We start from the raw sequence: 57,671 nt of genomic DNA on the forward strand, positions 1-57,671 counted from the left end.
AACTATTATGGCTTTTGCTTTCAGCTAACCCACGATTAATTGGAGATCAGCACTTTCGTGGGGAGTCATTATGTCTATACGCAAGGAACTGCATGAGATTACTATTTTTATTTTTCGTATTGGCAGGAATAAGCTGTCATGTTGCGGCGAAAGGCGTGAAGAGCGTCCATGTTGAGAGAAGAGATATTGGTGAGACTCTTGGAAAGTTTGTCCTTCCTGTTGCAATCGAAGGAAAAGGATATATTTCAAAAGAAGTTTGGCGTAGTCCGAAAGGAATAGTGTGTACAGTTTCATTATTCGAGCATAGTAGTCAAAACAGGGGAACATTTGAATGTGTTTCACCGGAATTGTATAAAGCTCAGGTAGCTTTGGATTGTTCAGATAATTCCAGCGCTGAAACGGCAGTATACTTATTCTTCGGCAAGGTTAACAGCGAGGGGGAAGTCGGAAACTTCTATATTTGGTGCGAGTAAAAAGATAAAAGAGACAAAACTAAAACAAAACTAAAAGAGACTCCAACTTCAATTTGACAGTTTTTTGAAGGCCAGATTCAAAGTCAGTTAGTTTCATTTAAAGTGGGTGGCTTCGTTATTTTTTCCCCCAAACCAAAAACGTTTGTTTATCCATAAATCAACTGCTAAGTTATTACTATTATACTAATTTATAAGAAATAAAAAGTTTATTAGCGGAATAAAACCACCTGTGGATAACTTCCTTTAACAGGAATTCGAGTTAATAAGCTTTTATATGTCTAAACCTATCATGGAGTGTTAATGTCAGAATCATGTAGTTGTGGCGAAAAAGCCGAAATTGGTGCAACAGTAAAATTTCATTGTAAAGTTTGCTCAAATGTCATTGAGAGATTCACAGTTAAAAAACCACTAAAGGCGGCTGGGTTAGCTGCAATTCTTGCATACGGTGGTAGTCAATTCATTGATTATGCAATAACAGATAATAGATATCCGCTAGATATTGAATATGCAGTTTTAGAAGCATGTGTTAGTTCACATAAACAGCCATTATCTTATAGCTCTTATGGCTCAAAGAAAAAAATATGTCTTTGTGCGCTTGAAGATACGATGAATGAAATTTCATATGTCAGATATAAAGTAAATGAAAAAGGCTTTTTAAAAGCCTTTGAAAGTAATGCTAAATCTTGTAAGTAGCTTGAAGAACCAAGCTACTTATTTTTATTAACTATTCTAAATAATCATCGTTATTTGGGTTGTGTCCATCAGACCAGTCATCCATATCAGCATCATTGTTAGGGTTGTTAATATCAGACCAAAGATCTAATTCGTCGTCAGACATATTTGATGAATCAGGCATAAAATACTCCTATTTTGTTTTCGGTGGATTATTATCTCTAGTGGCAGCTGATTTTTCACCAGATTTACTTGCTGTTGACTGAGCTCTTGCAGCAAATGAACCTTTGGTAACTGTTCCGTTATTACTTTTTGCCTGTGCTGACTGAATTCGAGCAGCAGCGGCTTTTGACATTGTGTTTTTAGACATGATATTTTCCTATTTAGTAAATTTAAATTAACGTCCCCGCTGGGACATTTATAAGATAGCAAGCACATAAGGGACAATTAGGGACAATGGAAACTGAAATTATTCAAAAAGAAATAAAAACACTTTTATCAAAACTTGGCTGGTCAATCCCTAAACTTGCCGAAGTCATTTATGTAGAAAAACATGAAGATGATGAAGCTATTGACGAAGCTAAAGCTATAAATTCATTTACAGTGGCACTTAAAAAACAATTGACACGTAAAACTACAAACTCAATGCTTCTAGAAGAATATTTATTGATTATTTCCAATCATAGTGATTTTTGTAAGCTTGGTTTAACAGTCCCCTATTATGTTAAATCTAAAGTTTTGAGCGAAACTATGGAATCAGGAATGAAAGATATATCGAAATTAATTACTAGCATATGTATTGAGTAAGCGACTTAACGAATCAATGGAGGCAGGTCACTTTGATTTTTAAATGGATACATACAATTTATACTCGAGTGGTTGTATACGTGATTTTTTAGCTTCTCCTCTAAACTAGTGGTGGCTCGCCACTCGCAAAATCAATGGGTCAGATCACTTTGATTTTTAAATGGATACATACAATTTATATTCGAGTGGTTGTATACGTGATTTTTTTTAGCTTTTCCTCGAAACTCGGGGCTCGTCTCTCGAAACTAAAGGATACACCCCCTCCAATTTGACAGTTTTTTGAAGACCAGATTCAAAGTCAGTTAGTGTCATTTAAAATGGGTGACAAATCATTCTTTATATTTGGTTTTGCCAAGAACCAACGAGAGAATATCAGTGCAAAAGAATTAAAAGCACTAAAATTTATGGCTAAAGAGTTATTATGTTATTCAAATCTACAACTTAGTAAAGCCGTTAAGTCAGGTGAATTAATAAAGGTGAAAAAGTTATGAGTAATAGTATTTTAGATGTCATGCATGACACCGCTAAAGGCTTGACTAATGGCGGTTCAATGGATGTTCAAACGATGCGTAAATTTGATGTGTTATGCCTACCTGAAGTAGAGCATTATGATGCTGCGCATATCAAGGCCATTCGAGAAAGTGTTCATGTGAGTCAAAGTGTTTTTGCAGCGTACTTAAACACAAGTCCTTCAACGGTTAGATCATGGGAACAAGGTGGGAAATCACCAAGAGGAGCTTCTTTAAAATTACTTAACTTAGTGGCACATAAGGGGTTAGAAGCGCTAGCTTATTAGTTACTAGTAACACTATCCTTTCATCATAAATCATTATATGTATATAAATTGAACGGGTGTCTCCGTTAATAGTTGAAAGTATTAACTGCTATGAAAAATAAAACCAGAGTCCTTATTTATGCCAGAACCAGATCCAAATAAAATATTGTCATTCACAACACCTGAAAAATTGGCTCAGTGGCTTAAGGCTAATCATTCTATTGAAAGTGAATTGTGGATTAAAATATTCAAGAAGAACTCTAAATTACCAAGTGTAACTTGGGATCATGTTGTAATTGAATCTTTGTGTTGGGGCTGGATTGACGGCATAAAAAAGTCATTAGACGAGCAAGCTTACCTTCAACGAATAACGCCTAGAAAAGTGAGGAGTAATTGGTCAAAAAGAAATGTTGAGCATGTTGAACGCTTGATCCGAGAAGAGCGAATGATGGAGCCTGGACTTGTTCATGTCAGTGCCGCTAAAGCTGATGGGCGTTGGGATAATGCTTATGTTGTTAGTGAAATGAAAGTGCCGGATGACTTCCTAGCCGCATTAGAAGACAAACATAAGGCGAAACAATTTTTTGAAACACTTAATAAATCAAGTCGTTATGTTATTGCTCATGGATTAAGAAGTGCGAAAAAACCTGAAACTAGGCAGAGGCGCTTTGCAAAATACATGGATATGATTGAGTGCGAAAAAAAGCCATTGTAGGCTTTCTAAAGAGGAAATAAAGAGACACCCAACTTTAAATCATTACTTCTGTACATAAATTTATAATCAATAGGATCAGGGTCTCTACGATCCCCAAAAATTAAAGGAATAGCAAGGCCATCCACCTCAATTTGAGTGTTTTCTAAACTATGAGTTGGAAAACGTTATGAGTCATATTATTCAAGCCTTTCCTCGAAACTCTTGGCTCACACCTAGCGTCCAACCTGTAAGAATTAGTTACATTTTTATGATTGTCCTTTCTTTTTTACGTGTTATTTTCATTGTTGTTGGCTGTACGCTCGGTGTCTTTGCGTTTTTGGCCTTAGGACTGGAAAGTTTACTTTTTGGGTTGGTATATTTAAATCATCCCGTCAATTTCTTTTCTAAACGAATTAATATTAATCAAAGTTGGATGTATGTATAAAACACTTGTGAAAGCTGGACTTTTTTTCTCGCTATTATTACCACTTTTAAGCTTTGCTGCTCCTAAAGATAACTCCTCTGAATTTCATTTATTGATCAATAAGTTGGTGTCGGCTCAGCGTGATTTTGATAACGCCGCACTATCAGAACTTTTACATAGCGATTATGTGGAAGTTTCACCTGCGGGTGAAGTTGATCATAGAAAAGAAGTTTTGGGCTTCTATGATAAATCTCATAAAGTGAAAGGGCAAAATAGTCCGCTAATTGAGATCAGTGAATTAGAAATGAAAATTGATGGAGAATATGCTTTTGTAATAGTAAAAGAAACTTTCACTATTCCAGGTAGCGAACACAAATTTTCCATGAGGGTATCCTTTACTTTTAAGAAAACGGACAACAGTTGGTTATTCTATAATGCACAATACACAGGTATACGCCCTTAATTAATAATGCTTCATTAAAAAAGCTTGGTCATTACTTGGCCAAGCTTTGCTTTAATTTCTGTATTTTGAAAGATAACTAAAAAGATAAAAGAGGGTAAAAGAGGGTAAAAAAGGCACTCACTCAAATTCCACAGTTATTTAATTCAGCTGAAATTAACATTTTTTCTTTGTGCCCTCTGTGGTTAATTGCTTTTCTCGCCACTCGCCACTAAGTTATGCATTTACCTTGGATGTATTGTTGTTTGAGTATGGATTTTGAGTAAAGTACTCAAAACTGACAACGCATAATATTGCTAGTAATAGACTGTGTGGTAAGTATTGAATAACGTCACTGGCTATAGCAGACATAGGTAACAGGTACATCATCTTATGGAGTTTTCTTGCTTTTATCGTTTGATAACTTGCTAGGGCAATCCAATAGATAAGTAACAGCACCAATGCTGGAAATTCAATGTACCAAAAAACAATAGTTCTGAAGTTCACGCCATAAATTTCACTTAACCAATATGTGCCAATATCTGCACAAAAAGCAATACTTAGCAGTAAGCTGGAAACATAAACTATACGGCTTGGGATTGCTTTTTTAATGTTGTGAATATTAAAAAATATTGCAGCATAGAAGAGCAGAGTAAAATGTCCAAAGTAAAAATATTGTTGTGGTGGTGAGTCCATTCTTGATGCAGCTTGCGGTATGTCGATAAGGTTAGACATAATAACTTTTAGCATCGTAGGGCTTTGTTCACCATTCCATATTACGGACATAATTCCACTTAATATGAATAAAAAGGCGATGAGAGTCATGTTTATTAAATGTCGATAATTCATTAGCTTCCCTTATTCATTAACTTGCTTAACGTTTTTGGGGCTAAGCTGTATAGCAATCTGGCAAGTTTTGCTTTACCAACATAAATAACACCAGATTTATTAATCTTACTGATGATGAATTGTGCTAAATCGTCAGACGATAGTAATCCTTTATGTCCTCTTTTCTTGGTCATATCGGTAGCTACCATAGGTGGAATAATTTCTAGTACGCTAATTTTTTTATGGTCAGTATGTAAAATTTGACTAAATCTATGGATAGCTGTTTTGGTTATTGAATACATAGGGGATACTTTTCTGTGACAAAAGCCTAACACTGAGCCCATATTAATAATTTTAGGTTGTGAAGCTTGAAGAAGAAGGCTTTCCAGCCCTAAGGTTAAGTGAATTGGAGCCATAAGGTTGAGAGCGACTTCATATTGGTGACTATCCCAATTAAGGTCTTCAAGGGTTAACTCAAATTGTACACCTGCGTTGTTTATTAACAGATTTAAGTGAGGGGTTGTACTTTTCACTTGGTCGATTAACTTTAATCGTTCACTGTTTTTTGATAGATCGTATGCCCAATGAGTGAGGTTATTGGATTCGATCTCTTCGAGATCCCCTGGCGTTCTAGATATTGCGATTACATGATGGGTTAGCAATAACTGTTTTGTTAACGCTAAACCAATACCGTTGCTAGCACCTGTGACTAGCGCGTACTTAATATTTTGTTGTTGCATAGTATCATCCAATAATTGTTAGTGATTAGATGATAATTGGGATATCCACCTCTGTAATTAACCCAAGTTAATAATGCTTTTTTATTTGAAAAAATTAACAGAGGCTAATTAAGCTGTACTCAGGATAATAAATCGCTTTCATATACTCGTTTTTTTATCCGAGATAAACCAACAGGAGTCACACCTAAATAGCGAGCTAGATCATTTTGAGTGATTTTTTCTATTAAGTGAGGAGTGTTTTTAACCAGCAGTGAAAAACGTTGTTCTGCACTTAAGCATAAAAATTCAAATTCTCTTTTTTCTTTCTTCATCGAAAATTGAAGTAAGACATCAATTACCTCATTAGCAACACTCACATCTTTATGACTGTATTCACGAAGTGCGGAAAATGAAATTTTTGTCAACCGAGTTGGTTGCAAACATAATAATCCAAAGGAACACGGCTCACCTAAATAAGCAGACGCTAAGCTACCTATAATATCTTTGTGAGACAAAAAAGACTTAATCGACTCTTTACCTTCATCCGACAAATAATACGCTTTCAATAAACCTGAGTTAATAAAATATAACGATGTATCTACATCTCCTTGTCTAAAAATATGCTCGCCAATATCTTTTTCAATTTGAATACCTTCGTTCTGCAAAAAATCATAAAAACTCATACGTTTTAACCTCGGTTAATGCGTGTTTAATTTATTCAATTGAATATACATCATCTAATTTAAAAATCGTCAATTAAGACAAAACAAATAGAGGTGAAAATGAATAAATTACATTTAATTATATTAGGAGTAACCATGTTATTTAATAAAATATCATTTGCAGGTGAATTAAATATTACCGTCACAAATATAGATACGACAAAAGGAGGGAACATTATCGTGATGATTTATGATAAGGAAGATGGGTTTCCTAAAGATCATGAAATGTCACTTTTAAGTTCAACTAAAAGTGTGCAGGAAAGTAGTTTAGATTTTGCTTTTGATGTTACTAGTCAACAAATAGCAATCAAAGTGTTACATGATGAAAATGGTGACGGCAAAGTAACTAAGAATTGGACTGGTATATATCCAAAAGATGGTCTTGGTTTTTCTAACGAGCAAAAACTTACATTTACAGGCCCACCAAATTACCAAAAATCTAAAATCACTATTTCACCAACAAAAAACCATGTGATTATTCCAATCATATATTAAGGGAGGGCAGTTTATGAAATCACTTCTAAAAGTCGCATTAATACTTTTCTTACTTTTTGCTTCAACTTTTTTGCTGCTCAATATAACGGGGGTGTTAACGGCGGATCAAATTGAATTTTGGTTAACAAATGCTAAAGATTTGCCTCCTATATACATAGGGCTGTTTGTTGCGTCGTTGTTATTTTTAGATTTATTTATCGCAGTGCCAACGTTAACCATAGCTATTGCGGCTGGATACTTCCTTGGTCATATCTATGGTTTTATTGCCGTATTTATTGGCTTTAGTTTAGCTGGGGTTGTAGGTTATTGTTTAAGCCGATTGTACGGTAATAAAGTTCTCAACTTTTTAATAAAAGATGAGGATAAGCGAATGGAAGCAACAACGCTTTTCAAAAAACATGGCGTAGTTACTATACTCTTGTCTAGAGCTATGCCCATTTTACCGGAGGTATCGGCTTGTCTTGCCGGTATGATGCATTTACCGTTTAAACGTTTTATAACCGCATGGATACTCAGTAGCGCACCTTACGCATTAATAGCCACCTATGCTGGTTCTATTAGTACGTTTGATGATCCCAAACCTGCAATATTTGCAGCGATAGGCCTGTCTGTATTTTTGTGGACATGTTGGTATTTATATCGACGAGCACATAGATACTCAGTCAATTAATAGGAAGTAATTCCCAATAGTTGAATTACCCAATTATTGGGATGCTTTTATGCCGTCATATCAGTAAAGAGATTGATTGTTAACTAGTTGTTTATCCTATTTTTTACACATAAAAAATAAGCCCATGTAATTAATATCAATTGTAGTGGCGCGCGTATGGCCAAGTAAATTGGTCCCCATTGATGACCACCTAAGCCTGTGTAATTTAATGCTGCATAAATATTTGCAGGAAAAAACACAATAAAAACCGCAATGGCTAATTTGGCCGCTTGGCGTTGGAATTTAGGAGTAAATAAAGCAATCCCTATTAACAGCTCTAATAACCCTGTTGCATAAACTAATGCAAAACGAGATGGCAGCCAAGTTGGTAACATGTCCACCATTCCTTGCGTTTTGGCAATATGACCAATAGAGAAAAATATAAAGGCGACTCCTAAGCCCCAAGATGCATATTTGTTTACGTCCAATTCATGGTCATTTACCTTTGAATAGATAAGTGCAATCAATAAAGGGCTAGATAATAGAGTTAAGATAATTATAGGTGTTAACATTATTCATTCACTTCATTAAAGGTTATTTTAAAAGCCGTCAAAGGCGGTTAATTGCTAAAAAGCAAAGCATTATTACTCGCTTTAATTGTGGTCAGCACTTACAGTGCTGCCCATATTTTTTCTAGGAAAAACTCTTGATTCTCTATCAACCTTTCTACTTTTTGAGGATCTTGAGTGAGCAGCAAGCAACAATATCCGTGTAGAGAAGACCAAACGTAATTAGCTTGTAAGTTAACGTCTTCTTTTTTGATCACAGATTTCTGTTGAAACTGACCTAATAGCGTTTCTAATTGATGAAATAACTTAGCTGCAGAAACCGATAATTCGGCGGTTGGATTATTTGATAGCTCGGTATTATTAAACATTAAATGATAAAGCGCAGAGGAGGATAAGCAAAAATCCACGTACAACTCACCTAGCCGATACAACTCAAACTTAGGCTCTTCTTCTCTGTTATCTAGATTTAACATTGAAGTATTTAATGACTCAAAGCTATGCTGAGCAATAGCGCATAGTAAATCATGTTTATCCGCAAAATGCCTATAAGGTGATGCCCTAGACACATCTAGTTTTAAAGCAATTGCTCGCATCGTAATTGCTTCTATGCCCTCGTTGATCAGTAACTTAGTAGCAACATCAATGATGGAGGCCTTTAAATTAACTGCGTGATATTTATGTGCTCTATCTTTTTTCATATTATAAAAATAACACACATGTTGACACTGTCAACATTAATTGATTTAAATTAAGGCGTTTTCACTTTAAATCTTGCTCCTTTAAAAGAAAGCTCCCAAAACAGTCAAAAGACACTCCTTTAAAAATCACAAACACAAGTGGTGAAAAATACTAAGTCGTTGGTTTAGTTAACTACTTTTTGGTTTTTGTGTTTTATTGTATTTTAAGGGATTTCAAAATAACCAATAAAAACATACGCTTAATGTTTGGCACACGCACTGCAATTGCTTCTGTAAATCATAAAAATAATGAGCAGTAGATGGAAAACTTAACAAACAACACAACTAACAAAGCCAACTCAGGCATGGCAATGGACAAAGTCGTTGATACTAAACGCCCTCGTTGGAAACTTTACCTAACATTGACGGCTGTTGTTATAGCCTGTGTCACTTACTACGCAAGTCAGTCTTCTGTTGATGGTAAAACGATGACAGTGTCAAACGCAGACATCAGTATGGAGTCGGTATCGTCTGGTGTATTTGAAGATTACATTCCAATAAGAAGTCGTGTTGTTCCTTTAAAAACCGTTTACTTAGACGCGGTTGAAGGTGGCAGAGTGGAAAAAATATTGGTTGATGACGGAACATTGTTAAACGCAGGTCAACCTATTGTTGTTTTGTCTAACACTCAATTGCAGTTGGATGTGATGCGTAATGAAGCTGCTGTGACTGAACAGTTAAATAATATGCGTACTATTGAGTTGTCGTTGGAGCAAAATCGCTTAAATCACAAACGTAACTTAGTAGAAATCGAATACGAAATAAAAAAACTTAATCGTCAACTTACCAGAGAAAAAAGCGCATTAGCCGCTGGCAATCTTACTTTAAGTGCTCTGGAGCAAACACAAGATCTGCTTGATTACCAGAATCAACGTAAACAACTCACCTTAGAAAGCCAAAAAACAGATGCATTAATGCAAGAACATCAACTTAAGTTTTTAACATTATCCGGTGGACGTTTAGAGCAAAGCCTAGAGTTTGCGCGGGAGAACATCGACAACCTCAATATGAAAGCGCCAGTACAAGGCAAGTTATCGGGTTTTGATTTAGAAATTGGCCAATCAATTAGTCGTGGTGAACGCATAGGCCAAATTGATGAACCGTCGGCATTTAAATTAGAAGCCAACATTGACGAATTCTATTTAGGCCGAGTCACTATTGGTCAATTGGCCAGCACCAGTCATAACGGTGAAACCTATCAATTAAGCGTAAGCAAAATTTACCCTCAAATCATTAATGGGACGTTTCGTGTGGATCTTAAATTTGCACAAAGTCAACCGAGCAATATCCGCAGAGGACAAGCGATGGCGACCAAATTTAGTTTGGGTGAGCCGGTAAATACATTGCTCATCCCGAATGGTTCATTTTATCAAGACACAGGTGGACATTGGTTGTTTGTTATTGACAAAAACACCAATACAGCCAGCCGCCGCAACATCAAACTTGGCCGTAAAAATAATCAATTCATTGAAGTGGTATCAGGTTTAACCGCAGGTGAGCGTTTCATTAGCTCAACGTATCAAGCTTATACCGACATACAACAAATAAAAATTACTAAGGATTAACACCATGTTAAAGATTCAAAACCTATCTAAGAGTTACCGTACTGAAAACGTTGAAACAACGGCATTAAACAATATCGACATTGAAATTAAAAAAGGCGAATTCATTGCCATTATGGGGCCGTCAGGTTGTGGTAAATCTACCTTATTAAATACCATTGGTATGTTAGACAGTCCAACGTCTGGCCATTATTGGTTTAACGATGAAGACGTAGCAAATTACTCAGAAGCAAAACTAGCGAAAATAAGAAAACACAGCATTGGTTTTATCTTCCAAAGCTTTAACTTAATCGATGAGTTAAGCGTAAGGGAAAATATAGAGCTGGCATTGCTTTATCACAACATTCCAAGTGCTGAACGTAAAGAAAGAGTGGAGAAAGTCATGGAACAAGTTGGCATTACACACAGAGCTGATCATATGCCAAGCCAGTTATCTGGTGGTCAACAACAGCGTGTTGCCGTTGCAAGAGCCGTGGTTGGCGATCAAACCATGATTTTAGCCGATGAACCTACCGGAAACTTGGACACTCAGCACGGCCATGAAGTCATGGAAATGCTACAGGAGCTAAACGCAAGCGGTAAAACTATCGTTATGGTGACGCACTCGCCTGCACATGCTGAATTTGCCACTCGCACTATCACTTTATTAGATGGTCAAGTTGTCATGCCTGATTTAAAAGCGGTTAGCTAAGGAATACTGATATGTTAATTTATAATTATTTATTAAGTGGCTGGCGTAATATCAACCACAACAAACTGTTTTCAAGTATTAATATTTTAGGCTTAGCTATTGGTTTAGCGGCAGTTACCTTGATCACTCTATTTGTTCGTTCAGAATTATCCTATGACACGTTTTGGAAAAATGCGGATACGCTAAACCGTTCACATATTGTATTTAAAATCCCAGGACGCGATCCGTTTAAAGCTGTATCGGCTCCAGGGCCATTAATCCATGCATTAAAAAAAGATTACCCACAAGTGACTTATGCATCTCGTTTAGCTACGTTATCTCCAGCAATTAAAGTGGGCGCAGAAACCTTTATTCAAAAGGTTAATTTGGTTGATAAAGACTTTCTAACTATGTTTGATTTAACCTCATTATCTGGTGACTTAACTAATGCGTTAAACGATCCTCACTCGTTAATATTAACCAAAGCATTAGCTACTAAATATTTTGGTCAAGAAGATCCAATAGGTAAAACCTTAAGCTTAGATTATGACTATTTTCAGCGAGATTATAAAATAACCGCAGTCATTGAAAACTCAGTGCCAAATACACAGTTACCTGTTACAGCATTAGCTCTGATTGATGAAAATGATTGGACTGAGCGCAGCTCTCTTTTTACTCAGTGGTTTTCAGTCAACGCACAGCTATATTTTCAAACAAAAAATCCGTCAGACTTAGATCATATCAACGCAACGTTTGACGATTTTTCAAATCGTAATTTTCCAAAACTTCCAATAGGTGGTGCAGACGCTAAAGCATCTGACTTTATAGAGTTAAGTGCCATGAATATTAAAGATTTGCACTTACATGCGGTAGGCAGTGGTGAAATGAACGAACGTGGCAACGCGACTCGAGTATTTATTTTTTCTGCTATTGCCGTGCTTATATTAATCATAGCCATTATCAACTTTATGAACTTATCAACGGCGCGTGCGAGCCAAAGAGCAAAGGAAGTGTCTTTAAGGAAAGTGATGGGGGCATCTCGTACAAACTTAATCTTTCAATTTTTAGGTGAGTCGGTATTAGTGACCTTTATCGCGTTAGCCATATCTATTGGTTTAGTTGAGCTTGCATTGCCTTTTTACAATGAAGTGTTAAATAAAGAGCTAGCAATAAATTATGCTTCTAGCGACATGTTACAAATTACAGGCTTGGCATTATTGGTCGGTATTTTAGGTGGCCTTTACCCTGCATTTGTTCTTTCAAACTTTAGACCTGCAACTGTGTTAAAAGCCAATAAATCAGCTGAATCTAGCGCTTCTGTAAAATTAAGAGCCATATTAGTTGTCATGCAATTTGCCGTATCAATTGGTTTGTTTATTTCTACCGCGGTGGTTTATAGCCAAATGCAATACGCAGACAAAATGAATCCAGGTTTTAACAAAGACAATATGTTAATTGTCCATCGTATGGGCTTAGATGCAGTAAATGAAAAAATGGATATGTTGGTAAAAGAGATCAGTAAAACACCGCAAGTGACTGCTGTGACTTGGTCCAATGAAACTCCAGGTAACACCAATGAAAACAATACTATGCTTCGTTTACCGGGCATGTCAAAAGACGACGCATTATTAATGGGGCAGCGTGGAGTTGGTTATGACTTCTTTTCAACTTATGAAATTAAGGTGTTGGCTGGGCGTACTTACCAAAAAGAACGAAATGACACACCACTTGCTACCGCTAAATTACGTGAAGGTGTTAATAGGAAATCATCAATAGTGCTAAACTTAGCGGCAGCTCGTCGTTTAGGTTATACAAGTGCAGCTGATGCAATAGGGCAATCAATATTCACTAGCCGAGGAAACCCTAATGAGAATTTAGAGGCTGAATTGGAAGTGATTGGCGTTGTTGATGATGTTCATTTTGACAGCTTACGCGCAACCATAAGACCTGAAATATATAACTTAAATGCAACTTGGAGCCAAACTCTTTCTGTCAGATTTAATGGCAATCCCGATACAATAAAAGCAAACGTTGAGGCCATTTGGCAAAATGCGATAACAAATATTCCATTTCGCTATTCATTTTTACGCCAAGACGTAGCTGACATGTATAAAACTGAACAAGGGCAAGCCAAAATGTTTGCAGCCTTTTCTGGCCTAGCTATTTTCATCGCTTGTCTTGGTTTGTATGGCTTAGCTAACTTTACCGCAACACGACGCACTAAAGAAATTGGCATCAGAAAAGTCATGGGTGCGTCTGTCTTTGATATCGTTAAGTTATTGTTGTGGCAATTTAGCAAACCGGTATTTATCGCCAACCTAATTGCTTGGCCAATCGCGTATTGGGCTATGAGTGATTGGTTAGAGTTATTTGTGTACCGTATTGATAATAGTTACATCTTATTATTATCAATTATCGCAGGTATTGGCGCATTATTAATTGCTTGGCTTACAGTAGCGACTAACTCTATTAGCGTAGCAAAAGCTAATCCAATAAAAGCACTAAGATATGATTGATGATTTAATCGTCCAAATGTTTTGAGGACATACGTAAAGCAAATATAAAACACAAAAGCGAACCTTAAAAAGGTTCGCTTTTTTTATATCTAATTGAAATTAAAGTAATTCACTTCCAATTAGAATCTAAGAGATGCTCAGCTGTTTTGGTTCAAATGGACGTCTCTGTTATTTCCTCGATGAAATAATAACCTTCTAGAATAGAACTTAACTTAATTTGATATTTAGATAAAATCAATATAGGTTGAATTGTGAAATATTCACTACCCAATAAGGATTTTATAATGAGAAGTGATTTTATCCGTTTTAATGCGCCACTATTAGTTGCTGCATCATTTCTATTAACCGCATGTACTCCAAATAGTTCTAAAGAAAAAAACCTTCCTTCATTTTCTCAAGGACTCGCACAACAAACCCAATCAGACTTATTAAAATGTAAAAAAGTAGATTCTGGAGGAGTACCTCCACGTATTACTAATCTAGGTAAGATCACATCAGAGGATGGTCTAGAATGGATTGTTCCTGCCAATATTGATTTAGAAAATGATACTAAAGCTTCTGACTTATTTAATGTCTGTAATGATGTTATTCCAAATAGTTTCGCCGATGTAGATGTAACTAATTTCCCGATTCATGATGCCGGTGGGGAAGAGTTATTTACGGCTTATGTATTTGGTGATAATTATTTTGAGCTTAATGTTAATGGCAAACTTAAAGTAGTAGATCCTCTTCCGTTTACTCCTTTTAACAGCAGTGTGATCCGTTTTAAAGCGCAACGTCCTGTTACATTAGCAATCAAAGCTGTTGATTGGGAAGAGTACTTGGGGCAAGGTTTTGAGACCTTTGGTAAAGCAAAATATCATGCAGGTGATGGAGGTATCGTGATAGTCATTAAAGACAAAAACGATAAAATAGTTGCTGTGACTGATAATAGTTGGAAAGCACAGACTTACTATATTGCACCACTAAAAACGAAAGAATGTTTATTGGTTAATGGTGCAACCAGAAACAGCTCCGGATGCCCAACGGATGATGTCCCAGATGGTTCTCAATTTTATGCTGCTCATTGGCCATTACCAATAGATTGGGATGCTCCTAACTTTAACGATCAAGCGTGGCCGCAAGCAACAACGTATAGCAATGAAGAAATTGGTGTACATAATAAACCTGCTTTCAATCATTTCACAAAATTATTTGACGACAATACAGGAGATGCATCATTTATTTGGAGTGATAATGTTGTGCTAGACAATATAGTGCTACTGAGAAAAATAATTAATTAGTCCTATATATGCGAGATAACAAAAATGGTTTGTTATCTCGTATTTATTTTAATTCATGACTGAAAACTACTCTTTAATATGCACAGTCACTTTATCCGTCACTTGTTGTTTTTCTATCATGCCGCCAAGTGTGATCCAATTACCGTTTACGTTTAATAAACCTCTGTGATCCATGCTGGCTTGTGGGCTGTTGCTTACTTGCCATGAACGTTTGGCTATGTTGTAAATCCAAATCTCGTTGTTAGGTGTTAATGGTTTGTCAGTTTGCGAATTACTGCCAATCGATTTGCCTGCACCATCATGTGGAGCGTTTGTACCGCCGACAAAGATTATCCTGTCGTTTTCTGTATCACCGGCTGCGGCCATTTTGAATCTTCCAACATCAGTTGGGTGTACCCATTGATACCAACTTATTTTGTCGGCTCTGGTTACGTTAATTTCACCTAAATAACAACTTGCTTGTTGAGTAATGGTTCTATTTGCCGCAAGTTGCGGAGTTACTTTTGCGCCATCACAAATCATAATGACGTTATCAACTATGCCACCTGCATGACCAAATACAGGTGTTCCAATAAATGGACTTGCTTGAAACCATTCATTTTTTAAGGTGTCGAATACTTGTACTAAGTTAACTGCAGCGTCGTTATTCCAGCCTGAAATGGCATAGATATAACGGTCTCGATAAACCAAGGTAACCGCATCATTAACCGATACTGGCATAGGTTCTAATTGCACATAAGTGTCGGTTGGAACATGGTATTTATAAACGCCTGGTGCGGTATCAAAAGACTTTGAACTACCTAAGTTATAACCTCCAAAAATATATACGCTGTCATTAACACCAACGGCGGTACTGCCAATGCGACCATAAGGTTCTTGTAATGACGGCAATGGTGTTATGGCTTGCCACTGATTTTCAAAGTCAGCTTCAAGATTGGTTGTTTCTGCTTTAATCTCAAAAGAAAATTTAGGTGTAGAGAGTTGCTTTAATTTTGTCTCTGTTTTTGATTCAGGATTAGTGTTGCCATTGCTTTTGCTTTTTTTATTAGGAGCGGTGTTATTAGTGTTGTTCTTAACAGTATTGCTATCAACACTATCAACAACATCTAATCTCCAAGCTTTGTTGTGCATACTGGTAATTTTTTTATCTGCGCTTAACCCAGAAAAGCTTAATATGCTTTGTTTGCCATCAATGATCACAGACGCTACGGCATTGTTGGTCACAGGCTCAGGTAGAGGCGGTAAATTAAGTTTGGCATGTGATTGGAAAGACAAAATAGCGCTAAAAATGAATACTGTTTTAAGTAGGTTATTTGTAGAGGTCATAAATTCACATCTCCTTTTACGAGTTTGAGTTAAGGGCGGTTATTCGTTATGCATTATTAGCTTTGTATTTTGTACTAACTAATCTGATGAGGCAATCTCAAGTACCTCACATTGATTGTTGGTAACTTGCCAGCGGATATTCAAGTTGTATAAAAGTATGCCGTAAATTTTATCATCAGTTTTATTTTGTTTATAAGATGGTCTTGGGTCTTGTTGCAAAACTTGCTCAATTAGTAATGATAATTGAGGGTATGTTTTTTGGTATAGCGCAATTTGAGTATTGGCCTTCTTGCTAAACACCACGCTAAGGCTATGCTCTGGTGCACTTTCTGCCAACTCAGAGTGAGCATTTTCAATACTATCTGAATAAGGTATATAAGGCTTTATATCCACTACTGGCGTGCCGTCTAATAAATCCAAACCTTGTACGTCAACAAACCATTGTTTGCCTAACTGTCTAACACCAATTAATTTTACCGCGGACATGCCAATGCCATTTGGCCTAAATGGTGAACGTGTGGCGAATACCCCCATTTTCTCATTGCCGCCTAATCTTGGTGGTCTAACACTAGGCTTCCAACCTTGTTTAAGGTTTTCATGGAATAGAAATAAAATCCAAATATGGCTGTGGGCTGTTAAATCTTTAAGGGCCATTTCGTTATTTGAGTCACCACTTAATTTGATGCTGCCAATTACTGCATCACACAAGCCTGGTTGTCTTGGAATACCAAATTTCTCTTTAAAAGGTGATTGGATTTCACCTATTGGTGATAGTGAGTGGTTCTGCGAAAAATTGGAATTAGTAGGCATATTTTTATTTTTAGTGAAGATGAACTGAATGTATTCTAAACAGACAAATAGGATTGTGAAACGCTAATTTATAAATAGTATTAAATTAGGATAATAAATACGTTTTTTAGATAATGTTAGTCAGCAACTAGTGTAATATCATTGCACTTTGTTGTAGTTCGATTTTAAACGCATGTATTCAACTTAAAATGGTTTTAAAACCTTGAACTTTTCATTTGAATTTAGGGCTTGAATTGATAAAAAACGACAATATAAAATCTATATTTAATGTAATTGGTATAAGCCATATAGTTATTCAACAGATACAGTTGCCTTCACTGGCAGGGGTAATGAAATAGATGATCGAAATAAAAAATATAACTAAACGATTTGGCGACTTTGTCGCGGTAAATGATTTGTCATTCGATGTTAAACCGGGTGAAGTTGTTGGCTTTTTAGGACCAAACGGCGCAGGCAAATCAACTACTATGAAAATGCTAACGGGCTTTTTGCAAGCAAACTCAGGCTCTATAACCATAAATGGGATAAATATAGAAGACGATCCCTTGAGCATAAAACAAGGTTTAGGTTACTTACCAGAAGGTGCACCAGCCTATGGTGATATGACGGTATTACAGTTTTTAAGTTTTATTGCAGATGTCCGTGGATTAACTGGCCGCAAAAAACAAGCTAGAATTGCCCGTGTTATTAAAGATGTAGAGTTAAGCTCGGTATTAGATAGAAATATAGAAAACTTATCAAAAGGCTTTAAACGCCGAGTTGGTTTAGCCCAAGCTATTATTCACGATCCTAAAGTTTTAATTTTAGATGAACCAACTGATGGGTTAGATCCAAATCAAAAACATCATGTTAGAGAGTTAATTAAGAATTTAGCCAAAGACAAAATAGTTATTATCTCTACTCATATTTTAGAAGAAGTAACGGCGGTGTGTAATAGAGCATTGATCATTGCCGAGGGCGCTAAAATATTCGACGGCACACCAGAAGAACTGCAAGCTAAATCATCATTCCACCACGCGGTGACAATTGAATTAAGTGAACAGATAGAAAATGCCAACGCGTTAACCTCGTTACCGGAAGTTGCTTTTGTGCTTACAGAGGGCAACAAAGTAACTGTGCTACCAAGTGAGGGACAGAGTATTTTTACGGTGGTTTACGACAAAGTGCGTGAGCTAAATTGGCCGTTTTACTCTATTTACAGTGAAAAAGGTCGGCTTGACGATATATTCCGTGAGTTAACCACGGCTTCATCTAATTCTACTGACGTATAAAGGAGACGCTATTATGAATTCATCTTCTATTAAACAGCGAGCTATGAAACAATTTTCTATGATTTCAATTCTGACTAAACGTGAGTTTATGTCATTTTTTGCTACGCCAATTGGTTATGTTTTTATCGCTATATTTTTGATCATGAGCGGTATTATGACTTTCAATTTAGGCTCCCTTTATGAAAGAGGGCAAGCGGACTTATTACCATTTTTTAATTTCCACCCTTGGCTATATTTATTTTTAGTGCCAGCGTTTGCTATGCGTTCATGGAGTGAAGAACGTCGCAGTGGCAGTATTGAATTATTAATGACCTTACCGATAACAGCGTTCCAAGCTATGGTGGCTAAGTTTATTTCGGCTTGGTTAGTGTTAGGGCTTGCCTTGGTATTAACCTTTCCACTGTGGATAACAATTAACTATTTGGGACAACCAGATAACGGCGTTATTTTGGCAGCTTATATTGGTAGTTGGTTAATGGCTGGTGCGTTTTTAGCCATAGGTATTTGTATGTCTGCGTTATCTAAGTCGCAAGTAATTGCGTTTATTTTGTCTATCTCAATTAGTTTCTTGTTTGTACTAAGTGGAACAGAAGCTGTGATCAATTCATTTAAAGGCGTATTGCCTACTGCGTTTATCGACGTAATTGCGTCGTTATCTTTTATCCAACATTTTGATTCAATTGCTAAAGGTGTTATAGCACTTAACGATGTAGGTTATTTTTTATTGGTGATCTTAAGCTGGTTATTTGCTGGCTTAGTTATTATTGAAGATAAAAAGGCGAGCTAAATGGACACTAAAACGGAGACCCAAATGCATTCAAAATTATCAATTAAACGAGTTTCGTTTCCCGTTGCGCTTGGCGCAATCGCGTTTGCCTTTCTTGCATTGGTATTGTTAAACAATGTTTTATTAAACAAAGTTAGACTGGATTTAACCGAAGGTAATGTGTATTCAATTACCGACGGAACGCATCAAATACTGTCAGAAATAGATGAACCTATTACCTTGTACTTTTTCTTTTCAGACAAAGCAACAGAAGGATTAACAACCTTACGTAATTACGCCAACCGAGTGAAAACCTTATTGCAAGAATATGAGCTTTACTCTGATGGCAAAATTAAATTACAGATCATAGACCCTGAAGCGTTTTCTGAAGCGGAAGATAAAGCATCTGAAATGGGATTAGTTGCAGCACCAATCAATGCAACGGGAGAGTCTATTTATTTTGGCCTTGCTGGTACTAACTCAATAGATGATAAAGAAGTCATTGCGTTTTTTGACCCAAGCCAAGAAAGTTTGCTGGAATATGAATTGAGTAAATTAGTGCATAAGTTGTCAGACCCAGCAGCAACTAAAGTTTCTATATTGTCATCGCTACCAATACAAGGCGGAACCAATCCAAACCCAATGGCTATGCAAATGGGACAACCGCAAACCTTGCCAGCTTGGGCGTTTTTATCTCAATTGGAACAATTATACCAAGTTGAAATCTTAGAGAGTGACGCAGAAACGATACCGGAAGACACTAAAGTGTTGATGATTATCCATCCAAAAGACTTAGCAGACGCTCAGTTATTCGCAATAGAGCAATATGTGTTGAATGGTGGTAAAACGTTTATTCTTGTTGACCCATCATCTGACTCAGACTCGCAAGGTGCTAACGTGATGGGCGTACCAAATCCATCAACGTCAAATCTTGAACCTTTATTTAGCGCATGGGGAATTGATTATGACCCAGATACCATTGTGTTAGACGGTGCAAAAGGGTTAGAGATCATGATGCCTGATGGCATGCCGGGGCGTCATATTGGTTATTTAGGTTTAGACAAAGACAATATTGATGAGCTAGACGTTGTAACTTCTTCGTTATCTAGTATTAATGGCGCAAGTATGGGCGTATTAGCTTTATTAAATGATGCAACAACGACGTTAACTCCTTTGCTGACAAGCTCGGAATATACTGACTTTACCGACCTTGCTCGATATCAAATGTCAGGCACAAATCCTGATATTTTGCTGACCGATTTTACGGCGAAAAACGCTAATGTTGTATTAGCCGCAAGAATTAGTGGTGCGGCTAAAACCGCATTTGAGACTTTGCCTGAAGGTGTTACTGGTGCAGATTGGATTAAATTCTCTGATAATATTCAGTTGATTGTAGTTGCCGATACTGACTTGTTAACAGACCGTTTTTGGGTGCAAAGCAGTAACTTCTTTGGTGAAACTGTTTTACAACCATTTGCTAATAATGGCGACTTTGTGGTTAATGCGGTTGATAACTTAGGTGGTAATTCAGCTTTGCTTTCAATTCGTGGCCGTGGACAATACCAACGTCCGTTTGATGTAGTAGAGCAATTGACGGTTGAAGCTGAAGCTAAGTTCAGAGAACAAGAACAACAGCTACAACAACAATTAAGTGAAACTGAAAATCAGTTAGCGCAGTTACAAAATCAACAAGTGGATAGCGGCTCTCTAGTATTAAGTCCAGAGCAAGAAGCTGCGGTAGAGTCATTTGTGGCTAAGAAATTGGAAATTAGAAAACAACTTAGAGATGTACAACATCAATTAAATAAAGATATTGAATCATTAGGTACGGTTATTAAATTATTAAATATCGCGTTTTTCCCTATTCTTTTAACTTTAGGTTTAGGCCTCATAGCTAGACGTATCCGTTATAAAATGTCTGCCAAGTATCAAGTTAAGCCGCAATCTGAAGCTAAACAAACGCCTGAAGCTACAAAAGCTAAGACTAGGAAGTAGGGATCAATATGAGAATTAGTTTTTTAATTAAAGTTTTAGTCGTTGGCGTGTTAGCCATTTTATTAAGTAGTTATTTTATTAGTCAAAATAAAGGCGTTCAAAACTTTGATGACACCTTGTTGTTAACAGAATTTGACGTTAATTTAGTTGATAAAATTCAAATACAAAATGCGGCTAGTAAACAATTTATTAGTGCTGAAAAAATATCTGGTAAGTGGGTTTTACCTAATAAATTTGGTTATGCAGCAGATATTAAAAAGCTATCAAAGCTGTTACAAAATTTAAAAGATACACAAATAGTTGAATTGAAAACCAAGCAAGCAAAGTATTATTCGCGCTTGGGTTTGCAAAGCTTAGATCAAGGTAATGAACTAGATGCAGAAAAAAGCCAAGCACAACTGTTAACATTAGTTGCGGGTGATGACTTTACTCAGCTGTTAATTGGAAATGAAAGCCAATCATCAACAGGACGTTATGTACGTTTTGCTAGACAAGAGCAGGCTTACTTAGTGGCATTGGATATTAATCTCCCTAAAGATGATACAGATTGGTTAATGCCTAATATACTTCCAATAAATGTTGATCAAGTTAGGCAGGTTGATATTACTTTATTTAATAAAGAGTCTAATACAACGTCTAACAGCAAGTTTACTATTGAGCGTAAAGAGCTTGAGCAAGATGAAACGGTAAGCTTAGCTGAGCATTTTGAATTGTTAAACAAAGCTGAGGATCAAATACCACAGTATGGCTCTATTTTTACTGGCTTAGTTAGAAACATAATTAACATTACAGCCAAAGACATTAAGTTAGCAGAGCCAAATGAAATGGAGCTATATCAAACTATAGTACTAAAGTATTTGGACACGCCAGAAAATCTTGATAATAAAGTAATGTTGGATAATAAAGCGCAAAGCAAAACGCTAACGTTACAGCTATATGAAAATGATAAAGAGCCTCTAAATTACTGGGTTCGTTTGGAACAAAGTAAATATTTAATAAATATATCGGAGTTCGACTTTAAACAGATAAGTAAGCCATTGAGTGATTATTTAGAGTAATCGATTTTCAATTGTTACATCAGATTTTAAGTATAAAGAAACAGCTAAAAAGGCTGTTTTTTTTATGGAATAAACTCAAACTAGTTTATTTCTACATGATAAGTTTCGTCCATACTGATGGATAATTACTTATTTCAGCTAATCCTGAGAATAGCTTATTCGCTAGTTGATATATTGGTTAGAACAACTGCAGGATTAACATTTTATACTAGATGACACTGTCTCCTTTTAATTTTTAATATCAAAGCAACAAAATAGTTCAATTATAATTAGGTTGTTTTATATACAATTGTATTGAACTTACCTGTTTAAGGTAGGTCTATTGAAACGGTTATCAGATTTGTGTTTAGAAAATCTATTTATTTATATCGGTATATATATTTTATGTAATGCTTATCTGTAAATATAATATGTTATTTAGTATAAAAAACACGCTAAACCATTGATTAAAAAGTAATCATTTTGTACAATGCAGCATATTGCAAGTGTGTGTTTATGTATATTTAAAGGGGTTGTTTGATGTCTACTCTATCTAATGAAGAAATCGCTTATTTTAGCGATGCCTTTTCACCTAAAGATGACAATGTTGGTAACGCATTATCGAATCACTCATTGAGTGTTGCGACTGAAGTGCCTGAAGTTCTTGCTCATATATTAGGAAATGCTAAGTTAACCTTACTGGCTGAAATTAGTTATTATCGTCTATGGTTTCCATTAACCTTAAAAGTAGATGATCTTGGCATATTCTCACCAGAGTTAGGGATCCCTGAAGTTATTGATATGCGTGGTGGCGAACGCAGTTGGCGTCTTGATCATGTTAAAAATGTAAAAGTAATAGACAATGATACGGCAAAAGATGTTGAAGTATTGTCTTTATCTAGTTCAGGCATGACAATCAAAGTCCCACAAGAGTTTGATACCTCAATGTCACATTTAAGCCAGTTAGTTTTATCCAATGGTGATCGTCTTGATGTGACGTTAGAGCCCGTTAGAACAGAAAATGGTGTAATGGCTGCCAAAATCAGCGCTGAAGGTGAATCTCGTGAAATATTACGTCAATTTCTATTTAGTGAGCATAAAGCTAAATATGAGCATCTGTACAAAAACATTAATTATTAAACATAAGTTATTCTGAGAGTTTTACTTTAATTACCTTTGAAAATTGTCGCGCTGACAACTTTCAAAATTAATTATTAGTGCATGTACTTATTAAATCAATTCTTCCACTGTGTATAAACCCAACACATGATCTCACCGGTATTAAATTAAATAAATCGACTCCCTTAATTTATTTTTTGTGCACAATCTTTGCATAGATAAATTTAATTAAAATAAATTAACGTTATTACTGCTATGAATAATAAAATGAAAGTCGAAATTTGGTCAGATATCGCCTGTCCTTACTGTTACATTGGTAAACGTCGTTTTGAAATGGCCCTTGAGAAATTTGACGGTAAAGACGATGTCGAAATTATTTGGCGTAGTTTTGAATTAGATCCAAACGCAGAATTAACCTATGAAGAAAATAAATATGAGTTATTGGCTAAAAAATACGACCAACCATTAAAGTGGGCTGAATTAGCCTGTGATGACATGGCAAAACAAGGTGCTGAAATTGGTTTAAATCTTGATTTTGACATTAATAAACCCACCAATACATTTAACGCCCAGCGCTTAATACATTTAGCGACTGAGTTAGGTAAAGAACAAGAAGTACAAAATTTATTGTTTGAAAGTTTTTTCTCTAAAGGCGAGCTTATTAGCCAAAATGACATTCTTTTAAACATCGCAGCTAATGCTGGTATCGATAAAAGCAAAGTTGAGCAGTTATTAAATTCTGATGTTTATAGCGACCAAGTAAAAGAAGATGAAGCTTTGGCTACTGAACTTGGTATTGAATCTGTGCCATTTTTTATCATAGATGAAGCTTATGGTATGGAAGGAGCTCAACCTGTTGATCATATATTAACTATGCTGGAAAATGTTTCTAATGGATCACTTTAACTTTGATTAAAACCATCTATTAATCTTTGATAAAAGTTCACAAAAAGTAATCATCCCCAAAAAACTCAGCTCTATCTGTTATAAAAACCTGCCTAAATAACCTTGTTGTTTTTATAAACATCAAGGTTGAAATCTTAAAACTTAATTTACAATTTTTGTTTAATCTCACGATTTGTTTATAAAGTAAACACACTGATTAGTTTTAATAACCTCATTGTTTACAATAAATTAGAAAAGTAATCGATTAGTCCAAAATCTTATATCTAATTAATGGCAAATCTCGAAATATCTATTACGGTATAAATTGGATTTATGAAATTAATCATCATAAAAGCCAAACAAATTATAAAAATAAAACAATAATAACAATATAAATACGGGAATATATATGTACAAATTATCTCCACTATCAAAATTGGTGAGATTGTCATTAATGACAGGATTAACAATTTCTGCAGCATCCACCTCTACTTTTGCTTTTGCCGAAGAAGATGACCTTATAAAAAATGTTGAACGCATAGCTGTTGTTGGCTCTCGAGGTGCTCCTCGCTCAGTTGATGACTCTCCAGTTCCAATTGACCTTATCGGCGGTGAAGAATTAGAACGTGGTGGCAACACGGATATGCTTGAGTTGCTCAAAGGCTCAATCCCTTCTTTTAATGTTCACTCTAACCCAATCTCTGACGCTGCAAGTTTAGTTAAACCTGCTAACTTACGTGGATTGTCATCGGATAGCACATTAATACTGGTTAATGGTAAACGTCGCCATAGAGCTTCAGTTATTGCTTTATTAGGTGGCGGTATTAATGATGGTGCTCAAGGACCTGATATTTCAGTTATACCTAGCTCAGCATTAAAACAAGTTGAAGTGTTACGTGACGGTGCAGCTGCACAGTACGGTTCGGATGCTATTGCGGGTGTTATGAACTTTGTTTTAAAAGATGATGCTGAAGGCGGTTCGTTAACAGCTCGTTATGGTTCTTATTATGAAGGTGATGGCGAATCTGTAGAAGTATCAGGCAACATAGGCATGCCACTTACCGAAGCTGGTTTTGTTAATGTAAGTTTTCAATATAAAGACTCAGAGGCTACTAGCCGTAGTGTTCAACGTCCAGATGCTGCTGGTTTAATAGCCGCTGGTAATACTGCTGTTTCTGACTTAGCGCAAATTTGGGGTTCTCCTGAAGTTAACGACGATTTAACTATTTTTGTTAATTCAGGTTTGGACTTAGCCAACGATGCCGAAGCGTATATGTTTGGTAATTATTCTAAACGTGATGTTCGTGGTGGCTTCTACTACCGTAATCCGCATGACCGTGGTGGTGTATATTCAAATGACGGTGGCGAGACATTACTAATTGGTGATATTGCTGAAGCTAGCGGTGCAGCAAGAACGTGTCTACCTGTAGAAATTACTAGTGGTAATGTGTTAACTCAAGACAATTACATCAATAATGTGGCTAACAACGATAATTGTTTTAGCTTTAATGAAATATTACCTGGTGGTTTTACACCTAACTTCGGTGGCAGTATTGTTGATACATCAATCACTATGGGTACTCGTGGTGAGTTTGATAGCGGCATTACATACGATTTTAGTGGTTCAGTTGGTTACAATCAATCTAGTTATGTTATTTATGATACGGTAAATGCGTCATTAGGTTTGGACTCTCCGCGTGATTTTAATCCGGGTAAACATACTCAATTAGAAAAAACATTCAATATGGATTTCACTAAAGAAATCAATGTTGATATGTTTGAATCACTAATGCTTGCTGGTGGTTATGAATGGCATGATGAGTCTTTTGAAGTAACCGCGGGCGATGTCGATTCATATACGGCTGGTGCATATACTGATCAAGGCTTTGGTATTGGTTCAAATGGTTTTCCAGGGTTTAAACCAGAAGCCGCTGGTGAATATACTCGAAAAAATAGTGCATTCTATGTTGACTCAGAAGCTCAAGTTACTGATTGGTTCTTAATCGGTGCGGCAATACGTTTTGAAGATTACGCTACGTTTGGTAGTGATACTAATTACAAACTAACCGCTCAATTAAATTTGACTGATGATTTTTCATTGCGTAGTTCGATTAGTACAGGTTTCCGTGCTCCAACAGTTGGGCAAGCAAACTACTCTAATGTTCAAACTGCGTTAGAAGATGGTGCATTGGTTGATTCTGCATTGTTACCAGCAAGTAACCCGGTTGCCATTCAACTAGGTGCAACTGAGTTAACACCGGAGGAGTCTGAAAGTTATACATTAGGTGCCGTATTGAGCCTTGGTGAAGTATTTATCACATTAGATTACTACAACATCTCAGTTGAAGACCGAGTGTCTCAATCGACTAAATACGAACTAACTGACGCTGATAAAACTGCACTTAAAGCAGATGGTGTTGCTAATGTTGATTCAATTCAACTAGTAAGTTTCTTTACTAATGACTTTGATACCACAACACAAGGTATTGATTTAATTGCTAACTACGAAACTGAACTTTTTGATGGTAATGCGAGCTTTAGCTTGGCCTACAACTATAATGAAACTGAAGTAGATAATTTTACTGACATTACTGGTGACTTTAAAGTATCTCGTTTAGAAAATGATTTGCCAAATCACCGTGCCACATTAACTTGGGCGCAAAATTGGGATAAAGTGAACTTCTTACTTCGCGGTAATTATTACGGTGAATATCAAGGCGTACACGTTGATTACGATGCAACTGTTAATACCGGTGAAGCTGCTGTTACTTTGGATGCTGAGTTAAGTTACTCTGTTACTAATGAGATAGTTTTATCTGTTGGTGCACAAAACTTACTTGATCAACAAGCTACTGAAATTAACTTCACAGAAGCCGGAGCTGCTGCTTGTGGTGGTTGTGTGAATAGTCAGTGGGGTGGACAATATTACGAAACATCTCCATTTGGTTTTAACGGTGGATTTTATTACGTAAAAGCAACATACAAATTCTAATTTAACAGTTTAATTAGCAATAACAAAAAGGCTCCTAAATTTAGGAGCCTTTCTTTTATGAAGCATTTAAACTATGAGGTGTTTAAATATTTAAACGATTATAAACCTAATACTTCTTTACCTTGCTCAAACACAATATCAACTGGGATGTTTGCTGTTGTTAGTGTTTCCAGATCAGCGGCTAGTTGTGCTTTTATAACACCTTTTTCAGCAACAAGTTTAGCAACACCTTGGTAATCACCATTGCCTTGTAATGTTAAAATAAGGTTAGATAAGCCGTTCATTGCATCACGCATTTTATCCATGTCAACGCTATATAAACCTTGTTCATTACGTTTAAATGCGTTCTTTTCTGCAAAGTAGTTAAAGCGGATCATGTTAGCTTTACCATGAGCAGAGCTAGCACCAAAGCGTACCGAGCGGAAAATGCCAGCTAAAAACGTAGTGTAATAATCTTCCAATTTACCTTCTGTGATCACGCCTTGTTCAAATAATTGAGTGATCATGTACAAACCTAAAATATCGGCTTTACCTTCTTCTAACGCAGAAGCATGTTCTTTTAACGACTGACGAACTGTGCCTTTACCGTTAACTGTATTTTTAATACCTAAACCATGGGCAACTTCGTGGAACATAGTGTTGTTGAAAAATGCGTTGAAAGTAATGTTTTCGCGTTGTTCTGGAACAATTAATAAGTCGGCAATTGGCAACAATATTTTGTCGAACTTAGCTTGCATAGCATTTTTAAGTTGTAAACGGCGAGTACCTTTTTTCAGTTGTACTTCTTCATCATTTGGTAAGTTAATTGCGATTGTTTTAGAACCCGCATTAGAGTGACCTGCGTAATAAACAACGTCATAGGCATTTAATTCAGCGTTAGAACCCGGCATTTCTGTTTTGTATCTATCGACAACAGGTAAGCCTTTTTGTAACTCAGGAAGGGTAGACGCATATTTGACTAACTTTTCGCTCCAAGCCATGTCTTTAATTAATACATAAGCTTCAAATGCAGCTCGGTAACCGTATAGCATGTCTTCGTAATTTTCTATTGGGCCGTAAACCAGTTCAATTGAATTTGACTTCATATCCATCCAAGCAAAGTCAGATGCTTGATATTCATTAGTTAATAAAGCGTCAGCTCTAAGTTTTAAGTAATTAGAGAACTCTTTATTGTTTGCTAATTTAGACGCTTTTAATAACAACTCAGATGCTTTAGTTAATTCTTCTAAATAGTAAACTGAATAAGGCACTGAATATAACTGCCCTTTGTCATTACGTTCAACAATAGAATACAAGCCTGTTTTATCTACGATATCTGCAGCTTCAAACTCTTCTTTTGTCATATCTTCTGGATAAAACTGAGCGCCTAAAGGCTTGGCTTTTTGTCCAAGTAAAAATGGTTCATCACCTTGTAAGCGATCCCAAGGGCCATAATTTACGTCAGCATAAGCTCTGGTTTTTTCATCGGTAATATTACTTAACAGCTCAGTTTTATTTTTACCGTAAGCTTGTTGCCAAAATAACTCATCCATAATTTTTGATGCATCAATTAGTACAGCAAGCATTTCTTTTTGTTTGCTAGTTAAGTGTGACAAGTCGGCGGTTAATGTAACGGGAGTGTAGATATCAAGGCGAGATGCAAACTCTGGTTTTAATGTATCTATTTGTGTTGTTTCTTCAGTGGTTTTTTTTCCACATCCAGCGAGTACTAAAGAGGTTAGTAAACCTAATGCTAAGGTCAACTTCAGTTTAGTTGTTTTTAACTGTAATCGTTTCATAGATGATCCTTTTTTTTGCAATTTGTATGCGCTTGTTTTTTTTATTCAAATTATCTGGGAGTTAGCTTTAAAATGGTAAGGCTTTTAACTCTGGGCCTTTATCTGACAACACTAACACTGAACCTTGAGTGTACCAATCGCCAACCACAATTCTTTGTTTGTTTTGTGGGCGGTCATGAATGTTAGGCCTATGTGTGTGACCGTGTACTAACCAGTCACATTTTGAATTTGACATAACACGTTGTACTTCACGTTCTGCCACATCCATAATAGCCTCAGACTTATCCATCTGACTTTTTTTACTGATAGCTCGGTATTTAGCCGCTTTTTTTCGGCGTAAAAATAAAGGCAAACTTAACATTAAGGTTTGCCACCACCAAGAACGGCTTTTAGTTCTAAATTGTTGATAATCCACATCATCTATACACAGTTGATCACCATGCATAAACAAAATGGTTTTATTAAATTCTGTTGTTATAAAGCTCTCAGGTAGCAATGTCATACCACAGCGTTTAGCGTATTTTTTACCAAGTAAAAAATCACGATTACCATGAATGAAAAATACAGGTGTGTGTTGTGAAAATTTTTGGATAGAATCTGCGATTGAGGTACTAAATTGGTTGATGTCGTCATCTCCAATCCAAGATTCAAACAAATCGCCTAATATATATAAAGATGAGTGTTGGTTAGATTCGGCCTGTAAAAAGTCTAAAAAACATTGTGTAATGTCGGGGCGGTCAGAACTTAAGTGTAAGTCTGCAATGACTAAGATTGATGGCATATAATTTTCTGTCTTAATAAAAAGGGCATCAATCGATGCCCTATAACGATATTGAACTAGTCAGTTACAACTGCTTTTTCAATAATAACATCTTCAACTGGTACATCTTGATGATAACCAGCATTACCAGTTTTAGTAGCAGATATTTTATCTACAATATCCATACCTTCAATAACTTTTGCAAATACGCAATATCCCCAACCATCAGGCGTTTCTGAACGGAAGTTTAAGAATGCGTTGTCAGCACTGTTAATGAAAAACTGTGAAGAAGCTGAATGAGGTTCCTGTGTACGAGCCATAGCTAGCGTACCACGATCATTTTTAAGGCCGTTATTTGCTTCGTTGTTGATTGACGCATTACCGTCTTTCTCTTCCATACCAGGTAACATGCCGCCACCTTGAACCATAAAACCAGGAATGACACGGTGAAATATAACACCATCATAAAAACCAGATGTTACATAGTTTAAAAAGTTTTCTACTGTTTTTGGAGCTTCTTTAGCGAACAATTCAATTTTAATGTCGCCGAAATTTGTTGTTAAAACAACCATAATTTATCCTAATAATTCGATTTTAATCTTGCCAGCAATTGTAACTAATAACCAGCTTAAGAGATAGGGTTTTACTTAAACTAAGCGTTTTGGCTAAAGAGCCTAGAACAAAGGCATTTACAAAAAACTATTTAATAAAAAACGCTACCAAGGAAGCTTTTCACCGTTGGTGTGCCAAAACCCACCTGTATTAGACAAGTTTAATTCCTCAATACGTTCAACAAGTCCTGTTGCAGAGTCTTCTGCGCTAACCAAACCATTAAAACCAACCATACGAGTTTGTACCCAACCAGGGTGTAATTGTGCAACGGCAATGCCTTTGTCTTTTAAGTCTATCGCAAGCGACTTTCCAATTGCATTTAACGCAGCTTTTGACGCGCGGTAACCATAACGCCCACCGGAATCATTATCCGCAATAGAACCCATACGGCTAGTGATGTTAGCAATTTTACTACCTTCAACCATATTAGGAATAAGGGCCTCAGTTACACGTAACGGTGACAATGTATTAATTTCAAACTGTTCACGGATTGAGTCGAAATCTATATCACCTAAGGTTTCATCTTTTAATAAACCTGCATTGTTAATTAATAAGTCAACTTGCTGATCGCCGATTATTTTTTTGATTTGATCAATACCATCTGAACTTGTCACGTCAATTCCAGATATCACCATACTCGCTATCGCTTCAATTTCTTCCGACTCGCTGCGGCATATAGCAATGATATCCCAGCCTTTTTCCGCCAATTTTTGACTAAGTGCCAAGCCTATGCCTCGGTTTGCACCGGTAATAACTGCTGTTTTCATCTTAGTTACTCATTATTAAACATTATTTATTAGCATTGTTATTAGTGTGGAGGCCTCAAGCGCCATTTTCAATCCTTAGGTAGCATAAAGACAATTATTTATGGCGAAACGTTAAAACAAGTAATTAGTCGTTTGTGAACTGAGCCAAACACGTTAAAATCAGCATTAATTAACTTTAGTACGATAATAAGTCGAACAAAACCAACGGAGATAAAATGGCAATTAACTGGTTTCCGGGCCATATGCACAAGGCTCGAAAAGAAATTGCAGAGATCATGCCTCAAGTAGATGTGATCATAGAGATACTCGATGCCAGAATTCCATTTTCTAGTGAAAACCCTCTTGTTCCAGAACTTAGAGGCGACACACCTGTTTTAAAAATTCTTAACAAAAGTGATTTAGCCGATCCAATCCAAACACAAAAATGGTTAGAGCATTTACAACAAGAACGCGGTATTAAAGCGATTGCGGTAACATCTCAAGACACCAAACAAATTAAAGACTTACTTAATGTTATCTCAAGCATGGTTCCGCACCGTGTTAGCCAAGATAAACAATTAAGAGCGTTAATTTGTGGTATTCCAAACGTTGGTAAATCAACAACCATTAATATTTTGGCCGACCGTATTATTGCTAAAACTGGTAATGAAGCCGGTGTCACTAAAGCACAGCAACGTATTCGCTTAGATAACAATATTGTACTGCATGACACGCCGGGATTTTTATGGCCTAAGTTAGAGCCTGAAGATTGTGGTTACCGCCTTGCAATCACAGGTGGCATTAAAGATACAGTGACAGAAAAAGAAGACATAGCGTATTACGCCATTGAATATTTAATGGAACATTACCCAGAGTTATTAATTGAACGTTATCAATTAAAAGACATGCCAGAAACGCCAATTGAAGTGATGGACGCCATAGCATTAAACCGTGCTTGTATTCGTAAAGGTGGTATCGCCGATTTATATAAAGTGTCAGAAATAATCTTAAACGATTATCGCTCAGGTACACTTGGTGCTATTACGCTAGAAACCGTTGAACAAGGTATTGAAGCCAAAGCCATAGGCAAAATCCAAGAAGCCGAACGTCTTGCTAAGAAAAAAGAATTTGAAGAAAAGAAGAAAGGGAAAAAGCGTCCACGCAGATAATTGCGGTGTTTTGCTCAGTTATTTAGGCCTCACTCATGCGATGGGCTTGAATAATTTTTCTTATAAAAACGTTCATGATTTTCTAATACCATTAAGAAGTAAACATATATGAAATTAGCTGCATCGATTATCGCCATGTTTATTGTTATTTTATTTATTTGGGGTGACTCAAGTATGTGGGAAGATGAAAAATATGCTGTTTATTATATAGATGGCGATATTAAACTAGGCATTAAGGTTGATGATGACGGCTCTTTTATTGGGCGAGTAGAGAATAACGTAATCGCAGTAGGGTCTAATGAAAAGTATGTCGTTGTAAAACAATTAACTTCTGAGCCTGATGTGATTTCTTATTTTGTACTAGATAAAGAAAATGACAATATTTACCTTAAGCCTTATGACGTAATAGAAGGGCCATACACTGAACCTCAATTTAAAAAGCTAAACCAAAAATTAGACTTACCCAAATTCAGTGAAGCGTTTTAAGTAAAAGTAAAAGTAAAAAGACAGCTTCTATTGTAAATAAGGTTTATGCGTAGATCATAGACATATTGTTGCTGCCAAACGTTTTTAATTGTTAGCTCGTTGGGCTAGCCAAAGTAATTTATTAAGGATAAACATGAGTCATAGTTCACAAATAAAAGTACGTGGTTTTCATTTAGATATTTATCAGCATGTCAATAATGCAAGGTACTTGGAGTTTTTAGAAGAAGCGCGTTGGGAATATTTAGAAGACACTGGCGACTTAGAATACTTTCAATCTCTTGGTTTGGCGTGGGTAATTGTAAACATTAATATTAATTACCGAGCTTCAGCAACCATGGGGCAAACATTAGACGTTACTACCGCATTATCAAAAGTAAGCGGAAAAAGTGCGGTGTTTAATCAAGTCATTACTTTGGCAGGAACAGATACGATTGTCGCTGATGCGGATATTACTTTTGTATTATTAAATCAAAAAACAGGTAAACCTGTGAAGATTGAAGGCGAAGTGTTAGAACGTATGGAAGGCCATTTAAAAGCAGTAGGCGAAGAACTTTAATTTATCTTTGATAAAAGTTAACAAAATCTGGTTAGTTAACTTAGTTTATAAATTCGTCTTCTTATGGGATGTTAAATGTTAAATTTTGAAACTTATTCGCCAATCAATATTCCGGTAAATTGGCAGTCAGAGCTGATAATGGATAATGAACAGCGTTATTCTTTATTACAAAAATATTTGTCACCAATTAGCTCTGTTGTTGTTAAGCCGAATGATTGGCCAGTTGGTTATGGCTCATTAGAACATGATAATTTACCTGTATTGTATCAACCAGCCGCTATTATCGAGATCCCACAATTAACTGATGAGCAAGATGTAAGTCACGCTCAATATTATATTTACGATAACTGCCTAGCCGTTCTAAATTTAGGACTTAAAGTTGATTCTGATATTACTAATATCGATGATTTGGCTATTTCCAAGCGAATTGAGGATCTTTCTGAAAAATACTTTGCTCCAATCCTAAAGCAACTTTACTCGCTTAAAGCTGAATTACCGTTAATGAAGCCTAGTGATTATAAATTTTTCAATAACGATATTGATGAATTAACTAACGGTAAACCTTTATGGGTGGCCAGAATGTTGACCCAAGGAAAAGGCTTACCAGCAGAAAGTTATGCTAATTGGCTTAAAAGTGTTGATTCAAAGACTGATTATTTACAGCTTGGCTCTGGTAATTCCTTGCTAACAGAACAGCAATATTTCTCAGACGTTAATCGTATTATGATCATGTCTCAATTTCATGTTGCTCTTATGGATCGTATTGAAAGTTTGCTCAAAGATAATTTGAAAAAGTTTAATATTAATTACTACAACAAAAATAGATTGGCATTACTAGGTAAAACTGTAACGGAGCAACAATACCGCAATGATCATATTGAGTATATTAACATTCAAGTTTCTGCAGCTACCGCTGGAGTGCAAGGGAAGCGTCGCGAGTTATTACAGCAGTTTAATATTGCTTGGGGATTTAATGAACAAAGAGAGAGAGTTGATCAATTAACTGACTTAACTCAAGCTAGAATAGATCGTTCGTTACAAGATAAATTGCGTCAACAAAATCGCGGTATACAAACTCTATTAGCTTTTCTTGGTTCACTTGGACTTATTAGCTTAGTTATTGATTTAGCCAGTATAGAGGGTGAAGTTAATCATAAAGACACGACAGGTTTACTTGACCTGTTCAATTTTATATCAGCCGAGAGCTTTATAAGTTTAACGGCTATAATTGTTATTTTATTCACATTATATGTTTACAAAAATCATGAATAAACGGATCCGTTTCACAATAATACTGTCGACTCCTAACTTTCCATATCAGAAAGCGTTAGGTTATTTGACTCCTAAATTAGGTCAATTTTTTGCTGGTGCTTGTTGCCAAGAAATAGATGGTGTTTGGTCAGATGATGGTGAATTTGACAAATCTGAATACCAAATAGGTAAACAAGAAAAAGGAATGAAAATCCACTTATCTGTCATGGTTGATCAACAAGAACAAACTAAATTACAGATAAGGCAAGTATTGCAGGGCTTAAAAGATGAACTGAACTTAGCTATTAATTGGGTTCACCTTGAGCAAGAAGAAGTTACCGCTAGCCATTTTCAATTACAGTAAAGCACTCTTTTACATAAAATAGAACTTTACTGCCACCTCCTTTTAATTTGATAAATATTCAATTAAAACCGTCGAAATTTAACTATTATCACCATAAAGTTCGTTTACGGTTTCTGCCAATATTGCTATGCCGCGTTCTACTGTTTCTGCATTTTGCGCATAGTTGAGTCGAATACATTCTTGAGTATGTGGCCAAGATTGATCTAGGCCTGGGAAAAAGTAATGACCGGATACGATGATCAATCCTTTGGCTTTTAGTTTTTTGTAAAGCTCGTTTGAACTTACAGGTAAGTCTTTAAACCATAACCATAAAAACAAAGCACCTTCGGATTTATGAATTCTGAAATTTTTATTAGGTATTTTTTCTAATAAAAGCTTAATAGTGTCTTTAGATTTTTCTTGGTAAAAAGGTTTAATAATATTATTACTAAGTTCTATGATCTCTTTACTGTTAATCAGAGGATAGACAATTTCTGGTCCAATTCCACCAGGCGATAATGCCATAATACCGGCTAAGTTAGACATTGCTTTTATGATTGTTGGATTCGCGATAACAATACCGCAGCGTGCGCCCGGTAAACCAAATTTAGATAAACTCATACATAAAATAGTATTATTATTGAAGTGGGGTTTTACCTGTTCAAAAATAATATTGGGGAACGGTGTGCCGTAGGCATTATCTATAATTAATGGGATGTTATGCTGCTTTGCTAATACGTCTAACTTATCTATTTCATCATTGGTTAATACGTTACCAGTCGGATTTGTTGGTCTTGAAACACATATAGCTGCAATATCGTCAGTTATGGTTAAGGCATCAAAGTCGACATTGTATTTAAACATTTGTTCGGGCAGTTCAGTTATTTTAGGCTGAATCGCAACAAAAGCATCTTCAGACACACTGGCGTCAGCATAGCCAATGTATTCAGGCGCAAGTGGAAACAGTACTTTCTTCTTTTTACCTTGAGCAAAGTCGCCAGCCAGTAAATTGAAAAGGTAAAAGAAAGCACTCTGGCTACCATTAGTTAGTATTATATTGTCTGTGGTTAAATCCCAGTCATATAAGTCATTAAATAAATCGGCTATTGCGGCAATAAATTTATCTTTGCCTTTTGGGCCATCATAACTGCCTAAGCTTTCAATTAAGGCTCCTTGATTTAACAGCTCTTGCATTATTTCGGTTAATCTTTTTTCAATAGCTGGAATTGATGCCGGGTTTCCACCGCCTAGCATCAATAGCTCTTCACCACTATTTGCACCTTCATTCAGATCATCCATTAATTCAGTGATACCCGAGTGCTGTGTGAATTTATTTCCAAAAATGGAGTAAGGCATAAACAAGGTTCCGAAATAATAAGCGTTATAAAATAATACAATTGGTATAAGTAGTTGATATAAAAAGGAAGTTGGAATAAACATACTTCCTAATGAAATACTCAGGTGAAGTATATATTTAATACTGATAATTTTTTTAACTAAATTTACTTTTTATGTGATTGTAGGTTCTGAATAAACTAATAAATGAAAAGCAAATAACATGTTGGATTAATATGTATAAGCTATAGGGGTTGGCTTTTATGATCTTGATCAAAACGTACATTGTTTATTAACTTTATACTCCTGCGCTTTATTAATTCATGCAACTGGCTTGTACCCAGTTCTATGTATGGAGTGTACATACCAGTGTCTAATTTTACCCAGTCTTCACCAGCCCAAACTTCTCAGCTTTTCACGCCAGAATTACTTTCTCCTGCTGGCAGTTTAAAGAATATGCGTTATGCCTTTGCTTATGGTGCTGATGCCGTTTATGCAGGACAGCCTCGTTATAGTTTACGTGTACGCAATAATGAATTTGACCTAGACAATCTTGCAATAGCGATTAATGAAGCACATGAGTTAGGTAAAAAATTCTATGTAGTTTCAAATATCGCACCACACAATGCCAAGGTACATTCGTATTTACGAGATATTGAACCTGTTATAGCCATGAATCCTGATGCACTTATTATGTCAGATCCGGGTTTAATTATGTTGGTACGTGACAAATGGCCTGACATGCCAATTCATTTGTCAGTGCAAGCCAATGCAGTTAATTACGCTAGTGTTTTATTTTGGGCTAAGCAGGGCATTGAACGAGTTATTCTATCTCGTGAATTGTCACTAGAGGAAATTGCTGAAATTCGCGAATTATGCCCTGACACAGAGCTTGAAATTTTTGTGCATGGGGCTTTATGCATGGCTTATTCTGGCCGTTGTTTACTTTCTGGTTACATTAATAAGCGCGATCCCAATCAAGGTACTTGTACTAATTCATGCCGCTGGAGCTACGATGTAAAACCGGGGACGGAAAATGAAACTGGTGAAATGGTCCATAAGTTTGACCCTAAATCTGTTATTCCAACACTAGGTGAAGGCCGTCCAAGTGATGAAATTGTAATGCTAGAAGAGCAAGAGCGACCGGGTGAATACATGCCTGCGTTTGAAGATGAACATGGTACTTACATCATGAATTCAAAAGACTTACGTGCAGTTCAATACGTAGAGCAATTAACAAAAATGGGCGTGCACAGCTTAAAAATAGAAGGGCGAACTAAGTCTTTTTATTATGTAGCTCGCACCGCACAAGTGTATAGAAAGGCAATTGATGACGCTGTAGCAGGTCGTCCGTTTGATACTAACTTGTTTAAAACGTTAGAGAACTTAGCACATCGTGGTTACACCGAAGGCTTCTTAAAGCGTCACGCTCATCAAGATTATCAAAACTACGAATACGGTCATTCTGTGTCAGATAAACAGCAATTTGTCGGCGAGGTTCTAGGTCGTCATGCTAATGGGCTAGTGGAAATTGATGTTAAAAATAAGTTTTGTACAGGTCACTCATTAGAGTTAATGACGCCACAAGGTAATATAAGTTTTGTTCTTGATTTTATGGAGAATAAAAATGGTGAGAGCATTACAGACGCCAAAGGATCTGGCCATATTGTAAAAATCCCTCTACCTGACAATATCAATATAGAATACGCTATTTTAATGCGTAACTTAGATGAAGGCCAAGATACTCGCAACCCGTTTAAGCAAGCTGTGGTTTAAGTTATGGCGTTACTTATTAATAAAAAATGCATTAATTGCGATATGTGTATGCCGGAATGCCCAAATGATGCAATTTATATGGGCGCTAAGATATTTGAAATTAACCCAGATAAATGCACTGAATGTGTTGGTCATTACGATAAACCAACGTGCGTGAGCGTGTGTCCAATTGACTGTATAAAACCAGATTTGAATAGAGTAGAAAGTTTGGATGAGCTTGCTGAGAAGTACGTGCGGTTAACGTCGTAATTATATAAAAATTGATAACTCTATTATTCAGATTTATTTAAAAACGGTTTTAGTAACAGTAAACCCTCTCTCATTTTTTCTTCGCTTTGCCCTGCAAAGCCTAGGCGAATGTATTTGTCTTGATCATTGCTTTTATTTAAGTGGAAAGCATGTTCAGCTAGTAAGAAAATACCGTTTTGTTTTACTTGTTGCTCAACCTTTTTTGCATTTTTACCAATGTTTACCCATAAGGCCATACCGCCTGCGGGGATCGAGAATTCTACATGCAAGCCTTCATCGGAAAATTCATTCAGTTGGTCTATCATATATTGGCGTCTTTTTTTATAAAGGCGAGTAGACTTTCTTAAGTGGCGTTCAAATCCTCCATCTTTCATCCATCTGGCAACTGCATCTTGCAGCAACACGTTCACTTTGTGATTGATTAAGGTTCGGTAATTGACAAGATGAGTACTAAGAGACTTATCTACGGCAATAATGCCTAATCGAACTCCTGGGAACATGATCTTAGAAAAGCTAGAAAGATAAATCACTAAACCAGAAGGATCGTTTGCTGCCATTGGTGCTAATGGCTGACTGTTATAGTGGAACTCATGATCATAGTCATCTTCAATAATAGCAATGTTATGTTGCTGCGCTAATTGATAAATAACCTTACGCTTACTCATTGATAGAGTCGTTGTTGTAGGGTATTGATGCAAAGGTGTGAGATATAACAAACGAATATTGTTTTGTTCAATCAGCGTTTTAAAGTGCTCTACATCAATGCCATCATCTGTTTGATTTACCGAAATTAACTGTGCTCCAGCGCTTTCAAAAGCTGACCAAGCAGGTTGGTAACCTAAACTTTCCACTGCTACTTTATCGCCTGTTTTAATTAATACTTGTGAAATAATGTACAAGGCTTCCTGTGTTCCATTAACCACAACTATTTCTTTATCAGTGATGGATCTCACTCTACGTAAATAAGTACTAACTTCTTTGATAAAAGGTTTAAATCCATTTTGGTCGCCGTAATTCAAATCCTCTATAGCTGGCCGATTTAAGGCTTCATTCATAAAGCTTTTGAATTCCTTAAATGGGAATAAATCAATGTCTGGATTACCGCCTGCAAAGTTAAAAGGACTTCGGCTTGCAGGTTCAGATACTTCCTTGTGATTTTCTTTAATTAAACGCCATTGATGTTTATCAGTACATGTAGATTTAGATAGAGGTAAGCTTTTATTTGTATTTTTAGACGAATATATAGGTAAGTTTTCAGCAACCCGATAACCTAGTCTTTGTTGCGTTTCTACCCAACCTTGTGCAACCAATTCATTGTATGCGGCCATTATCGTATGGCGATTCACATCTAATTGTGCGGCGAGTGTTCGAGCCGATGGTAGTTTTTCTCCAGCAGTAACATGACTTTCTTCAATACTATGACGGATAGCTTGAGCTATTTTTAAATACAACTTGCTACCTGAATTGGAGGAACTATCTAACGTCAAATTTAGGGTTTTCATTTTACCAACACCTTGGTCTATATATTTTGTTAAAACTGGTTGTTGTTTTTATACCACAAGTGGAGAAAATACAGGCCTATTTTTAGAAGTTCAACGTCTAAGGTCATAAATATGTTTGCCCCTAAACCAGTCACATTAAGCACAGAAAAAGTAACGTTAAAGCCATTAACCATGGAACACCTTGATGACTACTATAAAGCAGGTGCCTTTCCTGACTTATGGTGTTGGGTTCTACCTAATCAATGTGAGTCTAAATCACAAGCTGAAACTTGGTTACTGCATTTACAAAAATTGGTAGAACAAGAACAACATGTGGTTTTTGCTATTTTTGATAATCACAGTGATGAATTTGTTGGTAGTACTCAGTACTGCTCTATCGTTAAGGCGGATCGAAGTTTGGAAATTGGCTTTACCTTTATCACGCCAAAATACCAGCGTAGTTACATTAATACACATGCAAAGTATTGTTTATTAAAGCATGCCTTTGAAGAATTAAATGCTATTAGAGTTCAGTTTAAAACCGACGAAAGGAATGATAAGTCTCGTAATGCAATAGGTCGGCTGGGTGCCAAATTTGAAGGTGTCCTTCGCCATCAGCGTATTCTGCCTGACGGTAATTTTAGAAACACGGCATTGTATTCGATTATTAACACTGAATGGCAAGCCGTTAAGCAGTCATTAATGTCGAAAATGCATATAGCAATGAAGACAAAGTAAACGGGAGTTAACTTATGTACATACCTAAAGTATTTGAGCAGACAGATATAAACCAATTAGAAAGTATTATTGTTAACTACCCATTTGCCAGTTTGGTTACTCAGTCAAAAAATGGTTTAGAAGTTAATCATTTACCTCTGTTTCTCGATAAATCGGCAGGTAAATATGCATTACAAGGACACATTGCTAAAGCGAACAAACTTTGGAAAGTGCTCAAAGACAAGCCTGAAGTGTTAGTGGTTTTTCATGGCCCCAATTGTTATATATCGCCCAATTATTATCCAACTAAAAAAGAAGATGGACGAGCTGTGCCTACGTGGAACTATGTTGCAGTTCATGTAAAAGGGCAGCTGTTTTTCAGTGACGATGCTGAATTTAAACTTGAAATGCTGAATAATTTAACCTTTCAGCATGAACAAAAACAAAGTCAACCTTGGTCAATAAATGATGCGCCTGAGGAATACATTGAAAGAATGTTACCTGCGATTGTTGGCTTAAAAATAGAAGTGTCAGAAATAACAGGCCAATCAAAGATAAGCCAAAACCAACCAGAAGTTAATCAACAAGGCATTGTTGATGGCTTAAGCGCAAAAAAACAAGAGGCTGCATCTGCAATCGCGGATTTGATTAAAGTTAACAAAACTTAGGATTAACCTAACGCTGTTAGTTATTTTTTGATTTTTTAAGTAACGCAAACATATAGCTGTATGCGTATACCGCGGTAAAGAAAATACTAGGTGCGACTGTTAGCAGTAAGTTTGGTGTTTGGTTGGCTAAGTTAATGGTTATAACCAAAATGGATTGCACAGTAATTGGGATGATAGGTGCGAATAATGTACCGGCTATTTTTTTGTCATTAAGATATAAAGCGGATTGATTAATTACATTGTTAAGGCTTTGCTTTATAGCAATATTTTGCGGTGTTTTTGAATGGAACTTACAAATAATAGGCGTGATAAACGCTAAAGATACATAACTTAGTTTATATTTATTTACTACTTTTTCTAAGATAAGAGTAAAAAATAGAGTAACAAAGCCACTATAAGAACCTTGCACTATTGCTGATTGCAACGTCATTGCACTGGAAATATCATCTGCACTATTTGCCCAATAAGCCCAGCCAAAATAAAATACAAACGAGACAATGCCAGATAATATAAGACGGCTATTCAATTTCTTTTCCTTTTATAAAAACACTTTCATTGTTTGCTGTTCGATGTTGTTTCATTAATTCAATTGGTATTAAGCATAGTAGAACTTAAGGCTACATTATATTATGAATAGTTAAGGCGCCAAGTCTAGTAATGAATAAGTAATAATGATGGAAGTAAAATAAAAAATGCCGACTAATCGGCATTTTTAAAACTATTTAGCGAGTAAGAAACTAAACGCTTAGGTTATTAAATTTATCCCAAGGGCCTTTAATAGCTAAGGTTTTAGTCGGTGAATAAATATTAACAAATAAGGTTGAACCGTCAGGAGAAAAGCACGCACCGGCTAACTCAGTTTGCATGATTAAACGTGCAAAGTTATATAATGACCCATCTGGCGTTACGCCTCTAAGGTGATTGTCTACAATTGCCGTGTATTGATCTTCACATACGATAAGATGACCAAAAGGCGTTACTGTTAGGTTGTCTCCAAAGTTGTATAAAGATTTATCTTCACTTTCTAAAAACAACTGTAAACGGCCTGGATTGGTACTTTCGTTAGTTTCTCCTTCATTAATTGAAGGACGGTAACGCATAACTTGACCCAACTGCTTTTCTCCGCCATTGGTACAGCAAAAATAAAGTTCTTGATCGCCCCAATGAACACCTTCACCACGAGCAAATAATGCAGCACCTTCTTTATAACCACGTAAGCGTAAATCGTCTTCAGGACTTTCAGGGTTAGTTAAATTAATCCACTCAGTATCATGCCATTCTTGATGTTTCATTACTGGCGTTTCCCAATTACGGGTGTCGTAACTTGGCTTATTTTTTATGACTAAAGCCTGTAGCTGACCACCTTTGTGCAATTGTCCGCTTACTTTTGGAATAAAGCGGTAGAACAAACTGTCGCCACGATCTTCAGTAAGGTAAACAATCCCTGTACGTGGGTCTACAGCAGCCGCTTCATGATTAAAGCGCCCCATCTCTTTAAGTGGAACTGGGTTAATTAATCCTGTAGCAGTGGCTGGAACTTCAAAAATATAACCATGATCTTTAGAGAAACCATCACCTGCTTTTGTTACAGACTCTTCACAAGTTAACCATGTATTCCAAGGGGTAATTCCACCTGAACAGTTTCTAATTGTGCCAACTAAAGATAAAAATTCGTTCTCTATTTTTTGTGTTTTAAGATTATAAACTAAGTTACTTGTACCGCCAGCTAAAGCAATACCTTCTTCCGTTTGGTCATAGGCTAAATCGGTTTTGTGTTGTTGGATTTTAGCCGGTTGTTTACTTAAATCACTAGGTTTAAGTTCATGGTTACGTACCAAGACAACTCGGTCTTCATCAAGAGGCAAACAACCCATACCGTCGGCTTTATCAGGTACAGGGAAACCATCAGTCATGGTATTGCCTAACTCAGATATAATTTGATATTCGAAGCCAGCAGGTAGGTCTAAGATTTCGTTAGGATCTGTAATTAGAGGGCCGAAGCCTTTAACAATTGTATTAGTGCCTGTAGCTTGATTTTTACCAAGTATACTTACAGCTAAACCGCTAAATGCCAAAGCGCCTGCGCCAATTAAAAAACGTCTTCTGGTAACCATAATTACTTCCCACTATCTTTAATGTTTTTCAGAATAAACTGACTTGAATTTAAGCAATATTGTAATATACCTCATATCTAGCTGAGTTATAACACAACAAAAGTAGACACAATAATATGTTCTTTTGATGACTGATTTATTACCGGTGGATAGAAAATAGCATTGTTCAAATGTATTTTTTACATATATATCCCAATCTCTTTATCAAAGAAAAAAGATATAACGAGTCTAAAGTGTAGGACTCATAACAAGGACGTTATAAAAAGCTCTACACTCAATCATCACCTTAACTTTTTTTACAGCTTCCTACCTCAATGTTGTCCTGTGAATTATCAATTAGATCATTTGCTATTATCGTAAGCGTTTGTTCACCGGATGATTCATTATCTCCAAAGGTAGAGGACTGTTTTCTTGCGTAAACTTGGCTAGTATTAATGAGGCGATTACCGAGCACTTGATATTTGCTTGTAGATGTTTGTTCCATTTCAAGACTAAAAAATACATAAGCACTACCACTTCCTGAAAATGTTAATTCGCTTTCTATTGGTACGCCTTGGCTATCTACTACAAGTCGATATTGACCTTCAAATTCATCAACATAGCCTCTAGCTTCTTTTCCTGTGATCACGCTTTCAAGTGGCACGTCAAATTGTAACTCAGTTGCAGATCCGCCTTGATGTTTTATTTGTTTTTCAGCAGCAAGCTTAGCTTTATTTATAAAACGTAATAGAGAAGAAGCCGATGACATTTTTTCTAAAATATCTGAGCTTTCAATACGAGACATAGCGCTTAAAGTTGGAGTGCTGGCATCTTCATTTTGTTCCTTTTGAGTTTCTTCTTTTGCTATTTTATCTAGAATGTCTTTGTTGTAGGTTATTTCTAGGCCGTTATGATTATAACTTAAAGGTAGCGAAATGAGTCCATGTTCGCTTTTGGTGTCCTTTTCGTCATTATCATCTTCGCTTTTCCCTCTACTTTCTGTGTGGACAGAGGTAAATTGAACATTAAGTGCAGAGTCGCCATTTAAATTGGCTAATACGGACTTAACATTGCTTAATGTATCGGCATTAACAGAGAAGTTAATTGATATAAGGATAGATGAGACAATTAATAGTTCACGAGTGGTAAATTTCATAGCTAACAAATATATTTCAATAAAAATAAAACATCAGAATTCATTAGCCATGAATAAAAGTCAAACCTATCTTTGTAAATAAATGTATTAGTTATTAATGATAACGCAGCTCTTGTACCTTGCCCCAAAATACCCGATATGAATATGCGGTGTACATTAGTATGGTTGGTATAACGATAACGGCGCCGTACATTAAAAAGTTTAATGCCTCTGGTGCAGCGACAGCCTGCCAAATAGTTAATTGATTAGGCACAATATAAGGGAAGAAACTAAAGCCTAACCCTGCAAAGCTTAATGTAAATATTAAAATGCAGAGTAAGAAGGGTAAGCCTGCGCCAGTGTGTGGATCTTTTTGTAAGCGATTTAATAACATAAATGCGATGGCAAATAAGGCGGCGCAGACTATTGGAATTGGCATCAAAAATAAGATGTTAGGGAAGGTAAACCACTTAACGTAAATCTCGGGATTAAATAATAAGTTAGTCGCCGATACCGTTGCGATACCAATAAAGGCAATAACCAAAGTACGTTTAGCAATTTTGATAGATTTTAACTGTAACTCACCTTCGGTTTTCATTACTAACCAAGTGGCACCAATAAAACAATACGCACAGCTCACACCAATGGCGCTTAATAAGGCAAATAAGTAGCCAGACAAAGAAGTATCAAACCCGTTTACATACATGCCTAACATATAACCTTGAGTTAACGCAGCCAGTAAAGATCCTAACTTAAATAACTTGTTCCAAGTGGGGCGATGGCTAAAGGAAGCTTTAGCACGAAAATCAAAAGCCACACCGCGCAAAATAAGCCCAATCAACATAAAAGTTGCGGGTAAATATAATGCTTTGAGTGTCAGGCTATGTGCCGCAGGAAAAGCAATAAGTAACAAACCAATTGCCAAGACTAACCATGTTTCGTTGGCGTCCCAAAATGGCCCGATTGATGCCACCATAATGTCAGCGTGTTCTGGATTGTTAGTGGGCAATAACATACCCACTCCTAAGTCATATCCGTCTAAAATGGCATACATTAAGACTGACAATCCCATTAAACCGACAAATATAACGGCGAGCGTATCTTGATCAAACATCTGTATTCTCCACTTTGTTGTCGAGGTTTTTGGTTACTGTGCTATTAAGTAAAATGTTGTCTGCTTGATTTTCCTTATCTGATATTTCCTCTATTTCTACTGCTCTACGTGCCATTACAAAAATTGTATGTAAATAAGCACATAACAAACCAAAGTAGACAATAGAGTATAGAGCCAAAGAAAGAGCTACGTTTTCTGGGGCTATGTCTGTGGCTGCTTCTTTAGCGGTTAACACGCCGGAAACAATATAAGGCTGACGACCAATCTCGGTTACATACCAACCTGCCAATGTGGCTATCCAACCGGAAAAACTCATGGCTACAAGCACCTTAAGCATCCAAGGTGGTAACTCATTACGTTTAAATAAAGTAATGCGCGTGACCCAAGCCACTAAGATCATAAATAAACCAAGACCGACCATAACCCTAAATGAGTAAAATACGGGCTTCACTGGAGGATGCTTACCAACAAATTCGTTTAAGCCTTTTATTTCGCCGTCTGCATCGTGAGTTAAAATTAAACTAGCCAGGTTAGGTATGCCAATTTCAAAATGATTGCTACGTGTTTCTTCATCAGGAATGGCGAACAATAATAAAGGTGCGCCTTTTTCAGTTTCCCAAACACCTTCCATAGCCGCAATTTTCTGTGGCTGATGTTCTAATGTGTTTAAGCCATGCAAGTCGCCAATAAAAGCCTGTAATGGCGTTAGTATTACCGCAGCGGTTAAGGCAACTTTAAGCGTCATTTTGGGCGCTCGTTTGTTATCTCCACGTAATAAACGATAGGCACTTATACCAGCAATTAAAAACGAAGCCGTTATTGCTGAGGCGACAAGCACATGGAAAAACCGATATGGAAATGATGGATTAAAAATAATCGCAAACCAGTCGGTTGGAATAACCACACCATCACGAATTTCAAAACCTGTGGGGGTTTGCATCCAAGAATTTAGTGATAAAATCCAAAAGGCTGACATGGTTGTACCAAAGGCTACAATAGCTGTGGCAAGCGTGTGGATTTTAGGAGGTACGCGTTTTATACCAAATAACATAATACCTAAAAATGTGGCTTCTAAGAAAAAGGCAGTTAACACTTCGTAACCCAGTAAAGGTCCTGCCACATTACCTACTTTCTCCATAAATCCGGGCCAGTTTGTACCAAATTGGAATGACATGGTAATGCCACTTACTACGCCAAGAGCAAAGGTTAAGGCGAATATTTTCACCCAAAAACGATATGCTCGCATCCAAATTGGATCGGCTGTTTGGTCAAAACGTATTTTGAAAAATAGTAAAAACCAACACAGGGCAATGGTGATGGTTGGAAATAAAATATGGAAACTAATGTTGGTTGCAAATTGAATTCGAGATAACAAGAACGTGTCTAACATATTGGCCTCGGTCATTTTAAAAATGATAAGATTATTTAATGTTTATCTAGCGCTTTATTTATGTTTACCAGCGCATTTTTACTAACTCATTACTTATTAGAGTTAAGCAGCTTGTCTTTCATATCTAATACTTTGCCAACGCCGGCACCTAGTTTCATCAATGTTTTTAGCTTTTCTGGACTCATGTTTTGTAACTCACTAGCCCACAAAGTGACAGACTCTAGTAAGTCATGTATTTCATGCATTTTTTCTTGTGCATATTCTTCTTGCTGGTTAGCTGGTTGATCTAAAATGCTAGACCGCAATAACGACAGAGTAGGGTCCATCTCGCGTTTTCTGCGTTCTTCAAATACGCGAGTCGCTAAATCCCAAATACTGCCAGCAGGAGAATAGTAATCTTTTCTATCACCAGGAATATGTTGTACTTGGATTAATCGCCAAGACTGTAATTCTTTAATTCCCATGCTTACGTTGCCACGAGAAATATTTAATGTTTCAGCAAGTTCGTTAGCACTGACTGGATTTTCGCTAACAATAAGCAAACCAATCATCTGACCAACCGTGCGGTTAAATCCCCAACGGCTACCCATTTCTCCACAATGCATAACAAATGATTCTAATTTTGGACTAAGTAACATAATAAACCTTTTAAAGTTTCAGTAATTTCTGAAACTTTAAAAGTAAAATTGATATAGATCAAGTTTTATATTAAAAATTGTCATTTTATTTCTATTTAGTGAGGGATGATTGTGCAGTATTTTTATATATGTAGTGGATTAAATACAAAAGGCTAGGAAAACTAGCCCTTTGTATTTAGTTTTATAGAGCCCTTAAAAAATCTATTGAAAAGGCTCCTAACAAAAAGAGTCTGTAATAAACTAATTAAAACTCAATCTGTATTCCAATGGATGGAATTGGGGTATTTGGGAATTCATATGAAGGATCTCTTTGTGTGTAATCTTCATTGTAATCATAGCCAGCTAAACTTTGTTGACCGTAAACATTTAGCACTTCAAAATATAGATTAGTTTCTTGTCCCCACCATTGAGTACGGTAATCAAGACGAACATCTAAACGATGAAAATCATCTAGGCGTTGCTCATTTATATCACCTTCAATTGGGTCGTAAAAAATAGGTTCTTGGCTACTATCAGGCTCATTGTTAACTAAAGGATAAATTGGCGTAGCACCATTGATTGGGGTATACAAAGCACCGCTTTGAAAACGCCAGCGACCGCCAAATTGCCAGTTCTCATTAATTTCGTAATTACTCACTAAGTTGATGATCCATGGTTTATCAAATTCATAATTAAATTCGTCACCAGTTAACTCATTTTTACGCTCTGTTTTACTATAAGCTATGCTCAACCAGCCGTACCAGTTATTAGAAATCGCTTTGTTTAACAAAAACTCGACTCCGTAGGCACTACCAACGCCGGCATTTAAATAGTTATCAGCTTGTACTAAGTCATTTTCAATTGCCGTTGTTGATTCGGTCAAAGACGTTGTTTGTTGAGACGGATTACTCACAATTAAGTCGTCCATATCTTTGTAGTAGGTTTCTATGCGCCAAGCCCAATCTGAGTCACCTTCGTATTCGATACCAAATACATAATGTTCAGCGGTAACTTGATCCAAGTTTAAGCTGCCAAAGGTTTCAGATAAGTATTTGTATTCTCTGAACCACTGGTGGTGTTGACCGTATGCGAACTTTAACCCGTAATCATCAAAAGCTTGCCACTTCAGCATAACTCTTGGCTCAGCAATAGTTTCATCATTAAAGTCATTAGTGTTTACTGCACCACCTAAACGCAGAAGAACTGTATCTGACAAATCCCAGTCGTAATCAGCAAACAAGGTCATAAAGCTAATGTCTATTTCAGCCTCTTCAGAAGCGGTAGGAGCGAAGTAGCTTGGTGCACAAACTTCAAATTCATTATTACAAGGCGAGCTTTTTCCAGTCACCGCATAGTCTATATTTTGTTGTCTAAATTCAAAGCCTGAATTTAACGAGCCATTCTCTAGTAACTGACTATTTAGGATTTTAAACATATTGTCGGTGGTAATTGCATTCAGCTCAATTATCTGACCGACAAAGAAGTCTGAGTTACGCACTAAACGATTAAGGAATACTTGGGTTTGGCCAAAGTCAGACTCATTGGTCCAAACAATACTTTGGTTGTCGTAGTAAGTTTCAAATCCAATACCGCCTGTTAGTTCTGGGTTTTTCTTTACTTGATCTGATTCATCAGAGAACAATAATTCAACATCATCATTTGCTCCTGTGGCTTGCACTACAATTGTATTATTGTCGTCAAGGTAATTGATGTATTTGAATTGGTAATCGTTATTGATAGGTGCTTGGGTAAATTTAAAATCTTCGTCATCTAAAAATGCATCTATATAAATATGGATCAAGCTTTGTCTGGCAGCTAAATAAAATGCCGACGAGTCTGTGAGTTTAGATTCAATCAATAAGCCTGTACGTAAAAAACTAAAGTCAGCGACACCGCTAAAGTCTTTAATTTCTGGGTCTCTTAATTTAGTGTCGATAACACCACCAATAGCGTCAGAAAAGCCAGATTCCCAAGCGCCGGTTTTAAGCTCAAAACTTTTAATTAAATTAGGATGAAAGCTACTGTAACTGTCGTTGTGAAATACATAACCCACTGGTACGCCGTCGGTTTGATAATACATATCATCTGGTGAGCTGCCTCTTACTGCAGGTGCAAACCCATTTGCCAGTACAACACCCGGTAAGCTTTCTATTGCTCTAATTGGGTCGTTACCTGCACCAGGTACTTTTAATATTTTGTCTGAGCTTAATGCAATACCCGAGTCTCTGCTGCCTATAACACGAATTGTTTCAGGCGGACGGCCTACACTCGTTAATGTTGGTGAAGCAGTTAAAGGTTGTTCAACCTTTATTTCTGTTGTTGACACATCAGTCTCTGGGCTTGTTTCTATCGTCCTAGCGTCAGTCGCATTAGCCGTCAATGGTAATAGACTAACTATTAAAAGTGGGGTAAATGATAAATATCGCAAAACACATCCTATTATAATTACGTGGTTTATTTTGTTCGTCTGTCACCTTATACGTTAAATGTGACAAAATGGATCTTTTCTTAATTCAAAATGTTAACATGCATAAAATATTAAGGTATCAAATAATAGCAACAGAATGTAACGCCATTTAACTGCTATTTATATTAAAAGAATTGGAAATTAAATGTCTCACTTGTGTATTTATCATAAAAGTTGCCCAGACGGGTTTGGCGCAGCGTTAGCTGTAAACGTATTTTTGCAACGCGAACATAGCGAAGATGAACACGAATGGTTACCTGCTCGCCACGATGATGACGCGCCAGATGTAACGGGCAAACATGTTTACATAGTGGATTTTGCTTACGATAGAGAAACTCTAATTAAAATGCATGCACAAGCTGCATCGTTAATTGTTATCGACCATCACAAAACAGCACAAGCTGCATTGGAAGGGTTAGATTTTTGCCAATTTGATATGAGCAAAAGTGGCGCTTATTTAGCGTGGGAATATTTTAATCCTGAGTTACCTGTGCCTAAATTAATAGCTTATATTCAAGATCGTGATATTTGGCAGTGGAAATTACCAGATAGCAAAGAGTTCTCTGCCGGTTTACAACTTATGGAAATGAGCTTTGAAACTTGGAGTGAGTTACTAACGGACGAAGCTGTGTTGCCAATTATAGAGCAGGGCAGAACTATCTTAACTTACCAACAAATGGAAATTAAACGCGCGATGAAGAAAACGCCTGAGATGATCACTTTATGTGGTTATTTAGTGCCGTGCGTGAATACCACAACGCTGATTAGTGATTTAGGTAATGAGTTATGCCAAGGGCATCCTTTTGCTGCTATGTATTTTGAAACAGACACGAAACGTATTTATTCATTACGTTCATCAGAAGATGGAGTTGATGTTTCAGCCATTGCCAATAAGTTTGGCGGCGGTGGTCACTTTAATGCAGCAGGCTTCTCTGTTGAAAAACCAGCGATAACATTCCCTAAAGTAGATTAATTACTTTAACTGTTTAAATAACTGATTTAAACAAACAGATCAAAAAGGCCGCTATTTATACTTTAAATTGCGGCCTTTTTATTTATAGAAAGCTAGTTCTTACAACACAGTCTTTAACAATACGCTTTTAAAACACGCGCTTTAAAAAACAAAGTGCTCGGCATCCAATGCCATCATGCTTTCTGAACCAGCTGTTATACAAGCTGCATGACCTTTCGCTCTAGGTAATATACGGTCAAAATAGAATTGACCCGTTTGTATTTTAGCTAAGTAAAAGTCTTTTTCATCTGTGCCTGCATCTAGTTGTTTCTGTGCACATGCAACCATTTTTGCCCAGTAATAAGCTAAGGTGACATATCCAGAAAACATAAGGTAATCAACTGAAGCTGCGCCTATTTCATCTGGGTTATTTTCTGCCTTTTTACCTATTTCCATTGTGGTTGATTGCCACTCTTTTAAGTAACTTGCTAGTGTTTGGCAGTGACTTGTAAGACTGGGTGTTCCTGCATTATTTTGACAGAAGCTCACTACTTCAGCCGCAAAGCCTTTTAGTAGCTCGCCTTGTGAACCTAATATTTTACGACCTAATAAATCTAACGCCTGAATACCCGTTGTCCCTTCATACAAACAACTGATTTTGGTATCTCGCATTAGCTGCTCCATACCCCATTCTTTGATAAATCCATGACCACCAAATACTTGAATACCATGGCTGGTGGACTCTAAACCAGTTTCGGTTAAAAAAGCTTTTGCAATAGGAGTTAGTAACGCCAGCTTAGCTTCTGCAAGTGCTTTGTGATTGTCATTTTTACTTGCGTGTACGGTATCGACTAATTGCGCTAAATCAGACGCCAATGCTCGGCCTCCTTCAGCAAATGACTTTTGAGTTAGTAACATACGGCGTACATCTGGATGCACTATGATTGGATCTGCGGGGCCATTTGGATTTTTAACACCAGACATAGAACGCATTTGCAACCTGTCTTTAGCGTAAGTTAACGCACCTTGGAATGAAGCTTCAGATGCCGCAACACCTTCATTTGCAACACCTAAACGAGCTGCATTCATAAAGGTAAACATACAATTTAATCCGCGATTAACTTCGCCAATTAAATACCCTTTGGCGTTATCAAAGTTGATCACACAAGTTGCGTTAGCGTTAATCCCCATTTTATGTTCAATAGAGCCACAGTTAACGCCGTTTCTATCTTCTACTGCGCCATTTTCTGTAATATTAAACTTAGGGACTGCAAATAACGAAATACCGCGCGTGCCTTCTGGCGAACCCGGGATACGGGCGATAACGATATGAACGATATTGTCAGAAAGGTCATGTTCCCCAGCTGAGATAAATATTTTGCTACCGTTTAAGCGATAAGAACCGTCCTGATTTAATTCAGCTTTAGTACGTAACATGCCTAAGTCTGTACCACAGTGAGCTTCGGTAAGGCACATAGTACCTGTCCAGCTACCTTCCACTAATTTAGGTAAAAACATTTGTTTTTGCGTGTCAGTACCGTGGGCTAATAACGTGGCTATTGCGCCGTGGCTTAAGCCTGGATACATAGCAAAACTATGATTGGCCGCTGACATCATTTCGCCAATTGCGGTGTTGACTGAATGAGGTAAGTCTTGACCACCAAATTCTTCTGGCAAGGATAGTGTTGGCCATCCACCATCAACATATTGCTGATACGCTTCTTTAAAACCATCCGGTGTGGTGACATTACCGTCTGTCCAAGTACAACCTTGCTCATCGCCAATTTGGTTTAATGGAGCAATAACTTGTTCGGTAAATTTTCCAGCTTCTGACAATATTGCATCAAGCATATCTAAGCTAGCATCTTCATAACCAAGAGTACTGTAGTGCGTTTCACAATCTAACAACTCTTGCATGACAAATTTGTAATCGCGTAAGGGCGCTTTATATTCAGGCATTTCCATTCTCTCAATTTATTGTTATTTAGCTCTGGTCAGACTAGCAGTAAATGGAACTGAATGACAAAGAAAGAAATAGATATTTGTATAAAATTAAGACAATAATGATGTCGATCAAATATTACTTTATTTGCTTGTCGTAAAGTTAAATGTACCTTTGTTGGGATCACTCTATATGTTATTAACTTAGTGAGGATTAAATTGTGTTATCCAAATACCATTTAAATTAGTAAACTCGCCCTGAATTAGTGACAAAGGTGAAGCTATTACCTATATAACAAAGTCATGGTAAATAAGTTTGTTTATTGTTGTATATTTAACTTAGCTATTTGTCTTCTTTGTTGGCGCTGCTGACAGGAATAACAATTAAATTAAAACAACCGTTTGAATTTTCCAGTAAATAAAGTAAATTGTGCAACACTCTGGATACAACAGATATAAAAATTAGAAAAGTGAGTAATTTTAATGAAAGTATTAGTCCCAATAAAACGCGTAATTGACTACAACGTCAAAGTACGTGTTAAAGCCGATAATTCTGATGTTGATTTAACTAACACAAAAATGGCTATTAACCCGTTTTGTGAAATCGCTGTTGAAGAAGCTGTACGTTTAAAAGAAGCTGGCACAGTAACCGAAATCATTGTTGTATCTGTTGGCGATAAAACATGTCAGGAGCAGTTACGAACTGCACTAGCATTAGGAGCTGACCGTGCTATTCAAATTGAAACTGACGAATCGTTAGATGCTCTGAACATAGCAAAACTATTACAAAAAGTAGTTGAAGAAGAACAACCTCAACTGGTTATTTTAGGTAAGCAGTCAATAGACAGCGATAACAACCAAACAGGTCAAATGCTAGCCGCCCTTACTGGGATGTCTCAAGGTACATTTGCATCGGAAGTAGTTGTTGCAGACGGAAAAGTAAACGTAACGCGTGAAGTTGACGGTGGTTTGCAAACATTAGCATTAACTCTTCCTGCGGTTGTGACAACAGACTTACGTTTAAATGAACCTCGTTATGCATCATTACCAAATATAATGAAAGCCAAACGTAAACCTTTAGATGTAAAACCAGCGGCTGATTTTGGTATTAACCTTACAGCTCGTACATCGTTGTTAAAAGTAACACCACCTGCTGAGCGTCAAGCTGGCATTATGGTTGGTTCAATTGATGAATTAATAGAAAAATTGAAGACTGAAGCGAAGGTGATCTCATGAGCATTTTAGTTTACGCAGAACATGATAATACTGAGTTAAAAGCGGATACGCTTAAAACGGTAACGGCTGCATTAAAAATTGGCAGTGATGTACATTTGCTAGTTGCTGGCGCTAATTGCCAATCAGTTGTAGAGCAAGCCGCAAAAGTAACTGGTGTTACAAAAGTATTGGTTGCTGATAACGCAGCTTATGAACATCAACTTGCTGAAAACGTAAGTGCACTTGTATTAGAGTTGGCAGCTGATTACGACACTATTATGGCAACAGCATTAACAACGGGTAAAAACTTTATGCCTCGCGTTGCTGCTTTGTTAGATGTTGCACAAATCTCTGACATCATTGATGTTGAAAGTGCCGATACGTTTGTACGTCCAATCTATGCGGGTAATGCTATCGCTACGGTAAAAAGTTTAGATGTTAAAAAAGTACTTACTGTCCGTGCAACGGCATTTGATGCAGCTGACACAGATGGAAGCGCTGAAGTAGTAACACTTTCAAATGTAACTGACGCTGGTATTTCTAGCCATGTTAAAGATGAATTAACGGTTTCTGCTCGTCCTGATTTAGGCGCTGCAAGTATTGTTATCTCTGGTGGGCGTGGCATGCAAAACGGCGAGAACTTTAAATTGTTAGACGGTATTGCTGATAAGTTAGGCGCGGCTATTGGTGCATCACGTGCAGCGGTTGATGCTGGGTTTGTACCAAATGATATGCAAGTAGGTCAAACGGGTAAAATAGTTGCTCCTGACTTATACATAGCTGTTGGTATCTCAGGTGCAATTCAGCATTTAGCCGGTATGAAAGACTCAAAAGTTATTGTCGCTATTAATAAAGATCCAGAAGCGCCAATTTTCCAAGTAGCAGATTACGGCTTGGAAGCTGACTTATTTGACGCTTTACCAGAGCTAGAAGCTAAATTATAAAATAGCTCCTTATTACGCTTGAATTCAAAAATGATTGACTAAAAAGGCCATTACAAATGGCCTTTTTTTATGCGTGTGTGTATATTTGGCTAAATAAAATAAGAGTGGAAACTCAGGGAGTGAAATGAAACTTATTAAGTTAGTTGGTATGACAGTAGTGGTCATTAGCAGTCTTATTTTTTTGCTTTGGGCTAACTCTTCTTTACAGCCTCAGGTTTGGTCACCAAGTAAAAATCCTCACTTCACCGGCGTGTTTACAAAAAACCATAAATTAGATCAGAGCCAATTGATTTTACAGGATGTCGGGCTTGGTCCTGAAGATATTGTATTAGGTAAAAATGGGCGTTTTTATACGGGTTTTGAAGATGGCCGTATTATTAGTTTTTTGTTGAACAAAGGTGGCCATTCCGATATTCAGTTATTAACTAATACTGGTGGAAGACCACTTGGGATGAAGTTTGATCACGCAGGCAATTTAATTGTAACAGACTCTATAAAAGGTCTATTGTCAGTAGCTGTGGCTGGTGAAACAGCTGGTGAAGTCACAGTACTGGTAGATGCAATAAGTGGCATTAAGATGAAGTTTGTTGATCATTTAGATATTGCTCAAGATGGCACTATTTGGTTTTCAGATGCATCACAGCGTTTTGGTCATGAGCAACTTGCATACGATTTTGTAGAAGTTAGCGCTACAGGACGTTTACTCAGTTATTCCCCAACAACCAAAGAAACCAAAGTTCATATCTCAAATTTGTTTTTTGCCAATGGAGTTGCGCTGGGGCCAAATGATGATTTTGTGTTAATTAACGAAACTGGCAAAGCGCAAATACACCGATTATGGCTAAAAGGCGATAAGCAAGGCACAACTGACATCTTCATTAAAAACTTACCTGGTATGCCTGATAATCTTACGTTTAATGGAAAAGATACTTTTTGGATACCGCTTATAAACCTTAGGGACCCTTTAATCGACGGTTTAGCTCAATATCCATTTATAAGAAAGTTAGCGGGTGGGTTACCGATAACTTGGTTAAAACCAGCTCAGCCGTATGGCTTTGTTATCGGTGTTGATTTAGATGGAAAGGTGATATTTAATCTACAAGGTAGCAATAAGCTCTTTGCTATTACGAGCGTGATTGAATATAAAAATAACTTGGTACTCGGCAGCTTGAAAATGAACAACGCAGCAATAGTTACTTTACCAGAACGTTAGAAAAAACATTGATGTTAGAGGTTTTATTAAATTTAAGAAATAATAAATACTCGACTTCATTAGCTAATTTACCTCTGGTCGAGTTTGTGTTTATTCGATACCCCGTTAATATCACTTTGGTAAATTATTTATAAGTTAATTAAATAGGCAGGTATTAAATGGCTAACATGGTAAAAAAAATAAAAATAAAACAAGTATTTGTACTATTCACATTAGCAGCAAGCTTGAGTATATCTACGTCTTTTCAAGCCAAATCTTTGCAGGCCAAAAGTGCAGATACAGTTGCGACTGTGCTAGCTAAAAAGGGCGATGTAAATATCATTAGTGCTACCGGGACAGTTGCCGCGAAAAGAAAATCGCTATTAATAGAAAAAGATACTGTAGTTACAGGTCTGGACGCTAGAACGTCACTTAAGTTTAATGATGGCACTATTACAACGCTTGGTAGCGATAGTGAAATGTTGATCAAACAATATAAGTGGAGTGCCGATGACAAAGCGCCATCAGCAGAATTTGAATTAGTTAAAGGCGTGTTTCGTACTGTAACTGGGCTGATCACTAAAGTAAAAATACCTAGCTATACAGTAAAAACCCCAATGGGCAGTATAGGTATTCGCGGTACTGACTTTTGGGGCGGCTATTTAGATAAAGACGCTATCGATGTTTTGTTTGTTGAAGGTGATCATGAAATTGTGATCACTAATGAATTTGGCACTACGGTATTAACAGCACCAGGTCAGGGAACAACGATTAAAGCGGGTAAGGCACCAACCGCTGCCAAATTTTGGCCGCAACATAAAGTAGATAGAGCGGTTAATTCAACTAGCTTTTAAAGGTTGTCTTAATACCATACAAAAATGGCATTAAAAAACGAAGTGTGAGTGGTATTCACACTTCGTTTTTTTGTTTATAACTTTAAGTTTTAAAAGCTAAGCAGAAAAAACACTAAGCCGAGAAGTCGACTTTTTTAAGTGACTCAGTATTAGCTAAATATTTTTCTATTAACTGTTCAATACTTTGCTTATTTATATCTATATTCTTAGATGCTAGAAACTCTTCATTATAAAGTTTCGATATAGAGCGTTCGCCAAGATCACAGGCGATAGTTACAATAGTTTGTTTTTCACCGCCATTAGTCGGTCCAAACTGAATAGCGCTAAACAAAGCTGCTGTTACGTTTAATGCACTTGAGCTACCTAGTACTAACGCGTCATGTTTTCTAACGTAATTTGCTACTGTAACAATATCTTGGTCTGGCAAATTAACCGCATAATCAATTTTTGCTTGTTTGAAGTTCTCAACCAAACGCATAATACCAATACCTTCAGTGAATGAACCACCTTCACTTGCGATATGTTTACCTTGTGCAAGATAATTTAAAATGCCCGAGCCATCAGGATCAACTGCAACTGTTTTAATATCCGTATT

General features: G+C 36.7%; 58 protein-coding genes (1 of these 58 running past the window's edge). 34 read left to right on the forward strand and 24 right to left on the reverse strand.

Annotation, left to right across the window (positions count from 1 at the left end; genetic code table 11):
- Together Q0940_RS12900 and Q0940_RS12905 are read left to right on the forward strand one after the other, a co-directional pair.
- The coding region (locus tag Q0940_RS12900) for a hypothetical protein (protein WP_299269178.1) at positions 1-473 on the forward strand (473 nt) is incomplete at its 5' end.
- 300 nt (positions 474-773) lie between these two features.
- Positions 774-1,166, forward strand: coding sequence for a hypothetical protein (locus tag Q0940_RS12905; RefSeq protein ID WP_299269179.1), 393 nt, complete (start codon positions 774-776; stop codon positions 1,164-1,166).
- Between the two features lie 31 nt (positions 1,167-1,197).
- On the opposite strand, the gene Q0940_RS12910 is transcribed toward Q0940_RS12905, so the two are convergent.
- Positions 1,198-1,329, reverse strand: coding sequence for a hypothetical protein (locus Q0940_RS12910; RefSeq protein WP_299269180.1), 132 nt, complete (start codon positions 1,327-1,329; stop codon positions 1,198-1,200).
- A 9-nt stretch (positions 1,330-1,338) separates the two neighbouring features.
- On the reverse strand, positions 1,339-1,515 hold the full coding sequence (locus Q0940_RS12915) for a hypothetical protein (RefSeq protein WP_299269181.1): 177 nt from the start codon (positions 1,513-1,515) through the stop codon (positions 1,339-1,341).
- A gap of 86 nt (positions 1,516-1,601) precedes the next feature.
- Here Q0940_RS12915 and Q0940_RS12920 point away from each other — a divergent pair, with 86 nt between their 5' ends.
- The 5 genes from Q0940_RS12920 (at position 1,602) to Q0940_RS12940 (ending at position 4,308) form a co-directional block, all read left to right on the forward strand.
- On the forward strand, positions 1,602-1,952 hold the full coding sequence (locus Q0940_RS12920) for a hypothetical protein (RefSeq protein WP_299269182.1): 351 nt from the start codon (positions 1,602-1,604) through the stop codon (positions 1,950-1,952).
- A gap of 305 nt (positions 1,953-2,257) precedes the next feature.
- Positions 2,258-2,443 carry a type II toxin-antitoxin system RelE/ParE family toxin gene (locus tag Q0940_RS12925; RefSeq protein WP_299269183.1) on the forward strand — a complete coding sequence of 62 codons (186 nt, stop codon included), beginning with the start codon at positions 2,258-2,260 and terminating at the stop codon, positions 2,441-2,443.
- Positions 2,440-2,748: a DNA-binding transcriptional regulator gene (locus tag Q0940_RS12930; RefSeq protein WP_299269184.1), complete on the forward strand. Its 309-nt coding sequence runs from the start codon at positions 2,440-2,442 to the stop codon at positions 2,746-2,748. Before Q0940_RS12925 ends, Q0940_RS12930 begins: the two co-directional genes overlap by 4 nt.
- Before the next feature lie 118 nt (positions 2,749-2,866).
- Entirely contained in the window at positions 2,867-3,442 is a 576-nt protein-coding gene (locus Q0940_RS12935) for a YdeI/OmpD-associated family protein (RefSeq protein ID WP_299269185.1), read from the forward strand.
- Positions 3,443-3,858: 416 nt separating this feature from the next.
- Positions 3,859-4,308 (forward strand): nuclear transport factor 2 family protein, encoded by a 450-nt coding sequence (locus Q0940_RS12940; RefSeq protein ID WP_299269186.1) that lies wholly within the window; start codon positions 3,859-3,861, stop codon positions 4,306-4,308.
- Positions 4,309-4,521: 213 nt separating this feature from the next.
- Here the strand turns inward: Q0940_RS12940 and Q0940_RS12945 are convergent, their stop codons facing one another.
- The 3 genes from Q0940_RS12945 to Q0940_RS12955 form a co-directional block, all read right to left on the reverse strand.
- Complete coding sequence (locus tag Q0940_RS12945) at positions 4,522-5,070, reverse strand: hypothetical protein (RefSeq protein WP_299269187.1); 549 nt, start codon at positions 5,068-5,070, stop codon at positions 4,522-4,524.
- A 62-nt stretch (positions 5,071-5,132) separates the two neighbouring features.
- On the reverse strand, positions 5,133-5,852 hold the full coding sequence (locus tag Q0940_RS12950) for an SDR family NAD(P)-dependent oxidoreductase (RefSeq protein ID WP_299269188.1): 720 nt from the start codon (positions 5,850-5,852) through the stop codon (positions 5,133-5,135).
- Between the two features lie 119 nt (positions 5,853-5,971).
- On the reverse strand, positions 5,972-6,514 hold the full coding sequence (locus Q0940_RS12955; protein ID WP_299269189.1) for a Crp/Fnr family transcriptional regulator: 543 nt from the start codon (positions 6,512-6,514) through the stop codon (positions 5,972-5,974).
- A gap of 99 nt (positions 6,515-6,613) precedes the next feature.
- Between Q0940_RS12955 and Q0940_RS12960 the strand changes: the two genes are divergently transcribed.
- Both Q0940_RS12960 and Q0940_RS12965 read left to right on the forward strand, forming a co-directional pair.
- Positions 6,614-7,048 carry a DUF2141 domain-containing protein gene (locus tag Q0940_RS12960; RefSeq protein ID WP_299269190.1) on the forward strand — a complete coding sequence of 145 codons (435 nt, stop codon included), beginning with the start codon at positions 6,614-6,616 and terminating at the stop codon, positions 7,046-7,048.
- Positions 7,049-7,061: 13 nt separating this feature from the next.
- Positions 7,062-7,718 (forward strand): VTT domain-containing protein, encoded by a 657-nt coding sequence (locus Q0940_RS12965; protein WP_299269191.1) that lies wholly within the window; start codon positions 7,062-7,064, stop codon positions 7,716-7,718.
- Positions 7,719-7,801: 83 nt separating this feature from the next.
- On the opposite strand, the gene Q0940_RS12970 is transcribed toward Q0940_RS12965, so the two are convergent.
- Both Q0940_RS12970 and Q0940_RS12975 read right to left on the reverse strand, forming a co-directional pair.
- Positions 7,802-8,269, reverse strand: a complete 468-nt coding sequence (locus Q0940_RS12970) for a hypothetical protein (protein ID WP_299269192.1) — start codon at positions 8,267-8,269, stop codon at positions 7,802-7,804.
- A gap of 98 nt (positions 8,270-8,367) precedes the next feature.
- Positions 8,368-8,964, reverse strand: coding sequence for a TetR/AcrR family transcriptional regulator (locus tag Q0940_RS12975; RefSeq protein ID WP_299269193.1), 597 nt, complete (start codon positions 8,962-8,964; stop codon positions 8,368-8,370).
- A 299-nt stretch (positions 8,965-9,263) separates the two neighbouring features.
- Between Q0940_RS12975 and Q0940_RS12980 the strand changes: the two genes are divergently transcribed.
- The 4 genes from Q0940_RS12980 to Q0940_RS12995 all read left to right on the forward strand — a co-directional run bounded on the left by Q0940_RS12980 (position 9,264) and on the right by Q0940_RS12995 (position 15,034).
- Positions 9,264-10,568 carry an HlyD family efflux transporter periplasmic adaptor subunit gene (locus tag Q0940_RS12980; RefSeq protein ID WP_299269194.1) on the forward strand — a complete coding sequence of 435 codons (1,305 nt, stop codon included), beginning with the start codon at positions 9,264-9,266 and terminating at the stop codon, positions 10,566-10,568.
- A gap of 4 nt (positions 10,569-10,572) precedes the next feature.
- Positions 10,573-11,256, forward strand: a complete 684-nt coding sequence (locus Q0940_RS12985) for an ABC transporter ATP-binding protein (RefSeq protein ID WP_299269196.1) — start codon at positions 10,573-10,575, stop codon at positions 11,254-11,256.
- An 11-nt stretch (positions 11,257-11,267) separates the two neighbouring features.
- Positions 11,268-13,751: an ABC transporter permease gene (locus Q0940_RS12990; RefSeq protein ID WP_299269198.1), complete on the forward strand. Its 2,484-nt coding sequence runs from the start codon at positions 11,268-11,270 to the stop codon at positions 13,749-13,751.
- Between the two features lie 284 nt (positions 13,752-14,035).
- On the forward strand, positions 14,036-15,034 hold the full coding sequence (locus Q0940_RS12995; protein ID WP_299269200.1) for a hypothetical protein: 999 nt from the start codon (positions 14,036-14,038) through the stop codon (positions 15,032-15,034).
- 66 nt (positions 15,035-15,100) lie between these two features.
- On the opposite strand, the gene Q0940_RS13000 is transcribed toward Q0940_RS12995, so the two are convergent.
- Positions 15,101-16,360 (reverse strand): galactose oxidase, encoded by a 1,260-nt coding sequence (locus Q0940_RS13000; protein WP_299269202.1) that lies wholly within the window; start codon positions 16,358-16,360, stop codon positions 15,101-15,103.
- A gap of 78 nt (positions 16,361-16,438) precedes the next feature.
- Positions 16,439-17,170: a tRNA (N6-threonylcarbamoyladenosine(37)-N6)-methyltransferase TrmO gene (gene tsaA, locus Q0940_RS13005; protein ID WP_299269204.1), complete on the reverse strand. Its 732-nt coding sequence runs from the start codon at positions 17,168-17,170 to the stop codon at positions 16,439-16,441.
- A gap of 338 nt (positions 17,171-17,508) precedes the next feature.
- On the opposite strand from tsaA, the gene Q0940_RS13010 reads away from it, so the two are divergent.
- From Q0940_RS13010 to Q0940_RS13040, 7 genes are all read left to right on the forward strand, one after another.
- Positions 17,509-18,441: an ABC transporter ATP-binding protein gene (locus Q0940_RS13010; protein ID WP_299269207.1), complete on the forward strand. Its 933-nt coding sequence runs from the start codon at positions 17,509-17,511 to the stop codon at positions 18,439-18,441.
- A gap of 13 nt (positions 18,442-18,454) precedes the next feature.
- Positions 18,455-19,228, forward strand: a complete 774-nt coding sequence (locus Q0940_RS13015; RefSeq protein WP_299269209.1) for an ABC transporter permease subunit — start codon at positions 18,455-18,457, stop codon at positions 19,226-19,228.
- Positions 19,229-21,202, forward strand: coding sequence for a GldG family protein (locus Q0940_RS13020; protein ID WP_299269211.1), 1,974 nt, complete (start codon positions 19,229-19,231; stop codon positions 21,200-21,202).
- Between the two features lie 8 nt (positions 21,203-21,210).
- A complete protein-coding gene (locus tag Q0940_RS13025) occupies positions 21,211-22,260 on the forward strand; it encodes a DUF4340 domain-containing protein (RefSeq protein WP_299269213.1) in 1,050 nt (349 codons plus the stop codon).
- 519 nt (positions 22,261-22,779) lie between these two features.
- Complete coding sequence (locus tag Q0940_RS13030; protein WP_299269215.1) at positions 22,780-23,379, forward strand: hypothetical protein; 600 nt, start codon at positions 22,780-22,782, stop codon at positions 23,377-23,379.
- Positions 23,380-23,625: 246 nt separating this feature from the next.
- A complete protein-coding gene (locus tag Q0940_RS13035) occupies positions 23,626-24,264 on the forward strand; it encodes a DsbA family oxidoreductase (RefSeq protein WP_299269217.1) in 639 nt (212 codons plus the stop codon).
- A gap of 433 nt (positions 24,265-24,697) precedes the next feature.
- A complete protein-coding gene (locus Q0940_RS13040; protein WP_299269349.1) occupies positions 24,698-27,235 on the forward strand; it encodes a TonB-dependent receptor in 2,538 nt (845 codons plus the stop codon).
- A gap of 98 nt (positions 27,236-27,333) precedes the next feature.
- Here the strand turns inward: Q0940_RS13040 and Q0940_RS13045 are convergent, their stop codons facing one another.
- The 4 genes from Q0940_RS13045 to Q0940_RS13060 form a co-directional block, all read right to left on the reverse strand.
- A complete protein-coding gene (locus Q0940_RS13045) occupies positions 27,334-29,013 on the reverse strand; it encodes a Zn-dependent hydrolase (protein ID WP_299269219.1) in 1,680 nt (559 codons plus the stop codon).
- A 67-nt stretch (positions 29,014-29,080) separates the two neighbouring features.
- Entirely contained in the window at positions 29,081-29,794 is a 714-nt protein-coding gene (locus Q0940_RS13050) for a UDP-2,3-diacylglucosamine diphosphatase (protein WP_299269222.1), read from the reverse strand.
- A gap of 56 nt (positions 29,795-29,850) precedes the next feature.
- Complete coding sequence (locus Q0940_RS13055; protein ID WP_299269224.1) at positions 29,851-30,345, reverse strand: peptidylprolyl isomerase; 495 nt, start codon at positions 30,343-30,345, stop codon at positions 29,851-29,853.
- Between the two features lie 144 nt (positions 30,346-30,489).
- Positions 30,490-31,152 carry an SDR family oxidoreductase gene (locus Q0940_RS13060; protein ID WP_299269226.1) on the reverse strand — a complete coding sequence of 221 codons (663 nt, stop codon included), beginning with the start codon at positions 31,150-31,152 and terminating at the stop codon, positions 30,490-30,492.
- 215 nt (positions 31,153-31,367) lie between these two features.
- Between Q0940_RS13060 and ylqF the strand changes: the two genes are divergently transcribed.
- From ylqF to Q0940_RS13085, 5 genes are all read left to right on the forward strand, one after another.
- Complete coding sequence (ylqF, locus tag Q0940_RS13065; RefSeq protein WP_299269228.1) at positions 31,368-32,300, forward strand: ribosome biogenesis GTPase YlqF; 933 nt, start codon at positions 31,368-31,370, stop codon at positions 32,298-32,300.
- 108 nt (positions 32,301-32,408) lie between these two features.
- Positions 32,409-32,786: a hypothetical protein gene (locus tag Q0940_RS13070; RefSeq protein ID WP_299269230.1), complete on the forward strand. Its 378-nt coding sequence runs from the start codon at positions 32,409-32,411 to the stop codon at positions 32,784-32,786.
- A gap of 133 nt (positions 32,787-32,919) precedes the next feature.
- Positions 32,920-33,342, forward strand: coding sequence for a thioesterase family protein (locus Q0940_RS13075; RefSeq protein WP_299269232.1), 423 nt, complete (start codon positions 32,920-32,922; stop codon positions 33,340-33,342).
- 75 nt (positions 33,343-33,417) lie between these two features.
- Positions 33,418-34,614 carry a hypothetical protein gene (locus tag Q0940_RS13080; RefSeq protein WP_299269234.1) on the forward strand — a complete coding sequence of 399 codons (1,197 nt, stop codon included), beginning with the start codon at positions 33,418-33,420 and terminating at the stop codon, positions 34,612-34,614.
- Positions 34,607-34,957, forward strand: coding sequence for a hypothetical protein (locus Q0940_RS13085; protein ID WP_299269235.1), 351 nt, complete (start codon positions 34,607-34,609; stop codon positions 34,955-34,957). The genes Q0940_RS13080 and Q0940_RS13085 overlap by 8 nt, the downstream gene beginning before the upstream one ends.
- A 78-nt stretch (positions 34,958-35,035) precedes the next feature.
- Here the strand turns inward: Q0940_RS13085 and Q0940_RS13090 are convergent, their stop codons facing one another.
- Entirely contained in the window at positions 35,036-36,292 is a 1,257-nt protein-coding gene (locus tag Q0940_RS13090) for a valine--pyruvate transaminase (protein WP_299269237.1), read from the reverse strand.
- Positions 36,293-36,640: 348 nt separating this feature from the next.
- On the opposite strand from Q0940_RS13090, the gene yegQ reads away from it, so the two are divergent.
- Both yegQ and Q0940_RS13100 read left to right on the forward strand, forming a co-directional pair.
- Positions 36,641-38,047: a tRNA 5-hydroxyuridine modification protein YegQ gene (yegQ, locus tag Q0940_RS13095; RefSeq protein WP_299269239.1), complete on the forward strand. Its 1,407-nt coding sequence runs from the start codon at positions 36,641-36,643 to the stop codon at positions 38,045-38,047.
- Positions 38,048-38,050: 3 nt separating this feature from the next.
- On the forward strand, positions 38,051-38,296 hold the full coding sequence (locus Q0940_RS13100; RefSeq protein ID WP_299269241.1) for a YfhL family 4Fe-4S dicluster ferredoxin: 246 nt from the start codon (positions 38,051-38,053) through the stop codon (positions 38,294-38,296).
- Positions 38,297-38,319: 23 nt separating this feature from the next.
- On the opposite strand, the gene Q0940_RS13105 is transcribed toward Q0940_RS13100, so the two are convergent.
- Positions 38,320-39,798 carry a PLP-dependent aminotransferase family protein gene (locus Q0940_RS13105; RefSeq protein WP_299269243.1) on the reverse strand — a complete coding sequence of 493 codons (1,479 nt, stop codon included), beginning with the start codon at positions 39,796-39,798 and terminating at the stop codon, positions 38,320-38,322.
- 111 nt (positions 39,799-39,909) lie between these two features.
- Here Q0940_RS13105 and Q0940_RS13110 point away from each other — a divergent pair, with 111 nt between their 5' ends.
- Together Q0940_RS13110 and Q0940_RS13115 are read left to right on the forward strand one after the other, a co-directional pair.
- The gene (locus tag Q0940_RS13110; RefSeq protein WP_299269245.1) at positions 39,910-40,515 is read left to right on the forward strand and encodes a GNAT family protein; all 606 of its coding nucleotides are present in this window, start codon (positions 39,910-39,912) and stop codon (positions 40,513-40,515) included.
- A 14-nt stretch (positions 40,516-40,529) separates the two neighbouring features.
- Positions 40,530-41,162, forward strand: coding sequence for an FMN-binding negative transcriptional regulator (locus Q0940_RS13115; RefSeq protein WP_299269247.1), 633 nt, complete (start codon positions 40,530-40,532; stop codon positions 41,160-41,162).
- Positions 41,163-41,178: 16 nt separating this feature from the next.
- Here Q0940_RS13115 and Q0940_RS13120 read toward each other — a convergent pair whose 3' ends face one another.
- The 7 genes from Q0940_RS13120 to Q0940_RS13150 form a co-directional block, all read right to left on the reverse strand.
- Positions 41,179-41,688 (reverse strand): hypothetical protein, encoded by a 510-nt coding sequence (locus tag Q0940_RS13120; RefSeq protein WP_299269249.1) that lies wholly within the window; start codon positions 41,686-41,688, stop codon positions 41,179-41,181.
- Between the two features lie 211 nt (positions 41,689-41,899).
- A complete protein-coding gene (locus tag Q0940_RS13125) occupies positions 41,900-43,276 on the reverse strand; it encodes an alkaline phosphatase PhoX (protein ID WP_299269251.1) in 1,377 nt (458 codons plus the stop codon).
- Positions 43,277-43,562: 286 nt separating this feature from the next.
- Positions 43,563-44,411 carry a hypothetical protein gene (locus tag Q0940_RS13130; protein ID WP_299269253.1) on the reverse strand — a complete coding sequence of 283 codons (849 nt, stop codon included), beginning with the start codon at positions 44,409-44,411 and terminating at the stop codon, positions 43,563-43,565.
- A gap of 94 nt (positions 44,412-44,505) precedes the next feature.
- The gene (gene cydB, locus Q0940_RS13135) at positions 44,506-45,504 is read right to left on the reverse strand and encodes a cytochrome d ubiquinol oxidase subunit II (RefSeq protein WP_299269255.1); all 999 of its coding nucleotides are present in this window, start codon (positions 45,502-45,504) and stop codon (positions 44,506-44,508) included.
- A complete protein-coding gene (locus Q0940_RS13140) occupies positions 45,497-46,894 on the reverse strand; it encodes a cytochrome ubiquinol oxidase subunit I (RefSeq protein WP_299269256.1) in 1,398 nt (465 codons plus the stop codon). Before Q0940_RS13140 ends, cydB begins: the two co-directional genes overlap by 8 nt.
- Before the next feature lie 89 nt (positions 46,895-46,983).
- Positions 46,984-47,532: a MarR family transcriptional regulator gene (locus Q0940_RS13145; protein WP_299269258.1), complete on the reverse strand. Its 549-nt coding sequence runs from the start codon at positions 47,530-47,532 to the stop codon at positions 46,984-46,986.
- A gap of 244 nt (positions 47,533-47,776) precedes the next feature.
- Positions 47,777-49,939 (reverse strand): hypothetical protein, encoded by a 2,163-nt coding sequence (locus Q0940_RS13150; protein WP_299269260.1) that lies wholly within the window; start codon positions 49,937-49,939, stop codon positions 47,777-47,779.
- A gap of 184 nt (positions 49,940-50,123) precedes the next feature.
- On the opposite strand from Q0940_RS13150, the gene Q0940_RS13155 reads away from it, so the two are divergent.
- A complete protein-coding gene (locus Q0940_RS13155) occupies positions 50,124-50,951 on the forward strand; it encodes a DHHA1 domain-containing protein (protein WP_299269262.1) in 828 nt (275 codons plus the stop codon).
- 141 nt (positions 50,952-51,092) lie between these two features.
- Here Q0940_RS13155 and Q0940_RS13160 read toward each other — a convergent pair whose 3' ends face one another.
- The gene (locus Q0940_RS13160; protein ID WP_299269264.1) at positions 51,093-52,889 is read right to left on the reverse strand and encodes an acyl-CoA dehydrogenase C-terminal domain-containing protein; all 1,797 of its coding nucleotides are present in this window, start codon (positions 52,887-52,889) and stop codon (positions 51,093-51,095) included.
- Between the two features lie 465 nt (positions 52,890-53,354).
- Here Q0940_RS13160 and Q0940_RS13165 point away from each other — a divergent pair, with 465 nt between their 5' ends.
- The 4 genes from Q0940_RS13165 (at position 53,355) to Q0940_RS13180 (ending at position 57,076) form a co-directional block, all read left to right on the forward strand.
- Positions 53,355-54,107: an electron transfer flavoprotein subunit beta/FixA family protein gene (locus Q0940_RS13165; RefSeq protein ID WP_299269266.1), complete on the forward strand. Its 753-nt coding sequence runs from the start codon at positions 53,355-53,357 to the stop codon at positions 54,105-54,107.
- Entirely contained in the window at positions 54,104-55,030 is a 927-nt protein-coding gene (locus tag Q0940_RS13170) for an FAD-binding protein (protein WP_299269268.1), read from the forward strand. Before Q0940_RS13165 ends, Q0940_RS13170 begins: the two co-directional genes overlap by 4 nt.
- Before the next feature lie 124 nt (positions 55,031-55,154).
- Positions 55,155-56,243 (forward strand): strictosidine synthase, encoded by a 1,089-nt coding sequence (locus tag Q0940_RS13175; RefSeq protein WP_299269270.1) that lies wholly within the window; start codon positions 55,155-55,157, stop codon positions 56,241-56,243.
- 158 nt (positions 56,244-56,401) lie between these two features.
- Positions 56,402-57,076 carry a FecR family protein gene (locus Q0940_RS13180; RefSeq protein ID WP_299269272.1) on the forward strand — a complete coding sequence of 225 codons (675 nt, stop codon included), beginning with the start codon at positions 56,402-56,404 and terminating at the stop codon, positions 57,074-57,076.
- 112 nt (positions 57,077-57,188) lie between these two features.
- Here the strand turns inward: Q0940_RS13180 and Q0940_RS13185 are convergent, their stop codons facing one another.
- Positions 57,189-57,671: the final stretch of a cysteine synthase A gene (locus Q0940_RS13185; RefSeq protein WP_299269274.1), read on the reverse strand. Its footprint extends 588 nt past the window's final position; 483 of the gene's 1,071 nt are visible here — the last part of the coding sequence; its start codon lies off the right edge, out of view; the stop codon is at positions 57,189-57,191.

The organism is uncultured Psychrosphaera sp. (genome assembly GCF_947500655.1).
Taxonomy (GTDB): domain Bacteria; phylum Pseudomonadota; class Gammaproteobacteria; order Enterobacterales; family Alteromonadaceae; genus Psychrosphaera.

Coding starts and splice junctions, on each gene's coding strand:
- Q0940_RS13080 (WP_299269234.1), top strand. CDS start 33,418: ATGTTAAATTTTGAAACTTATTCGCCAATCAATATTCCGGTAAATTGG.
- Q0940_RS13160 (WP_299269264.1), bottom strand. CDS start 52,889: ATGCCTGAATATAAAGCGCCCTTACGCGATTACAAATTTGTCATGCAA.
- Q0940_RS12955 (WP_299269189.1), bottom strand. CDS start 6,514: ATGAGTTTTTATGATTTTTTGCAGAACGAAGGTATTCAAATTGAAAAA.
- Q0940_RS13085 (WP_299269235.1), top strand. CDS start 34,607: ATGAATAAACGGATCCGTTTCACAATAATACTGTCGACTCCTAACTTT.
- Q0940_RS12990 (WP_299269198.1), top strand. CDS start 11,268: ATGTTAATTTATAATTATTTATTAAGTGGCTGGCGTAATATCAACCAC.
- Q0940_RS13015 (WP_299269209.1), top strand. CDS start 18,455: ATGAATTCATCTTCTATTAAACAGCGAGCTATGAAACAATTTTCTATG.
- Q0940_RS12950 (WP_299269188.1), bottom strand. CDS start 5,852: ATGCAACAACAAAATATTAAGTACGCGCTAGTCACAGGTGCTAGCAAC.
- Q0940_RS12975 (WP_299269193.1), bottom strand. CDS start 8,964: ATGAAAAAAGATAGAGCACATAAATATCACGCAGTTAATTTAAAGGCC.
- Q0940_RS13165 (WP_299269266.1), top strand. CDS start 53,355: ATGAAAGTATTAGTCCCAATAAAACGCGTAATTGACTACAACGTCAAA.
- Q0940_RS13100 (WP_299269241.1), top strand. CDS start 38,051: ATGGCGTTACTTATTAATAAAAAATGCATTAATTGCGATATGTGTATG.
- Q0940_RS12970 (WP_299269192.1), bottom strand. CDS start 8,269: ATGTTAACACCTATAATTATCTTAACTCTATTATCTAGCCCTTTATTG.
- Q0940_RS12905 (WP_299269179.1), top strand. CDS start 774: ATGTCAGAATCATGTAGTTGTGGCGAAAAAGCCGAAATTGGTGCAACA.
- Q0940_RS13175 (WP_299269270.1), top strand. CDS start 55,155: ATGAAACTTATTAAGTTAGTTGGTATGACAGTAGTGGTCATTAGCAGT.
- Q0940_RS12915 (WP_299269181.1), bottom strand. CDS start 1,515: ATGTCTAAAAACACAATGTCAAAAGCCGCTGCTGCTCGAATTCAGTCA.
- tsaA (WP_299269204.1), bottom strand. CDS start 17,170: ATGCCTACTAATTCCAATTTTTCGCAGAACCACTCACTATCACCAATA.
- Q0940_RS13045 (WP_299269219.1), bottom strand. CDS start 29,013: ATGAAACGATTACAGTTAAAAACAACTAAACTGAAGTTGACCTTAGCA.
- Q0940_RS13105 (WP_299269243.1), bottom strand. CDS start 39,798: ATGAAAACCCTAAATTTGACGTTAGATAGTTCCTCCAATTCAGGTAGC.
- Q0940_RS13000 (WP_299269202.1), bottom strand. CDS start 16,360: ATGACCTCTACAAATAACCTACTTAAAACAGTATTCATTTTTAGCGCT.
- Q0940_RS12930 (WP_299269184.1), top strand. CDS start 2,440: ATGAGTAATAGTATTTTAGATGTCATGCATGACACCGCTAAAGGCTTG.
- Q0940_RS12960 (WP_299269190.1), top strand. CDS start 6,614: ATGAATAAATTACATTTAATTATATTAGGAGTAACCATGTTATTTAAT.
- Q0940_RS12965 (WP_299269191.1), top strand. CDS start 7,062: ATGAAATCACTTCTAAAAGTCGCATTAATACTTTTCTTACTTTTTGCT.
- Q0940_RS12995 (WP_299269200.1), top strand. CDS start 14,036: ATGAGAAGTGATTTTATCCGTTTTAATGCGCCACTATTAGTTGCTGCA.
- Q0940_RS12920 (WP_299269182.1), top strand. CDS start 1,602: ATGGAAACTGAAATTATTCAAAAAGAAATAAAAACACTTTTATCAAAA.
- Q0940_RS13140 (WP_299269256.1), bottom strand. CDS start 46,894: ATGTTAGACACGTTCTTGTTATCTCGAATTCAATTTGCAACCAACATT.
- Q0940_RS13180 (WP_299269272.1), top strand. CDS start 56,402: ATGGCTAACATGGTAAAAAAAATAAAAATAAAACAAGTATTTGTACTA.
- Q0940_RS12910 (WP_299269180.1), bottom strand. CDS start 1,329: ATGCCTGATTCATCAAATATGTCTGACGACGAATTAGATCTTTGGTCT.
- Q0940_RS13145 (WP_299269258.1), bottom strand. CDS start 47,532: ATGTTACTTAGTCCAAAATTAGAATCATTTGTTATGCATTGTGGAGAA.
- Q0940_RS13110 (WP_299269245.1), top strand. CDS start 39,910: ATGTTTGCCCCTAAACCAGTCACATTAAGCACAGAAAAAGTAACGTTA.
- Q0940_RS12985 (WP_299269196.1), top strand. CDS start 10,573: ATGTTAAAGATTCAAAACCTATCTAAGAGTTACCGTACTGAAAACGTT.
- Q0940_RS13040 (WP_299269349.1), top strand. CDS start 24,698: ATGACAGGATTAACAATTTCTGCAGCATCCACCTCTACTTTTGCTTTT.
- Q0940_RS13060 (WP_299269226.1), bottom strand. CDS start 31,152: ATGAAAACAGCAGTTATTACCGGTGCAAACCGAGGCATAGGCTTGGCA.
- Q0940_RS13010 (WP_299269207.1), top strand. CDS start 17,509: ATGATCGAAATAAAAAATATAACTAAACGATTTGGCGACTTTGTCGCG.
- Q0940_RS13055 (WP_299269224.1), bottom strand. CDS start 30,345: ATGGTTGTTTTAACAACAAATTTCGGCGACATTAAAATTGAATTGTTC.
- Q0940_RS13035 (WP_299269217.1), top strand. CDS start 23,626: ATGAAAGTCGAAATTTGGTCAGATATCGCCTGTCCTTACTGTTACATT.
- Q0940_RS12945 (WP_299269187.1), bottom strand. CDS start 5,070: ATGTCCGTAATATGGAATGGTGAACAAAGCCCTACGATGCTAAAAGTT.
- Q0940_RS13070 (WP_299269230.1), top strand. CDS start 32,409: ATGAAATTAGCTGCATCGATTATCGCCATGTTTATTGTTATTTTATTT.
- Q0940_RS12980 (WP_299269194.1), top strand. CDS start 9,264: ATGGAAAACTTAACAAACAACACAACTAACAAAGCCAACTCAGGCATG.
- Q0940_RS13020 (WP_299269211.1), top strand. CDS start 19,229: ATGGACACTAAAACGGAGACCCAAATGCATTCAAAATTATCAATTAAA.
- Q0940_RS13090 (WP_299269237.1), bottom strand. CDS start 36,292: ATGCCTTACTCCATTTTTGGAAATAAATTCACACAGCACTCGGGTATC.
- Q0940_RS13030 (WP_299269215.1), top strand. CDS start 22,780: ATGTCTACTCTATCTAATGAAGAAATCGCTTATTTTAGCGATGCCTTT.
- Q0940_RS13025 (WP_299269213.1), top strand. CDS start 21,211: ATGAGAATTAGTTTTTTAATTAAAGTTTTAGTCGTTGGCGTGTTAGCC.
- Q0940_RS13155 (WP_299269262.1), top strand. CDS start 50,124: ATGTCTCACTTGTGTATTTATCATAAAAGTTGCCCAGACGGGTTTGGC.
- Q0940_RS12935 (WP_299269185.1), top strand. CDS start 2,867: ATGCCAGAACCAGATCCAAATAAAATATTGTCATTCACAACACCTGAA.
- Q0940_RS12940 (WP_299269186.1), top strand. CDS start 3,859: ATGTATAAAACACTTGTGAAAGCTGGACTTTTTTTCTCGCTATTATTA.
- ylqF (WP_299269228.1), top strand. CDS start 31,368: ATGGCAATTAACTGGTTTCCGGGCCATATGCACAAGGCTCGAAAAGAA.
- Q0940_RS13075 (WP_299269232.1), top strand. CDS start 32,920: ATGAGTCATAGTTCACAAATAAAAGTACGTGGTTTTCATTTAGATATT.
- Q0940_RS13170 (WP_299269268.1), top strand. CDS start 54,104: ATGAGCATTTTAGTTTACGCAGAACATGATAATACTGAGTTAAAAGCG.
- Q0940_RS13125 (WP_299269251.1), bottom strand. CDS start 43,276: ATGGTTACCAGAAGACGTTTTTTAATTGGCGCAGGCGCTTTGGCATTT.
- Q0940_RS13115 (WP_299269247.1), top strand. CDS start 40,530: ATGTACATACCTAAAGTATTTGAGCAGACAGATATAAACCAATTAGAA.
- Q0940_RS13130 (WP_299269253.1), bottom strand. CDS start 44,411: ATGAAATTTACCACTCGTGAACTATTAATTGTCTCATCTATCCTTATA.
- Q0940_RS13050 (WP_299269222.1), bottom strand. CDS start 29,794: ATGCCATCAATCTTAGTCATTGCAGACTTACACTTAAGTTCTGACCGC.
- cydB (WP_299269255.1), bottom strand. CDS start 45,504: ATGTTTGATCAAGATACGCTCGCCGTTATATTTGTCGGTTTAATGGGA.